Raw genomic sequence first — 57,118 nt, forward strand, 5'->3', positions numbered from 1 at the left:
CCCTGGTGCTGTGCCTGTTCATCCGGGAAACGCCGTTGTCCACCACGTCCCGGGTTAGCGGAGAGGCGGACCGCTAAGCAGCTGCCCTACGGCCGGTAGGTGGCAAGGATGGCGAACCCCACGATGGCGAACCCCAGAACCACTGCCTGATAGAGCAGGGACGGGATGATGAACATGGCTGTGGCGAGCCACCCGTCGCCCCTGACCATTGCCGCAATGAAGCCGATCACCGCAATGCCGACGGCGGCGAGTCCCGGATATGCGAGGAAGCCGAACATCAGGTTCGAAAGCGGAGAAATCAGGAAAAGCGCATACCCCAGAACAACAGCTAGCATGCCGGCAATCCCCAGGCCGCCAATGCGGCGGGAAGTTTGCAGGTGTGCGGGTGCCCGCGGTGTGTTTCGGTCAATAGCCACGCTCCGGCCCCCATCCGATGAAAAGTACCCGGATCAGGGCTTCCTGCCCTGGATCCGGTGTGTCTGGGAACAGTGTGCCCCATATGTGGGCAGGTATTCCTGCAGCGGCGCTTCCGGATACTGCCGGGCGGGGCGGCAGGGCCTCCGCCGCATCCGTCCCTGTGTGGTGTTGTTTGTCCCCGGCTGGTCGTACACTGGTGGCGGAGCTGTTCGAACATATGTTCGAATTAGTTGCCTATTGATAACCAAGGGATAACCAGTGGGAAAGGCGCAGGCGGTGCGCCTGTGTACCGGGGCCGGGAGGAAGCTGAATGGGTGTCTTCAGCGAAGCAATAGAGGTGGTGTGCTCACCCGCGGGGCAACCTCTGAGGCTTACATGGGGAGGCCGCACCTACAAGGTGGGAGCGGACCCGGTGCGCTGGTACGAACGCCGCAACTGGTGGGAAGAGGAAACCCGCGCCGAACGCGGACACGGCGCCGGACTGGTGGATACCGAGATCTGGCGGGTCCAGGCACGCGTCAATGACCGCTCCGACCTGCGCACCCTTGACCTCTCGCATCACGTCCGCAGCGACCGCTGGCGCCTGATCCGCATTCATGACGCACTGAGGGACAGCACCTAATGAAGGACAGTGCCTAAGCGATGAGCTTTATCCACCTGCACGCCGCCACCGCGTTCAGCGCCCACTACGGGGTGTCCTGGCCGGAGGAGATGGCGCAGGCCGCAGCGGCCGACGGCGCCGATGCGCTCGCCTGCACCGACCGGGACGGGCTCTACGGAACGGTCAAGCACCTGCGTGCATGCATGGAAGCGGGCATCGATCCCATTGTGGGCGTGGACCTGGCTGTGCTGGATGACGGGAACGCCGTCACCGGCCGGGTGGTCATTCTCGCCCACGGGCATACCGGGGGAGCGGGTTACCGTGCACTGTGCCGGCTGATCTCCGCTGCACACGCCGCCACCTCCGCCTCACGGGCACGCTCCGGCAAACCGGTAGGCGTCACCATGGAGCAGCTTGCCGGGTATGTCAGCACAGAGGGGGAGGACGAACCGGTCCTGACCGTCCTCGTCGGACCGCAGTCCGACGTCGGCCAGGCCATGCGCAGCCGCAGTTACGCCGTCGCCCGCACCCTGTTCGGCCGCTGGCGCTCGCTGATCCCTGCCCGGGCGCTCGCCGTCGAGGTGGTCACGCATCTGTCCGCACCGGGGGAGAACCTCAGCCTGGCCCACGCAGTACGGATGTTCCGGCTGGCCGATGAGATGCGCGTGCCCGGCATCCTCACCAATGCCGTGCGGTACGTGGATGAGGATGGAGCCGCCACTGCTGACGTGCTCGACGCCGCGCGGTCGCTGACCTCCCTCTCCCGCCTCCCGGACCGGCAGCCCAACGGGCAGGGCTGGCTCAAGGGGACACGGGAGATGACTGCACTGGCCCGCGAGATCAGCTCGGAGGCAGGCTACGGTTCCTCGGGAGCGGCACGGATGCTCACCGACACTGCGGCGCTCGCGGATAGCTGCCGGATGGATCCGGTGGCGGACATGGGCTGGAAGCAGCCCGTGGTCCCCGAAGCCTCGGTGATCGGCATCGAGGCCGAACCCATGATCGAACTGCGCCAGCGCTGCGAGGCGGGGATCAACCGGCGGCTGCGTGCCCGGGACTCCATTGCCGAAGTCGAACTGCGCAACCGGCTCGAACACGAGCTGGGCATCATCGAACGGCTGGGCTTCGCCTCCTACTTCCTCACGGTCGCGGAAGTCTCGGCCATGATCACCGGGATGGGGGTACGCGCCGCGGCCCGGGGGTCGGGCGCATCCTCGCTGGTGAACTACCTGCTGGGCGTCAGCCACGTGAACCCGCTGGACCACGACCTGATCTTTGAACGCTTCCTCTCCCGGGACCGCTCCACGCTGCCGGACATCGACATCGACGTGGAAAGCGCCGAGCGGCACAACGTCTATCACCGCATCTTCGAACGCTTCGGCTCCGAACGGGTCACCCTGATGAGCATGCAGAACGGCTACCGGGCGCGGGGAGCGGTGCGCGACGCCGGCATGGCGCTGGGCATGCCCGAGGAGGAGATCGGCGCTGTGGCTAAACAGCTGTGGCGTTTCTCGGCCCGCAACTTCCGCGAGGCGCTCGCCGAAAAGCCCGAACTGCGGGAATTCTCCGGCCAGGTGGAAAAGAACCAGCAGCTGGACCTGCTGGTGGACCTCACCGAACGCCTGGACCGGCTGCCCCGGCACATTTCCATGCATCCCTGCGGAGTGATCCTGGGGGACACCTCCCTGCTGGACCGCACCCCCGTGCAGCCCAGCGGCCTGGGCCTGCCCATGTCCCAGTTCGACAAGCACGACATGGATCCCATGGGCATGCTCAAACTCGATGTGCTGGGCGTGCGGATGCAGAGCGCCATGGCCTTTGCCGTCCGCGAAGTAGTGCGTGTGCATTCCTCCCGCGAGGAAGTCATCGCCGCCGGCAGGCACCGGGACGGGCCGGAAGCGCCGGACCCGGAGTTTGTCGAAGCGGACGGCCGGATCAACCTGGATGCCGTGCCGTTCGACGACGAACCCACCTACGAACTCATCCGCAGCACGCATACCCTGGGCTGCTTCCAGATCGAATCCCCGGGCCAGCGCGAGCTGGTGGGCAAGATGGCACCGCGGGAGTTCAATGACCTGATCATCGACATTTCCCTGTTCCGGCCGGGCCCGATGAAATCCGATATGGTCCGGCCGTTCCTGGAACACCGGCACGGATTTTCCCCCGAGGTGTACCCGCACGAGGCGCTGCGCCCGGTGCTGGCCGAAACCCACGGCGTCACGGTTTTCCACGAGCAGGTGCTGCGGACGCTGAACGTCTTCACCGGCTGCGGGCTGGCGAAGGCAGACGAACTGCGCCGGCTGCTGGGCAATGAAACCGCCGAGCCCGGGGTGGAGGAATACTTCCGCAGCAAGGCCGCCGCCCGCGGCTACACGCAGGAGACCATCAACAAGGTCTGGGACACGCTCAAGGCCTTCGGCAGCTTCGGCTTCTGCAAGGCCCACGGCGCGGCTTTTGCCGTACCCACCTACCAGTCCGCGTGGCTGAAGGCGCACCACCCGGCAGCCTTCCTCGCCGGGATCTTCGAACATGATCCCGGGATGTATCCCCGCCGGCTGCTCGTGGCCGAGGCGCGGCGGATGGGCATTCCAATCCTGCCCCTGGACATCAACCGCAGCGGCGAAACCTACCGGGTGGAACGGCTCGACGACGGCCAGCTGGGCATCCGGCTGTCCCTGGCCGGGATCTACGGACTGTCCGCCGTCGAGCTAAAGCGCATTGCCGCCGGGCAGCCCTATGACTCACTGGCGGACCTGCGGGCTCGCGCGAAGGTCTCCCGCCCCACCCTGCGCCGGCTGGCCCAGCTCGGTGCCTTCGATTTCCTGAGTAAGCAGACCGGCTCTGAGGCGAGCCGCGCGGACTTGATCTCCTACCTCGACGCCGCACCGGCAAAATCCGCGTCCCGGAAGCACGATCCGATTCCGGGGCAGCTGGCCCTGCCGCTGGGAGATACCGAGCTGACGAACCTGCACCATCACCTGCCGGAACCGGGACTGCGGGAAAAGGTCCGCACCGAACTGGATCTGCTGTCCGTGGACGTCAGTGCACACCTGATGGAAAGCTACGGTCCGCTGCTGCGCGGACTCGGCGTCACACCCGCGGAAGCACTGATGGACCTGCGCAACGGGACCGAGGTGCTGGTCGCCGGGATCCGGGTGGCCACGCAGACGCCTCCCATGCGCGGGGGACGCCGGGTGGTGTTCATCAGCCTCGACGACGGCACCGGGTGCATTGACTGCACGTTCTTCCACGAGGCGCAGGAGAAATCCGGTCCGCTGCTCTTCGGCACCGAACTGCTGCTGGTCCGCGGGCTAACCCGCCGCACCGGCCCGCGGGGCATCAGCCTGCAGGCACTCGAGGCATGGAACCTGGCGGACACGGACTCACTTCCGAAGCCCGGCCGTCAGCGCGGCATGTTGGTGGGGTCCAAGCGCAGCGGATAACATCGGTACGGGCGGGAGTGCGGCCGTGTCCAGGCCGTGCAGCAGACGCCGTACAACGAAATCTAGGAGACAACCGTGTCAGTGCCAGAGAAGTTCACCCTCATCGTCGACGGCGAAGAGACCACGGTGGATACTGGCACCACCGGTGCGCAGCTCTTCTTCGAACGCCGCGACGTCGTCGTGATGCGCGTCCACTCCGTCCTCAAGGACCTGGATACGCCGCTGGAGCAGGGCGACATCGTGGAATCCGTCACCATTGAGTCCGAAGACGGACTGAATGTCCTGCGCCACTCCACCGCCCATGTCATGGCCCAGGCCGTGCAGCAGCTGCGTCCGGATGCCAAGCTGGGCATCGGCCCGTACATCAAGGACGGCTTCTACTTCGACTTCGATGTTGCCGAGCCGTTCACGCCGGAGGACCTGAAGACCCTCGAGAAGATGATGCAGAAGATCATCAACTCGAACCAGAAGTTCGCCCGCCGCGTGGTCAGCGAAGACGAAGCCCGCGAAGCCATGAAGAACGAGCCGTACAAGCTTGAACTGCTGGGCAAGAAGGACGGCGCCGAGGAAGCGGGCGAAGGTGCCAGCATCGAGGTCGGTGCCGGCGAGATCACCATTTACGACAATGTGGACCGCAAGTCCGGCGACGTCGTCTGGTGCGATCTGTGCCGCGGCCCGCACCTGCCCAACACCAAGCTGATCTCCAACGCCTTCGCCCTCACCCGCTCCGCCGCCGCGTACTGGCTGGGCAACCAGAAGAACCAGCAGCTGCAGCGTATCTACGGCACCGCCTGGCCCACCAAGGACGCGCTGAAGGCCTACCAGGAACGCCTGGCCGAGGCCGAGCGCCGCGACCACCGCAAGCTGGGCACCGAACTGGACCTGTTCTCCTTCCCGGACGAGCTGGGTTCGGGCCTGCCGGTGTTCCACCCCAAGGGCGGCATCATCCGCAAGGCCATGGAGGACTACTCCCGCCAGCGCCACACCGAGGCCGGCTACGAGTTCGTCTACACCCCGCACATCACCAAGGGCCACCTGTACGAGGTTTCCGGCCACCTGGACTGGTACCGCGACGGGATGTTCCCTCCCATGCACGTGGACGAAGTCACCGATCCGGAGACCGGCGAGGTCACCAAGCCCGGCCAGGACTACTACCTGAAGCCGATGAACTGCCCCATGCACAACCTGATCTTCCGCTCCCGCGGACGGTCCTACCGTGAGCTTCCGCTGCGGCTGTTCGAATTCGGTTCCGTGTACCGCTACGAGAAGTCCGGCGTGATCCACGGCCTGACGCGCGTGCGGGGCATGACCCAGGACGACGCCCACATCTACTGCACCCGTGAGCAGATGAAGGACGAGCTGACCACCACGCTGAAGTTCGTGCTGGACCTGCTCAAGGACTACGGCCTGGATGACTTCTACCTGGAGCTGTCCACCAAGGACCCGGAGAAGTTCGTCGGGTCCGACGACATCTGGGAGGAAGCCACCCGCACCCTCGCCGAGGTTGCCGAAGCTTCCGGCCTGGACCTGGTCCCGGATCCGGGCGGAGCAGCCTTCTACGGCCCGAAGATCTCCGTCCAGGCCCGCGACGCCATCGGCCGCACCTGGCAGATGTCCACCATCCAGCTGGACTTCAACCTGCCCGAGCGCTTCGAACTCGAGTACCAGGCCGCCGACGGCACCCGCCAGCGCCCGGTCATGATCCACCGCGCCCTGTTCGGGTCCGTGGAACGCTTCATGGCCGTGCTGACCGAGCACTATGCCGGCGCGTTCCCGGCCTGGCTGGCACCGGTTCAGGTAGTCGGCATCCCCGTGGCCGAAGCGTTCAACGACTACATGTTCGACGTCGTCGACAAGCTCAAGGCGCACGGCATCCGCGCCCAGGTGGACACCGGCACCGACCGCTTCCCGAAGAAGATCCGCACCGCGTCCAAAGACAAGATTCCGTTTGTCCTGATCGCCGGCGGTGACGACGCCGAGGCAGGCGCCGTCTCCTTCCGCTTCCGTGACGGCAGCCAGGACAACGGCGTGCCCGTTGAAGAGGCCGTCAAGCGGATTGTTGAAGCCGTCCGTAACCGGGACAAGTAGGGCGGCGGGGACGCTATGGGAGAACAGCCTGACGACGCCGCGGTGACGGACACGTTTGAACTCGCCGGCGTCCCCGACTCGTTCCAGCGGCTCTGGACTCCGCACCGGCTGGCCTACATCAAGGGCGGGCAGAAGCAGGTTTCCTCAAAGGAGACCTGCCCGTTCTGCGCCGCGCCGGAGCGGTCGGACGAGGAATCGCTGATTGTCCACCGCGGCCGGCACGCCTTCGTGATCCTGAACCTCTTCCCGTACAACGCCGGCCACCTGCTGGTCTGCCCGTACCGGCATGTGCCGGACTACACGGACATCGACCCGGAGGAGACCGCGGAAATTGCTGCCCTGACGCAGACCGCCATGCGCGTGCTGCGGAAGGTATCCAGCCCCACCGGTTTCAACCTGGGCATGAACCAGGGCGAAACCGGCGGGGCCGGGATTGCCGCGCACCTGCACCAGCACATCGTGCCGCGGTGGGGCGGTGACGGAAACTTCCTGCCGATCATTGCGCAGACCAAGGCCATCACCCAGACCCTGGGCGAGGTGCGCCGGCAGGTGGCCGAGGCCTGGCCCGAAGAGGGCTCCGGCCCGGACAGTGAGGACTGACGCGTGCTCAACAAATACGCGCGGGGATTCTTTACTGCCGTTTTCAGCCCGCTGGCCGCCTGGCTGCTGCGCCGCGGGGTAACCCCGGACATGGTCACCATTGCCGGCACCCTCGGCGTGATGATCGGCGGACTGGTTTTTTATCCGCTGGGTGAGCTCTTCTGGGGCACCATCTTCATCACCGTCTTCATCTTCTCCGACGTAGTGGACGGAATCATGGCCCGGCAGCAGCAGCGCAAGGGCAGCTGGGGCGGGTTCCTGGATTCCACCCTCGACCGCTTTGCCGACGGCGCCCTGTTTGCCGGCGTCGCCATCTGGTTCTTCACCGGCGGCGGCAACGACGCGATCGGCATCGCGGCCGTCCTCTGCCTGGTGGTGGGAATGCTGGTTTCCTACATCCGCGCCAAGGCCGAGTCGCTGGGCTTCTCCGCCAACGTCGGCATTGCCGAACGTGCCGAGCGGCTGGTCTCCTTGCTGGTGGCCACAGGACTGGTGGGGCTGGGCGTGCCCGAGGTCCTGCTGCTGGTGGTCCTCATCCTGCTGACCCTGGCCAGCTGCGTGACCATCGGCCAGCGGATGTACAGTGTCCGCCGGCAGGCGAAGCTGGGGAATCCGGCAACGTAGAAGGTCAGAAAGAACAGACAGTAAAGGCGGGAACCGGTGATCCGGTTCCCGCCTTTTGCTGTTCTGTGCCTGCCTGCCGGCCTGCCTTGCTGCCTACGCCAGGCCTCGCCGGTCCAGCAGCGGCTGGATCTGCGCGTCGCGTCCGCGGAAGTTCCGGAACGCCTGCAGCGGGTCGATGCTGTTGCCGCGGGAGAGCAGCTCCGTCCGGAAACGGTCGCCGTTCTCCCGGGTCAGGCCGCCGTTTTCCCGGAACCACTCGACCGTGTCGGCGTCGAGCACCTCGCTCCAGATGTAGGCATAGTAGGAGGCTGCGTAGCCGCCGGCAAAGATGTGCTTGAAGTAGCCGGTCCGGTAGCGCGGCGGAACCAGGTCCAGGTCGACGCCGGCCGCCGCCAGGGCAGCGGCCTCGAAGGCTTCCGGATCCTGCACCGTTTCGCCCGGCGGCAGTTCGTGCCAGGCCAGGTCCAGCAGGGCGGCACCGAGGTACTCGGTGGTGGAGAACCCTTCGCCCCAGACGGCCGCCGCGTTGACCTTGTCAATGACGTCCTGCGGCAGCGGCTCCCCGGTGATGTGGTGCTTCGCGAAGTTGCTGACCACCTCCGGCCACAGCATCCACATCTCGTTGACCTGCGACGGGTATTCCACGAAGTCACGCGGTACGGCGGTGCCGGAGAACTGGGGATAGGTGACGTCGGAGAACAGGCCGTGCAGCGCATGGCCGAATTCGTGGAACGCGGTGACGACTTCGCCGAAGCTCAGCAGCGTGGGCTCGCCGGCCGCGGGCCGGGAAATGTTCAGGTTGTTGATGACCACGGGCGGGGCGTCCAGCAGCCGGGACTGGTGGACCAGGGAATTCATCCACGCGCCGCCGTTCTTGGTGTCGCGGGTGTAGTAGTCGCCCAGGAACAGGCCCAGTCCGGTGCCGTCGTCGTCCTTAACCTCCCAGACCCGGACGTCCGGGTGGTAACCCGCCAGATCCGTGCGTTCGGTGAAGGTGAGGCCGTAGAGGCGGTTTGCAGCGTAGAAGACTCCGTCATTCAGCACACGCTCCAGCTCGAAGTACGGGCGCAGGGCGGCGGAGTCAACGTCGAACTTCTCCCGCCGGACCTGCTCCGAGTAGTATGCCCAGTCCCAGGCGGCCAGTTCGTGGCCGTTCCGCCGGGCTGCTTCGCGCAGTTCTTCTGCTTCGGCCTTGGCGTTGCGCACGGCAGCGGGGGCAAGCTTGTCCAGCATCTCGTGGATGGCGTCCAGGGTTGGTGCGGTCTGGTCGTCCGTGGCGTACTCGGCATGGCTGGCAAAACCGAGCAGTGCGGCCTTCTCTGCGCGCAGCGCAGCCAGCTCGGCGGCGATGGCCAGCGTGTTCCGGTCATTGTCCCGGAAGCCGCGCTTTAGGGACGCTTCGTGCAGGCGACGGCGGGTCTCCCGGCGGGTCAGCGACGCCAGGGCCGGCTGCGGGGTGGGCAGGACGAGGGACAGCAGGTATTTGCCGTCGTGTCCGACCTGCTTGGCCGCAGTGGCAGCGGCGGCGACGTCGTCGTCGGACAGGCCGTCGAGTTCGGCCGCGTCGTCGAGCACCAGGGCGGAATCATTGGTGCCCTTCAGCAGGCGCTGGGAAAACTCCGTCCCGAGTTCCGAAAGCCGGGCGTTCAGTTCCCGCATGCGTGCCTGGCCGGCGTCGTCGAGCCGGGCCCCGGCGCGGATGAACCGGCGGCGGTACTCGGACACGAGGCGCGCCTGCTCGTCATCCAGGCCGTCGGTTTCTCCCGCAACCGCCTCCACCCGGTCGAAGAGCTGCCGGTTGAGGTAGACGGCGTCCTCGTGGGCGGCCAGCCGGGGACTGATCTCCTGCTGGATCTGCTGCACGCCGTCGGTGGCGTGGGCGGCGCAGAAGGTGAAGAAGACGACGGCGGTCCGGCCCAGTTCCTGGCCCGAGGACTCCAGTGCTGCAATGGTGTTGCCGAAGTCCGGGGCCTGCGGGTTCGCGGCAACGCGCTCGATCTGCGCGGCGTGCTCACGGATGCCGCTCTCAAAGGCGGGCAGGAAAACGTCTTCGTTGATCTGCTCGAACGGGGGTAGCTGGTACGGCAGGCTACTCGGGTAAAGGAAGGGGTTGTCCATAAAGCCCAAGACTGGCACAGCGGAGCATGCCAATCCAACCTGACACTGCCGTAGGATCGGTCCGATTCCCCGCTGCCCGCAGCCCGCAGGCCTGGGGCGAGATCCGTGGGGGAGTTATGGCGGAGTTCATGAAACGCAACCTCGGCGTTCGCACTGCAGGGGCCGGTCCGGCGCCGGACCGGCTGCCGGGACCCGCGGCGGCGCTGGTGCTGGCCCTGCTGCTCGGCGGCTGCACGGCGGCCGGGGGCAGCGGGGAGGAGGGCGGCGGGGGTGCCGGCGGGGCGTCGTCGTCGGCGTCTTCTGCCGCCGATCCGTCCGCCTCGCCGTCCGTCCCGGCACCGTCCGCGGATCCCGGCAGCCCCGGAAAAGGACCGGAGTGTCCCACGGAGAACTGCTTCTCCCTGATGCTCGCCGGGGACCTCCTGGTCCACCCCCAGCTCTGGGAGCAGGCCGCGGCGGATGCGGCTGCCACCGGGAAGGCTCCGCTGGACTTCGAGCCGCTGCTGGCCGGGCAGCGGACCTACATCTCCGGCGCCGACCTGGCCGTGTGCCACATGGAAACTCCGGTGGCCGAGCCGGACGGTCCCTATGCGGGCTATCCTCTGTTCAACGTGCCTCCGCAGATCCTTACCGCCGCGGCCGCCGTCGGCTATTCCGGTTGCACCACTGCCAGCAACCACACCGTCGACGCCGGCACGGCCGGGCTGAACCGCACGCTCGGGGTGCTGGATTCGCTCGGGCTGGAGCACACCGGGTCATACGCCGCGGAAGCCGGTGCCGGAGCACCCATGCTCCTGTCCGCGCCGGCGGGGGACCTCGCCGTCATCGAGGCGACCTACGGACTGAACGGGCTGGTGGCCGAGTATCCGTGGCAGGTGGACCTGCTCGACGCTCCGGCGATGATCGCGAAGGCGACGGCGGCCCGGGCGGAGGGGGCCGACGTCGTCGTCGCGGCGATCCACGCCGGGGACGAATACGCCTCGGCGCCCAACGCCCAGCAGGTGGAAACCGCCCACGCGCTGGCGGACAGCGGCGAGTTCGACTTTATTTACGGCCACCACACACACTCGGTCCTGCCGATCGAGAACTACAACGGCACCTGGATTGTGTACGGGCTCGGCAATGCCGTGACGGAGCTGTCGCCCTGGTACGACGTCAACAATGAGGGCTTGATTGTCCGGGCGCAGTTCGTGCGCGACGACGCCGGGGAGTGGTCGGTCGGTGACCTTGCCTGGGCGCCGTCGGTGATTGTCCGGGACCCGTACCGGTGGTGTTCCGTTGCCGGGGATCTGCCGCAGGGGGAATGCGCGCCCCCGGCCCAGCGGGAAGCAGTGCGGGCTCGGACTGTTCCGGTGGTCGAGTCTATGGGAGCGGCCGACGCCGGGGCGCACGAGTGGCTGGTGACGCAGGACAGCGGGGGCTAGGCCGGGCCGGCGAGGACGATCCACTCCGGTGAATCCTTCCGCACCGGGCTTCGATCCCAGTTCCCCCAGCACTGATCGACCGTAAGTCCTGCCGCTTGCAGCCCTGCGGTCACCGTGTCCCAGGAGGGGAAACGCAGTGTCTCGGTCGTGGTCCAGGTGCCGGATTCGTTGGTCCAGGTATCGGTGTGCGTGACCAGGTCGCCGTTGCGCCGGACGGTCTGGATGACTGTTCCCCGACTGGTGTGATGTGTGCCCTCCCACCGGCGCCAGACTTCAGCGTCCGGGTTGCGCACTTCAAATGCCAGCCTGCCTCCGGACCTCAGAGCCCGTCCCGCATGGCTGAGGACCTGCCCCCAGGAGGTGTCATCGAGGAAGTACTGTGCAACATGTCCGGTCATCAGAACCAGATCGGCCCAGGCATCCGGCAGGCGTTCCGCGGTTCCTCGAACCCAGGCGACGGCGTCGGCATGCGGTTGGGACGCAGCGAGCGAGAGCATGGTGTCTTCCGGTTCGACACCGATCACTTCATGCCCTTCCCCGGCCAACAGGCTGCAGAGCAGGCCTGTTCCTGATCCGATGTCCGCAACGCGGCGGGCGCCCAGTGCTGCAGCCAGGGACAGGTAGAACGGCAGGTCCTGCCGGGCTTCCGTATCGGCGTCGTAGGCGCCTGCAAGTTCAGGAACGGCGTAGTAGTTCCCGGGCTTTGCAACAGTCATGCGGCTCGTTTCATTCGGGGGTTTTTCATTAGGGGGAGCGGCCTCAGCTTAGGTACGGGCCACGAACGGTAGCACGCGTCCCGGACCTGGAGCCGACGGCGGGGCGGGCGGCGGCGGAGGTGGGCGGCGGAGGCGGGCGGCTGACCTGGGGCGGGCTGACGGCGTGACTCCCAGCCTGCCGCCTACGGCGGATCCAGACCGGCCTCCGGGCCGACGGTTGCACGCCTCCAGCGAGCACCCGGGATCGGCAGGGGACATCAGACCGGATCCTGAGCAACCCTTCAAGTGTTTCCGCAGGTCAGGGTGGGGTAGTCGGGACCATGGGTAGTTTTCCACAAGGATGAAACCTCCTATTGCGGGCTTGGTTTCGGGTCAATAGCATCGAACACATGTTCGAATCAAATCGGGACTATTCCCTACCGGTTGATGGTGCTGGCTGTGGCGACGAACCGTCCTCCTCGCCGGTCACCACGTGGATCGCCGAGCTGTCGTCCGGGCAGGCACTGAAGGATGTTGCCGCCGATACAGATGCGGGTCTGATAAACCGTCTGCGTGTGCTGGAAGAACTCAAGGCCGCTGCTGCAGCAGCCCAGGTTCGCGTCGCAGCCGCCTTCGATGCCTCCGTCCGTGCAAAGGATGTCCGCTCCGGCATTCCCGAGGAGCATCAGGGGAGAGGAGTCGCTGCTCAAATCGCCCTCGCCCGACGCGAATCTCCTGCACGCGGTGGGCGGATTCTTGGATTTTCCAAGGCGCTTGCACATGAAATGCCATGCACACTCCGGGCGCTGTCCGAGGGCAGACTCAACGAATGGCGGGCCACGCTGCTGGTCCGCGAGACTGCATGCCTGTCGGTATCCGACCGGCGCTTGGTGGACCGTGAGGTAGCCGGAGACGTTGCCGGTCTCGAGGGGCTCGGTGATGGGCGTTTGATTGGCCGGATCCGGAAACTGACGTACCGGATCGACCAGGAGGCACTGGTCCGGCGTGCAGCCAAGGCGCAGGTGGACCGTTATGTTTCCTGCCGGCCCGCCCCGGACACTATGACCTATCTGACAGGCCTGTTGCCGGTGGCCCAGGGCGTCGCCGTATTTGCCGCCCTCAGCCGTGAAGCGGATTCCCTCCGGGCACGCGGCGATGAGCGCGGCCGGGGCCAGATCATGGCTGACACGCTGGTCGAAAGAATCACCGGCCTTACCCAAGCTGACCGTGTGCCGCTGGAAGTCCAGCTCGTCATGACCGACCGTACGCTTCTTGCGGGCGCCGAAGAGCCGGCCTACCTCCAGGGATACGGCGTGGTGCCCGCCATGTGGGCACGCGACGCGGTGCGAAAAGCCGGACACGAAGAACGGACGGAACGGACCAGCCGACGTGGAGCACCAGAGGCGCCGGATCTCTGGCTCCGGCGCCTCTATACCGCCCCGACCTCGGGTGAACTCATCGGCATGGACTCGAAGGCGCGGTTTGTCCCCGAAGCGTTGTCGAGGTTCATTTCCACGAGGGACCAAACCTGCCGGACACCGTGGTGCAACGCCCCGATCCGGCACCGCGACCATATCCGACCCCATCGCCTAGGCGGCCGCACCTCCGGCGACAACCTGCAGGGTCTCTGCGAAGCCTGCAACCACGCCAAGGAAGCAGCCGGATGGCGGGCCGAAGGTGTTGATAATCCGGACCGGCACACGGTGCGAATAACCACGCCCACCTGGCACACCTACCAATCCACCGCACCGCCGCTGCCGGGCACCTGATTGCTCGAGTCGCAGGACTAAACGGCGGGTTTGCACAGCGCCGTGCGGCTGGCGGCGTCGCTTCGTAAGGCGACATGCTGAGCCGGGAAAAACTACTGGGACGCCTACCCGGCGGGTGGGGCCCAGCCCGAGCCCGGCATTGATGCTGCCGTGAACGGCGCGCATACTAAAGCAGATGTCGGGCCATTGACCGCTTGAGCCGACCGAATCCTAGGAGTGAGATGTCTGGTGCAACGCTCGCGAAGTCCACAATGAGGTTTGGTACGACGTTCGGGATTGCAGCGGTCGTCCTCCTCGGCCTGGGTTCGTTTATCAACCGGAACTTCGGCGTAGGAGACAGTCTGAGCGGCATGCCGCTTCTCGTGGTCTGGGAAACAGCACCTGCCGCTGTGCTGGTATCGCTGATTTATTTGCTGCTCCTGGTTGCCTCCGTGTTGCTCTCCGCCATACTCATCACGACCTCCCTGGTCATTCGTCACAGCGAAGCAAGCGAACAGTCAATGATGAACAAGGCTGCAGCCTCCGCCGCTCACTGACCGAAACAGCCACTTCTGCCGACAAGCACCATGCCCGCTGAGGAATTACTCAGCGGGACTGCTTCCCGGTGCCGCGGCGATCGCCGAGAGTACTGCGCAGGCCCTGGCTGCCGTTGCGGGCGAGCCGTCGTCGCCGTTCCCGTCACCAGACGTGGACGGTCGAGGCACCAGGTCGGCGTTTCGCTGCGGCAGCAGCGGTGCAGTTCGGCATTCTGGAACACTTTTGGAGAAGGAAGACGGGGGATCATGGATGTTGTCCTGCGAACACCGGGTGTGGACGAGCTCGGTGGGATCTGCAGCGTTTTGGGGAAGTGGCAACACGACAGGGGGCCACTGCATCTACACCCAGGCGATCTGGGCTGGTACTCCCTACGAGGGCCAGCCGCCACAGCCGCTGCGACCCGCGTGTGGTCGCAGGGTGACACGATCCTTGCCATTGCCCTTCTCGACGGCCCCGAGCTGTTGCGGTTCGCCATCGATCCGACGCGGCGCCGAGATGCAAGCCTTGCCCTTCGCATCGTTGATGACGTCAACAACCCGATGGCCGGAATCCTCAGCGCAGGGGCAGCAACTATCGAGGCACGCGGTGCGGTCGCCTTGACCGAGCAGCTGGCGCAGAACGATTGGTCGGCCGACGAACCGTGGACACCGCTCCACCACGATATGGCAGCATCGCCCAAGGCCTCGGTCCTCCGGGTTGAGACCGTGGAACCGGGTCACACCGCTGAGTGGGTGGCTGTTCACTGGTCGGCCTTTCGGGGTACCCCGATACCGGACGAGCGCAGCCAACGCTTCGTGGATGGATGGCGCCTCGCCGCGGAAAGCCCCTTTCTTGACCTCGCGCGCATACTGTCCCTGCGATGCCGTGACGGTCATGTCGTCGCTGCCGCCGCGGTGTGGTCGGCCGGCGAAGGGCGTCCGGGACTCATCGAACCACTGGCAGTGCATCAGGAACACCGTGGCCGCGGATATGGCACAGCCATGACAAATGCGGCAGTGGACGCGCTCCGGCAACTGGGGTCATCGAGCGCCATTGTCTGCGCCGAGACCTCTAACGCGGGAGCAGTCGCCACCTACCTGGCGGCAGGATTCACCGCGCACCCGGAAGTCACCGACTGGCATCGAGGGAGCGCGACGCCCCTGCCCGTTCTGCCCGGCTGCGTATCAGCGCTTCAGAATGAAGACCCCGTCCGGGCCGGTACGAGTGCTTAGTGCACCCGGTTTGGCATAAACGCTCACTGACCAGCCTGAGTCCTTGTCGAAAGCGCCGAGGTGCCAATCCGAGAATCGATTTTTCAACGGTAGCCCTGTGAAACCCGCCGCAGCATCCTGGGCCGTCGGGCCGCCCCTTGCCCCGACGGTGGTACCAACCACAAACAGGCCACCGTCAACCAAGAGCCCACCAACTCTCCTGAAAGCGTCCTGCAAGGCATCGTCGGAAAGGAATGCCGGCACGTTTCCCGACATCAAGATGACCTCGTACTCGCCCGGAAGACCCTCTCCGCGCAAGCGATCATCAGCTAGTTCCTCCACGGCCAGCTGCCGATACCAACCCTTATCGAAGATGTCAGCGGCGACATCCAAAACGGCACGGGTCGGATCGATGCCGTACGCCTGATGCCCACTCCGGCGCAGCGCACTAACCGCCGAGCCGATGCCACACCCGATGTCGAGGATCCGGCTGTTCCGGGGGGCCAGCATGTCGACAAACCGTGCATCGACCTCGAAGTCAATTCCCTTTTCCACTAGCCGGCGCATCTTTTCTGCGTAGGAATCAAGGTCGGCACTTGGGATCATGACGATCAGACTAACCGGCGACGTCGCCCGGCGGCATCCGCTGCGCCGAACGCCCCGGCAGAGCCGAGATCCGCGACGAGGCTCCTCAGTGAGACGCCTGCTCAAGCTTGCGGACGAATGAGGCCGCGCCTTCACCCGAGAAATCCTCCGCATGGACGGGGCGGCCGGAGACGGCCATGAGGAGTGCCAATAAGGTTCCTTCGACTTCCGGACCGGAACCTTGGTGAAACTGTGAATCGGAAGCCTGCAGACGGAATCCAAGCGCGCGTTCTTTACCGCCGCCCATAAAGACGCCGGTTTTGAGTTGATAACTCAGGGCCGCCTCGACCGACCCACTCGGGTAGGAGTGCACGAGCCCCAGGGGACGGCGAATGTCCTCACCATGCACGATGACTTCGACGAGTCGGGTTGCTGGAGCAGCAGGCGGCGTCTTGGTCGTTTCGCGGATGCGGCGGAACTCGGTCAGGGTCGCTTCCGGGGTCGCGGTACGTTCCCTGACGATGCCGCGTTCGTTGTCTTTGTCGAAGTCGAACTTCGCGGCGATCAATCGACGGACAAAGCCGAGGCGAGTCGTCTTCGCGGAATCCACGAGGTGAGCTACGACGTCGTGAATGTCCCAGCCGGGGCAGAGCGAAGGCCGGAACCATTGCTCCGGCGTGAGCGACTCAAGATCCCTGATGAGGGCTTCGCGTTCGTTGTGGACGGCCGGCCACACCGCTGCCGAAGATCGGGAAGGCATGGGGCAATATAACCATGCGATACAACCGGCCCGCCCGCGCCCGACTCCCGGCCGGGGAAAAACCTAGCGCGGCCGCTGCCCGGCGTGCTGGCGTGCCATTTCCGAAAGCTTCGACAGCTCCGCCAGGTCCGCTTCGGAGCGGGGAACGGGGGAGAAGCTGCCGAATTTGCGGATGGCTGCCTTCTCGATCAGGAAGTCGGCAATGGCCGGGTTCTTCGGCAGGAGGGAACCGTGCAGGTAGCTGGCCACCACGTTCTTGTAGCGGGCACCCTCGGTGCTGTCCTTAGTGTTGTTGCCCTCGCCCTTGCGGATCTCCGCCAGCGGCTTCACACCCGGGCCGAGGAACGTCTGGCCGCTGTGGTTCTCATAGCCGTGGATCTCGCCGAACTCTTCACTGACGGAGAGCACGTTGCCGATCAGCCGCACATCACCGCCGTGGGTCTCCATGTCGAGGATGCCGATACCCGGAATGAGCGCACCCTCATGCGTTTTGAAGAACCGTCCGAACAGCTGGTAAAGCCCACAGATAACCAGCATCGGCAGGCCGTCCTCGGCAAGTCCCTGCAGGGTGGGGGCCAGCTGCTGGAGATCCTGCTGGATCACCACCTGCCCGCTGTCCTGCCCGCCGCCGCCGACAATGATGTCGACATCAGTCGGGAACTCGTCTCCGGCGTTGTACTCCTCCACGACGGGCGTGTAGCCGTACCACTTCAGGCGCTGCTTGAGCACCAGCACGTTGCCCCAGTCGCCGTAAATATTCATTTCCCGCGGGTACAGCTGCAGGATCTTAATCGTGCGGTCCTCGGTCATGAGACCACCTCTACCTTCGTGATCTTGGAGAGTTCCCGGCGCACGGCCAGCATGGCCGTGTACGTGCAGAAAATCCGCATGGGAACCCCGGGGGAGTCCTTGATGAAACGCTTCAGTCCGTCCGTGATGTCCGGTTCAATGGTGCGCACGGGCACGTCGTCGTACTTCAGGCGCAGTGCCATATCGTAGGCACGCACGCCGCTGACGACGTCGACGCCGCCTTCGGCCAGGGATTCGAAGTCCACATCCCACAGCCAGGACATGTCCCGGCCGTCGGCGTAATTGTCATTGATGGCGATCATCGTGGAATAGCCGTGGGCGGCAAAGGACTTCAGGCCGAGGCGGAAGCCGCTGGGATTCTTCACCAGCACCAGCTCCAGCGGCTGCCCGTTGACGGTCAGCGACTCGCCGCGGCCGAAGGCCGGCTCCACGTTGGCCAGCGCCTCGAACAGTGCGTCCGAATCCAGGTCCCCGCCCTTGATGGTGCGGGCAAAGGCCAGGGCCGCAGCGGCATTGAAGATGTTGTAGACGCCGCGCAGCTTCAGCCCGGAGGTGCGGATCTGTCCGTCGATGAGGAAGTCCGCCTCGGTCTCGCTGACGCGTTCCAGGACGACGTCGGCTTCCTGGGTGGCGGCGAGGGCTTCGGCGAGGCTGCCGCGCATCTCGTCGTCGTTGGGGAAGGTGCTGCGCAGCGAGGCGTCGAGCCCGAAGTACACGGCACGCTGGCCGGTCAGGGACTCGGCAATGCCCGCGACGCGGGGATCTTCACGGTTCAGGACCACGGTCTCCGTGGTGGCACGGGCAATCTGCTCCAGCAGCCGGGTCGTCTTGTCGATCTCGCCGAACCGGTCCAGCTGGTCGCGGAGGACATTGAGCAGCAGGCTGTAGCGCGGCTGGATCAGCTTCACGAAGTGCACGGCATGGGCCTCGTCCAGTTCCAGGACGGCGATGTCGGCATCCAGGCGTCCGCGCAGGCTGACTTCGCCCAGCAGCGCCGCTGCGACACCGCGGGTGAAGTTGCTGCCGGTCCGGTTCGTGAAAACCTTCAGCCCCTGGCTCTCGAGCAGCTCCACCACCATTTTGGTTGTGGTGGTCTTGCCGTTGGTGCCGGAAACGACGGCGACGCCGAGCGGCAGGTCTGCGAGGGTGCGGCGAATGAAATCGGGATCGATCTTCTCCACCACCAGGCCCGGCAGGGCGGAGCCGCCGCCGCGCAGTTTGGAGGCACTGCGGACCAGTTTTCCGACCAGGATGGAGAAAGAACTCATGGTTACTGAATATAGCGCACCCCCTTGATCCGGCGGCGATTCCCGGGCGTGAGGCTGCACGCATCGGGGCTGGTCAACAGTGCTTTTCCACGTCAGTACCCGGCCCCGCTGCCGGTCCGGGACGCGTTGACCGCCCCGGAAACGGATTCGGTCGCTAGAATTGTGGCAGTGTGTTCGGGACGCTTAGCTGGTCTCCCTGTTCGGCCCGGTTCCCCCGGAGTCCCGACGGGCGGCAAGCAGCCGGACTTTTTTATCGATCAGAGGAGAAGCGTAGAGCATGTCGGGCCACTCTAAATGGGCAACCACCAAGCACAAGAAGGCCGTAATTGATGCCAAGCGTGCCAAGTCCTTCGCCAAGCTGATCAAGAACATTGAAGTTGCAGCACGCGCCGGCGGAGCCGACATGGCAGGCAACCCGGCCCTTGAACTGGCCGTGTCCAAAGCCAAGAAGACGTCGGTGCCGATCGACAACATCAACCGTGCGGTCAAGCGCGGCGCCGGCCTGCTCGGTGAAGCCGTCGATTACCAGACCATCATGTATGAGGGCTACGGACCCCAGGGTTCGGCTCTCCTGATTGAGTGCCTCACGGACAACAAGAACCGTGCCGCCTCCGAGGTCCGCCTCGCGGTCACCCGCAACGGCGGCAACATGGGCGATCCCGGGTCGGTGGCGTACATGTTCACCCGCAAGGGCGTAGTGAACCTGCCGAAGAACGGCCTCACCGAAGACGACCTGCTGATGGCCGTCCTCGATGCCGGTGCGGACGAGGTGAAGGAATCCGGAGAGAACTTCGAGATCATCTCCGAGCCGCAGGACCTGCGTGCCGTCGTCGGCGCCCTGGAAGAAGCCAGCATCGAGTACGAGACCGACGAGGCCGAATTCGTTCCGTCCATGCACGTGGAACTGGATGCGGACGCAGCCCGCAAGTTCCTCAAGCTCGTGGACGCGCTCGAAGACCTCGACGACGTGCAGAACGTCTACTCCAACGCTGATATCCCGGCCGCCGTTATGGCCGAGCTTGAAGAAGACGACTAAGACGTACCTGTGTCTCTACGCGTCCTGGGGGTGGACCCCGGCCTGACCCGCTGCGGCCTTGGAGTAGTTGAGGTCGAGGGAAACCGCCGGGCCACCCTTGTGGCCGTCGGAGTTGTCGGCACGGTGGCCGGAACCGCGCTTGATGCGCGGCTGCTGGTCATTTCCGAAGCCATCGACCTGTGGCTGGACACGCACCGGCCGGATGTCCTGGCCGTGGAGCGGGTGTTCAGCCAGCTCAATGTCAGCACGGTGATGGGCACCGCCCAGGCCTCCGGCGTCGTCATTGCCGCTGCCGCCCGGCGCGGTATCCCGGTCGCCCTGCACACGCCCACCGAGGTCAAGGCGGCGGTGACGGGCTCCGGTTCGGCGAACAAGGATGCCGTGGGCAAGATGGTGACCAAGATCCTGCGGCTGGATGAAATGCCCAAACCTGCCGACGCTGCCGACGCGCTGGCCCTGGCGATCACCCACGCCTGGCGCCGCGGCGTCGCAGGTCCCGGACCCACCGCCGGCTCCGCCTCGCGGGGCACGGCGCCGGCTTCCGGACTGACTCCGGCCCAGCGGCTGTGGGCCGAAGCGGAAGCGCGGGCAAAACGCGGAAGCTACTGAACAGCAGGGGAATGCGGGCGCCAGCAAGTAGGGTATTCGTAGATATGTTCTATACAGCCTCTGGAGTTCCTTCATGATCAGTTCCCTCCGCGGGGTCGTTTCGCACGTGGGCCTTTCCTCCGCCGTCATCGATGTCCACGGACTCGGGATGCTCGTCCAGGCCACTCCCCAGACACTGGCAACGCTCCGCACGGGAAGTGAAGCGTTCGTCCACACCGCGATGATCGTCCGTGAGGACTCCATGACCCTGTACGGGTTCAGTGATGCAGATCAGCGGGAAGTCTTCGAAATCCTGCTCGGGGTCAGCGGCGTTGGTCCGCGGATCGCCCTCGCCGTCCTGGCCGTCCACACTCCTGAAGCCATCCGCGTGGCTGCATCCACCGGCGATGACAAGGCCTTCAGCAAGGTCTCCGGCATCGGGCCCAAGGGCGCCCGCCGCATTGTCCTCGAACTGGCGGACAAGCTCGTGCCGCACGGCACCGCGGAAAACAGTCCGGTCTCCCCGCGCTGGCAGGAACAGGTGCTGGCTGCCATGACCGGTCTCGGCTGGTCGGAAAAGGACGCTACCGCTGCGATTGACGACACCGCTGCCGAGCATCCCGACGTCGCTGCCGCCGGCAATGTCGGGGAAATCCTGAAACTGACGCTGCGCCGGCTCGGGAACGACGGCGCCCGGGCGGCCTCACGCCGAAAGGCCGGCTAAGGTGTCCGCCGCCGACTCCATCGTCGCCCCCGGCCCCGATCCGGACGACAAAGCCATCGAGGCCGCCCTGCGCCCCAAGAACCTGGACGACTTCGTGGGGCAGAAGCGTGTCCGCGAACAGCTGTCGCTGGTGCTCGAAGCGTCCCGGCTGCGCGGCCGCAGCGCGGACCACGTGCTGCTGTCCGGCCCTCCCGGCCTGGGCAAGACCACCCTGTCCATGATCATTGCCGCGGAAATGAATGCGCCGCTGCGGATCAGCTCCGGGCCCGCCATCCAGCACGCCGGCGACCTCGCAGCCATCCTGTCCTCCCTTACCGAGGGCGAAGTGCTGTTCCTGGACGAAATCCACCGCATGTCCCGTCCGGCCGAGGAAATGCTCTACATGGCCATGGAGGATTTCCGGGTCGACATCATCGTCGGCAAGGGCGCCGGTGCCACCGCCATCCCGCTGGACCTGCCGCCGTTCACCCTGGTGGGTGCCACCACCCGCGCCGGGCTGCTGCCCGGGCCGCTGCGGGACCGTTTCGGCTTCACCGGCCATCTGGAGTTCTACTCCACGCAGGAACTGGAACTGGTGCTGCGCCGCTCGGCCATGCTGATGGATATGAAGGTCAACTCCGCGGGCTTCGCCGAGGTGGCCGGGCGCTCCCGCGGCACGCCGCGAATCGCCAACCGGCTGCTGCGCCGCGTCCGCGACTGGGCCCTGGTGCACGGAATCGAGCAGATCGACGCCCGCTCGGCAGGTGCGGCCCTGGACATGTATGAAGTGGACGTGCTCGGTCTGGACCGGCTGGACCGCGCCGTGCTCACCGCACTGATCACCAAGTTCAACGGGGGACCGGTGGGCCTGTCCACGCTGGCGATCGCCGTCGGCGAGGAGCCGGAGACCGTGGAGACGGTGGCCGAACCGTACCTCGTCCGCGAAGGCCTGCTCGGCAGGACGCCGAGGGGCCGCATTGCGACCCGGGCCGCCTGGGAGCATCTGGGCCTGCAGATGCCCGAGAACGTGGCGGCCGCGATGCCGCAGAACATGTTCTCCGGGCCCGGTACCAACACCTCGTCCGCGGCAGCGGACGAGAGCCTGCGGGAAACTTAACAGTCCGCTTCCACGTTTTCCGTTTAGACTTGCCCTTGGGCATGGTCCCGGCAGCATGCCGGGACGCCCGGCACTTCCTCAACAGAAACGGAATTCTCCACGTGAATATCGCTGATCTCTTTCTCCCTCTGCTGCTGGCGGTCTTCGTCATCATGATGTTCCGCAAGCAGAAGAAGTCGCAGCAGACGGTTGTTCAGCAGCGGGCGCAGATGCTTCCGGGTACCGAGGTCATGACCCAGTTCGGGCTTTTCGGCCGGATCGTTTCCGTGGACCAGGACGAAAACAAGGCCGTGCTGGAGCTTTCCCCCGGCAACACCGCCACGGTGCACCTCCAGGCTCTGACCAAGGTCGTCACCATTCCCGCTGAAGAAACACCGGCCGATGACGCCGCCGCGGTCCCCGATGATGCCTCTTCCCTCACGCTCGGCAAGGACACCTCCGAGCGCCGGGATGCCGTGCAGGACGAGACGCCGGAAGAAACACTCAAGCGCCTGAACCGCGACGACAAAAAAGAGAACTAGACTCTCCACGAGCCAAGCGGGGCATCGGTGCCCCGCTTGCCGCCCGGAGACCATGACGGTCCCGGTGATCTTCGCCCTTAAGGAAAATTCCCTATGCCCCGTACCGGCCCCGGCTCGGCCGCGAAAAAGACGCTCCTTTGGCTGGGCGTCATTCTTGCTGCCCTGGCCCTTCTGCTTGGCGGTGGTTCCATGTGGAGCAACGCCAGCTGGACCCCGAAACTTGCCCTCGACCTCGAGGGCGGCACCCAGATGATCCTGGCTCCCGAAGTGCAGGGAGGTGGCTCTGACATCACCACCGAACAGCTGGACCAGGCAGTGGAGATCATCCGCCAGCGCGTGGACGGCAGCGGTGTCTCCGAAGCGGAGATCAGCACCCAGTCCAACCGGAACGTCGTGGTGTCACTGCCCGGCGTTCCCGATGCCGAGACACGCGAACTGATCCAGGCTTCAGCCAACATGGAGTTCCGTCCGGTCCTGAGCGGCGGCGGGGGACAGGGTGCAGCAGTCACGGACCCGACTCCGGCAGAACAGCTGCCCACCCCGTCGGCCGAGCCCACGGATGCTTCAGACACCAACTGGATTTCACCCGAGCTGCAGACACAGTTCGAAACCACCGACTGCCTGAACCCGGACACCATTGCCAACGCGGAGCAGGCTCCGGCGGACCAGCCCATGGTTGCCTGCGAACCGGGCACTGCGGGTAAGTACATCCTCGGCCCGGTGGAAGTTCCCGGCGTGGACATCTCCACGGCCAGCTTCGGCATGGCCCAGGGCAACAACGGCGTCTCCACCAACCAGTGGGCCGTGAACATTGAGTTCAACGGCGAAGGCACGGACAAGTTCCGCTCCGTCACCGACCGTCTGTTCGCCTTCCCGGAGGGGGACCCCCGGAACCAGTTCGCCATTGTCCTGGACGGCCAGATCATTTCGGCGCCGACTGTCAACGCGGTCATCACCGACGGCAAGCCCCAGATCACGGGCAACTTCACCCAGGAGAGCGCCGAGGCGCTGTCCGAGCAGCTCAAGTACGGCGCCCTGCCGATCAGCTTCGAAATCCAGAGCGAACAGCAGGTCTCGGCAACGCTCGGCGCGGACCAGCTTCGGATGGGCATCATCGCCGGCCTGATCGGCCTTGCGCTGGTGGCCGTGTACTCGCTGTTCCAGTACCGGGCGCTGGGCTTTGTCACCATCGCCTCGCTGGTCGTCGCCGGTCTCCTGTCCTACCTGGCCATCGCCATCCTGGGCTGGAGCCACAACTACCGCCTCTCGCTGGCGGGCGTGGCGGGCCTGATCGTCGCCATCGGCCAGACCGCCGACTCGTTCATCGTCTACTTCGAACGCATCCGTGACGAGCTCCGCGACGGCCGCGGCCTGGTGTCCGCCGTGGACAACGGCTGGAAACGAGCCAAGCGCACCGTCCTGGCCTCCAAGGCCGTGAACATCCTCGCCGCCGTCGTCCTGTACTTCGTGGCGGTCGGCAACGTGCGCGGCTTCGCGTTCACCCTGGGCCTCACCGCCATTGCCGACCTCATTGTGGTCTTTATGTTCACGCACCCGACCATGGTGCTGCTGGCCCGCACCAGGTTCTTCGGCGACGGCCACCGCTTCTCCGGCCTCGACCCGAGCCGCCTCGGCGCGGTACCGCTGTACCGCGGCGCCGGCCGGGTACGCACCCCCGCAGACGCTTCGGCGGCCCGCGGCAAGAACAAGGCTGCGGCTAAGGAAGCCGAACGACGGATGACCATCGCCGAACGGCGGCTTGCCGAAAAGCAGGATTCAATGGCCGGATCCGGCCGCAGCTCCGAAAAGGACGGCGAGTAATGAGTAAGCTTCCCAGTTTCGCCGCATTCGGCAATGACCTGTACACCGGAAAGCGGTCCTACAACTTCGTCGGCAAGGCTCGGCTCTGGTTCTTCATCGCAGCAGCCGCGGTGGTGCTGTCGATCCTCATCCCGGTGGCCAAGGGCGGCTTCAACCTTGGTATCGAGTTCCGCGGCGGTTCCGAGTTCACCGTCTCCAACGTCAGCAACACCGACGTCAGCCGAGGCGAGGAGGCAGTCGCCGAGGTTGCGGGCACTGCCGACCCCAAGGTCACCAACATTGCTCCGGGCACCATGCGGATCCAGACGGAGAAGCTGAGCGATGACCAGACCATTGAGGTCAAGGAGTCCCTGGCGGACACCTACGGCGTCAGCCAGGAGGAAGTCACCTCCACGTTCATCGGCCCCACCTGGGGCAGCGACGTCAGCCGGCAGGCGCTGGTGGGACTCGTCGTCTTCGTGGCCCTTGCCGCGGTACTGATGGCCCTGTACTTCCGCACCTGGAAGATGTCGGTGGCCGCCGTCGTCGGGCTGCTGGTGGTTATGGTGGTCACCGCAGGCGTCTACGCCCTGAGCGGTTTCGAAGTGACGCCGTCCGCCATCATCGGATTCCTCACCGTGCTCAGCTACTCGCTCTACGACACGGTGGTGGTCTTCGACAAGGTCCGGGAAAACACGAAGGACCTGGACAAGCGGACGAAGCGGACCTTTGCGGAAGAGGTCAACCTCGCCGTGAACCAGACCCTGGTCCGGTCCATCAACACGTCCGTGGTTGCCGTCCTCCCGGTGGCCTCCATCCTGTTCATCGGTGCGCTGCTGCTGGGCGCCGGTACCCTGAAGGATCTGTCGCTGGCCCTGTTCGTGGGCATCATCCTGGGCACGGTGGCAACCATTTACATCGCGGCGCCGCTGTACGCGGTGCTGCGCCGGAACGAACCGGACATCCGCAGGCAGGCCAAGCGTGTGGCGGAGCGCCGCGCAGCCGAGGCAAAGACCCCGGCGGCTGTTCACGCCTAGAGCCAAACCCAGGTCTGCCTCTCTCCGGTTCCGTCCTCCTTCCTTCAAGGAGTACGGAACCGGCGGTTTAAGTGCAGAGCGGGCAGGCTTAGACTGGTTGACAGGAGCCGCGCTGCAGCGGACGCCAAGGAAGCGTTTTGAACACCTGCTTGAAGAAGCACGGAAGAAAGGTCGTCAGTGGCCAACAGCGCAACGCCTGCCGATGAGGCAGGAAACAGCGGTACCACGGGGATTGACCCGGGCAGTGAGAGCACCGCAGCGAGTGAAGCTGCGGCGCTGGATGCTGCCGGCAACCGCAGCGCCGACGCCCTGCTCCCGGTACCCGGCCAGGCCAGGACCCCTGCAGGGGCGAAGGTCGGCAGCGGATCAGGGCGGGCCCCGTCGACCGGGCGCCGCACCTCCACGCGCGCCCGGCTCGCCCGGCTGGCCGGCCGCGGCAATCCCGGCTACTCGCCCATGCTGGAACCGCTGCTGCGCACCGTGCGGGTGAACAACCCCAAGGAAGACCTGGACCTGATCCAGCGCGCCTACGTGGTGGCCGAGCGCAGCCACGAGGGCCAGAAGCGCAAGAGCGGGGACCCGTACATCACCCACCCGGTGGCTGTGGCGACCATCCTGGCGGAACTCGGCATGTCCGGCACCACCCTGGCGGCGGCCCTGCTGCATGACACCGTGGAGGACACCAGCTACACCCTGGACGAGCTGCGCTCCGATTTCGGTCCCGAAGTGGCGATGCTCGTGGACGGCGTCACCAAGCTGGACAAGGTCACCTTCGGCGACGCCGCGCAGTCCGAAACCGTGCGCAAAATGGTTGTTGCCATGGCCAAGGACATCCGCGTCCTGGTCATCAAACTTGCGGACCGGCTGCACAACGCCCGCACCTGGCGGTTCGTATCACCGGAATCGTCCGCCAAGAAGGCGCGCGAAACCCTGGAAATCTTCGCCCCGCTGGCCCACCGGCTGGGCATGAACACCATCAAGTGGGAGCTGGAGGACCTGTCCTTCGCCGCACTGCATCCCAAGGTCTATGACGAGATTGTCCGGATGGTCGGCGACCGGACGCCGGAACGGGAAAAGTACCTGGGCACGGTGCGGTCCCAGATCGCCGATGACCTGCACGCGGTCAAGATCAAGGCCACCATCACCGGCCGGCCCAAGCACTATTACTCGATCTACCAGAAGATGATCGTGCGGGGCAAAGACTTCGACGACATCCATGACCTGATGGGCGTACGCGTCCTGGTGGACTCCGTCCGCGACTGCTACGCCACCCTCGGTGCCCTGCATTCGCGCTGGAACCCCCTTCCCGGGCGGTTCAAGGACTACATCGCGATGCCGAAGTTCAACATGTACCAGTCACTGCACACCACGGTGATCGGTCCCGGCGGCAAGCCGGTGGAGATCCAGATCCGCACCCATGACATGCACCGCCGGGCCGAATACGGCGTGGCGGCGCACTGGAAGTACAAGGACGGAAACAAGGGCCCCGAAGCCCCCGATGACATGGGCTGGCTGCGGAGCCTGGTGGACTGGCAGCAGGAAACCTCGGATCCGGACGAATTCCTGGACTCCCTGCGGTTCGAAATCAACGCCCGCGAGGTCTTCGTCTTCACCCCCAAGGGCGAAGTGATGGCCCTTCCGGCCGGTTCGACGCCGGTGGACTTCGCGTACGCGGTCCACACCGAGGTGGGCCACCGGACCATCGGTGCACGCGTCAACGGGAAACTGGTGCCGCTCAACAGCGAGCTCCAGCACGGCGACTGGGTGGAGATCTTCACCTCCAAGGCCGAAGGCGCCGGCCCCAGCCAGGACTGGCAGGGCTTCGTCAAGAGCCCGCGTGCCCGGAACAAGATCCGGCAGTGGTTCACCAAGGAACGCCGCGAAGAGGCCATCGAAAAGGGCAAGGACCTGCTGACCCGGGGGATGCGCAAGCAGAACCTGCCGCTGCAGCGCCTGATGACCCACGATGCGCTGGTCGCGGTGGCCGAGGAACTGCACCACCAGGACATTTCGGGGCTCTACGCCGCCGTCGGTGACGGCCATACCTCGGCCCAGAACGTCATTGAGCACCTGGTCAACCTGATGGGCGGCCATCAGGGCGCCGAAGAGGACCTGGCGGAAGCACCGGTCTCCACGGCCGCCCGCCGCCCCAAGTTCACGGATTCGGGCGTTACCGTGCGCGGTACGGGAGACGTGTGGGTCAAGCTGGCCCGCTGCTGCACGCCGGTCCCGCCGGACCCCATCATCGGGTTCGTCACGCGCGGCTCAGGCGTTTCGGTCCACCGCAGCGACTGCCGCAACGTGCAGGAACTGCGGGCCACACCGGACCGCATTGTCCCGGTGGAGTGGGCACCGACCCAGTCCAGCGTGTTCCTGGTCGAAATCCAGGTGGAGGCACTGGACCGCAAGAGCCTGCTCTCGGACGTGACCCGGGTGCTCTCGGAGAACCACGTGAACATCCTCTCCGCCAGCGTCAACACCTCCAGTGACCGCGTGGCCATGTCGAAGTTCGTCTTCGAAATGGGGGATCCGAAGTACCTGAGCCACATCCTCAGCGCAGTGCGCAAGATCGACGGCGTGTTCGATGTCTACCGGACCACCGGGTCGCAGCGGCGGGTCTAACCGGCCAGGGTCGGCTAGTCGGCTAGTCAGCAGGGTCGGCGGCGGCCGCGACGCGTTCCAGCGCCGCCGCCTTGCCGGGCACCCGGCTGCCGGCCTCCAGTGCACGCCGCACGAGGTCCAGCCGGCAGCCCAGCACCGGATGCGCCGCGAGCCGACGCAGGGCGGCAACGGCGTCCGCAGTGCCCGCATAGAGGGCGACGTCGACGGCGGTCCGCAGCGGCGAGGTGACGGACACTGTGCCTACGTCCACGCGGTCCGCAGGGCCCAGCAGGACCTCATGGAGGACCGCGGTGCTGAAGGGCTGCATGGCACCGGTGCGGCTGCGCCGGTCCGCCAGGACATCGAGCCTGGGCGGCCGCGGAGCGCAGCCGTAAATCCAGGCGGCGGTCAGCCGTCCCATGGTGAGGCGCCGGCGCAGCGGCGGCGGCAGTTCCGCGGACGCCGCAAGGGCACGGACCACCGGATCCGGCCGGACATCCCAGCGCACAAAGGTCCCGGCATACACATGGCGCAGCAGCCCGTCCATCGCCATGGCCTGGAGTTCCTCGTGGCGGAAGACCTCCCCGGCAGTGAACAGCGCTCCGCCCGTGGAAGTGACCTGGGGAAGGGCCCCGGGGTAGGGAAAAAGTTGAGCGGGCATACAGATCAGCTTGTGCACTCTGCGGCCAAAACGAAAGCCCCGGCCCGCCGCTGTGGATAACGGGGACCGGGGCTTTCGCCGTGCGGAAGAGGGTAAAGCCTAGGCGAAGTCCTGCGCGGACTTCTGCAGCATGGCCAGCCACTGCTGGCGGGCTTCAAGGGCTTCGCGCGCATCCGCGATCTTCTTCGCGTTGCCGGCCTTCTCGGCGTCGGCCAGATCCTGCTCGAGGGACGCGATGGTCGCCTCCAGCTGGGACAGCGCCGAGTTGGTGCGCGCCTTGGTTTCCGGGTTGCTCCGCTGCCAGTGCTCGTCTTCGGCGGCCTTGACGGCTTCCTCGACCTTGCGGATGCCGGCTTCCATGCGGCCCATGTCCGCCCGCGGCACCTTGCCGGCGTCTTCCCAGCGTTCGCGGATGGACTGCAGGGCCTTGCGGGCTGCGGTCAGGTCACGCACCGGCAGCAGCGCCTGGGCTTCCTTCAGCAGCTCTTCCTTGACTACGAGGTTGGCGGCGAATTCCTCGTCGATAACCTCGTTCGCGGCCTGCCGGGCTGCGAAGAACTGATCCTGCGCTGCACGGAAACGCGCCCACAGGGCGTCGTCGTCCTTGCGGCTGGCGCGCTTGGACGCCTTCCACTCGTCCATGAGCTGCCGGTATTCGGCGGCGGTGTTGCCCCAGTCCGTGGACGTGGCCAGTTCCTCGGCGCGGGCGATGAGCGCCTCCTTCGCCGCCTTGGCGGACGAGTTTTCGCTGTCCAGCTGGGAGAAGTAGGCGCGGCGGTGGCGGTCGAAGACCGTGCGGGCGGAACGGAACCGCTTCCACAGGGAGTCTTCGGTGCTGCGGCCCAGGCGCGGGCCGTTCTTCTGCGCGGTCTTCCACGCATCGAACAGCTCATTCATCCGGTTGCTGCTGGTCTTCCACTGGATGGTGGCAGGGTCCTTGGCGGCGATTTCCTCCGCCTCGGCCACGATGGCCTCGCGGGCAGCGAGTTCGCGGGCCTTCACTGCTTCAGCTTCGGCGCGCTCGGCGGCCTCGGCTTCCTGCAGCGAGGCTTCGAGGGACGCAATGCGGGCGTCGAGAGCCTTGATGTCGCCCACCATCTTGCGCTCGGCCACCTGCTGGGCCAGGTGCTTCAGCGTCTTGTGGATGTCTGCGGCCGGGGCCTTGACCTGCACCCGCTGCTCGAGGAGCAGGAGCTGGCTGGCGACGTCGTCGTACTTGCGTACGAAGTAGGCCAGCGCTTCCTCCTTGGAGGCATCGGGGAACTGCCCGACGGCGGTTTCCTCGCCGTCCACGATCAGGAAGACGTGGCCGTCCTCCTCGACGCGTGCGAAGCGGGCTGCTTCCTCCAGCGGGGTGGAGTGGGCGGCCGGGGCAGCCACCACCGGCTGGGCTGCCGCGCCGGGCCGGGCGCCTACGGCTGCGGGGGAGGGCCGCCGCGCCGCGAGTGCTGCCGGGCTCGGAGTGGCAGGCCGGGACGTCTCCGTAGTGGAAGGGCCTGCTGTTTCGTCGGATTTCTGACTGTCTGTCACCGCTAAAAGTCTTTCACTCGATGGATGGCAGTTTGCGAAGCCCGCGCCGCCGTTTACTTCAGGGTGAACGAGTTAATCGTCACCGGGTCTTTCGGACGGCCATCGGTTCCCCCGGAGTCAGTCCCCGAGGATGCAATGGCCTCAACTACGTCAAGACCTGACGTTACCTTACCCATTATCGTGTAGCCGCCGGATTCCTGCGCCAACGTCGAATCCTTGTAAACGATGAAGAACTGTGTGCCGTTGCTCATCACGTCGTCACCGCGGGCGACGGCGATGGTCCCGGCCGGGTAAATGCCGTCGGCAGGGGAGTTTTCCACGGGCCCCCACAGGAAATCCTGGTCGGCCTTTCCGTCACCGTTCGGTGATCCGCACTGCAGCACGGACGTGGATTCGGCGGCGGTCAGACGGTGGCAGTCCTTGCCGCTGAAATACCCCTCATCCGCAAGCGTCTTGAACACGGCGGCGGCCTGCGGTGCCGCGTTGCCGTCCAGCTCCACCCCGACCTCGCCCTGGCCAAGGGACAGGGAACCCGTGAAGGTCTTCCCCTCGGCAACGGACGGATCCGGAACGGCGGGCAAATCGGCGGCGGCGGACTCTTCCCGCAGCTGTGCCAGTTCGTCCGCGGTGGGGTCTGTACTGAACCAGCTCACCTGCAGGGCCACGGCCAGCGCGAGGATCACGACGGCGGCCGCTGCCGCGAAGAGGTTGTCCCGCTTCCGGCGTTTGGCACGGGCAGCGGCGAAGGCCCTGCGCGCTTCCATCCTCGCCACGCGGCGCCTGTCTTCACGGCTGGTGCGGTTCGCTGCCACCGTTACCTCCTGTACTGGATCTGCTGATCCCGGGCCGGAGCGGGAACGGACAGGAGTCCGCCCCCGCGCGTCCGGGACAAGGGCTGGCGCCCGAGTTCGCTAAAATGAGTGCCGCACATAGTTTATGCACGCTTTGAAGCGTGCACTTTGGCCGGGCGGAGTGCTGCCTGCGCCGTTTCGCCCACCTAAGGAGTTTGCCGCCATGGCACGCAAGGCCTCACTGTCCGGTTTCCCCGAATGGCTACCGCAGGAGCGCCTGGTTGAACTCCATGTCCTGGACGTACTGCGCCGAACCTTCGAACTGCACGGCTTTTCCAACATTGAAACCCGTGCCGTGGAAACGGTGGGCCAGCTGTTGCGCAAGGGCGAGATTGACAAGGAAGTCTATGCACTGAGCCGCCTGCAGGCCGAGGAGGGTGAGGCCTCCGGCAAGGAGGATCCCAACCAGCTAGCCCTGCACTTCGACCTGACCGTGCCGTTTGCCCGCTACGTGGTGGAGAACGCCGGCCACCTCTCCTTCCCGTTCCGCCGCTACCAGATCCAGAAGGTCTGGCGCGGTGAACGGCCGCAGGAGGGACGCGCCCGGGAGTTCACGCAGGCCGATATTGACGTGGTGGGCGACGGCGACCTGCCGTTCCGGTACGACGTCGAGCTGGCGCTGGTGATCGCCGAAGCCCTCGGCGCGCTGCCCATCCCCGAGTTTAAGATCCGGGTCAACAACCGCAAGCTGGCCGAAGGCTTCTACCGCGGCATCGGCCTGGAAGACACGGCCGGGGTGCTGCGCAGCATCGACAAACTGGAGAAGATCGGTGCGCAGCGTGTGGCCGAACTCCTGCAGGAAGAACTCGGCGCCACTGCCGAGCAGGCCGAGGCGGCCCTGAAGCTGGCCTCCATCCACACGGAAGACACCTCCTTCGTTGAGCAGGTCCGCGCCCTGGGCGTGTCCAACGAACTGCTCGAGGAAGGCCTGGACGAACTGTTCCAGGTCATCAGTGAAGCTTCCCGCCGTGCTCCGGGCCGCGTCCTGGCAGACCTGAGCATTGCCCGCGGCCTGGACTACTACACCGGCACCGTCTACGAAACGGTCCTCGTTGGCCACGAAGCGCTCGGCTCGATCTGCTCCGGCGGACGCTACGACTCCCTGGCGAGCAAGGGCAGCCGCACCTTCCCCGGCGTCGGACTCTCCATCGGCGTCACCCGGCTGGTGATGCGCATCCTCAGCCAGGACTTCGCCCAGGCCTCGCGCAGCGTGCCCACCACCGTGCTGCTGACCCTGGCCACCGATGAGTCCTGGTCCGAGGCCCAGGACATTGCCGCCCAGCTCCGCAGCCGGGGGATCTCCGTGGAGGTGGCACCGAAGGCAGAGAAGTTCGGCAAGCAGATCAAGTTCGCCGACCGCCGGGGCATCCCGTTTGTCTGGTTCACCCGCGAAGACGGCAGCCACGAGGTCAAGGACATCCGCTCCGGTGACCAGGTGCCCGCGGATCCGGCGCTCTGGACGCCGCCCGCGGAGGACCTCACCGTGCAGGTGACCCCGGCTTCGGTTCCCACCGCCTAGCGGAGCGGGCCGGGTAGCTGTTGCGGGCGGAGGCGTCCTAGGCTTGGTTCCATGGTTGCCGAACTGCTTTCCACCCCGCCCTGTGCCGAAATCCACCTGCACATAGAAGGGACGCTGGAACCCGAGCTGATCTTCGAACTGGCTGCGCGCAACGGCATTGACCTGCCCTACGCCGATCTCGAGGACCTCCGCGCCCGTTACCGCTTCACGGACCTGCAGTCCTTCCTGGACCTGTACTACTCCAACATGGACGTCCTGCGCACGGAGGCGGACTTCGCCGACATGACCCGCGCCTATCTGCGGCGGGCAGCCACCGCCGGGGTGCGGCATGTGGAGATGATGATGGACCCGCAGGCGCACCTCATCCGCGGGATTCCGCTCGAGACCTCCGTCCGCGGTGTGTGCGCGGTGCTGGAGCGCAGCGAGGAGGAATTCGGCATCTCCACCGGGCTGATCGCCGCGTTCCTGCGTGACCGCCCTGCGACGGAAGCCCTGGGGGTCCTGGACGAGCTGCTGGCCATGGGTGCGCCGATCATTGCGATCGGCCTGGATTCGGCGGAAGTGGGGAATCCGCCGTCGTGGTTCGTCGAGCTGTACCGGAGGGCGCGGGAGGCCGGACTGAGGACCGTTGCCCATGCCGGCGAGGAGGGGCCGCCCACCTACATCGTGGAGGCCCTGGACCTGCTCCTCGTCGACCGGATCGACCACGGCATCACCTGCCTGGATGACCCGGCGCTGGTCGAGCGGCTGGTCCGCGAGAGAATTCCGCTGACCATCTGCCCGCTTTCCAACGTGCGCCTGCAGGCCGTGGAGAGCCTGGCGCAGCATCCGCTGCCGCAGATGCTCGATCACGGGCTGAACATTTCAGTGAACTCCGACGATCCGGCGTATTTCGGCGGCTACGTGGATGACAACTTCCGGACCGTGCAGGAAGTCTTCGGCCTGAGCCGGGCGCAGCTCGCCCGGCTCGCGGAGGATTCCATCGAAGCTTCGTTTGCGTCCGCGGGACGCCGCGCCGAACTGCTGGACGAAGTCCGTGCGTGGGCGGCGGCCGGACCCGAAGCGGCCTAAAGCGCCGGCGGCGTCTTGGCGGAACGCGGGCGGCGGAAGCTCAGACGGACTACCAGTCCGGCCACCAGGATGATCAGGGCCAGGCTGATGGACAGCGGCGGCAGAGCGAGGGCCAGCAGCAGGGCACCGGCCGCGCCGGCAAGGTTCAGGATGCGCGGCGCGTAGCGGGTGCGGTCCTTCAGTGAGAACGCGCACACGGTGGTGATGGCCGCGTAGAACAGCAGCGTGAAGGACGCCATGCCCAGCAGTCCGTCAATATCGCCGGACAGCACCAGCAGCAGGACGACGACGGCGGCCGCGGCGTGGGCGGCCCAGGGGACGGAACCGGTCCGGGTGTTCCGAGTAGCGCTGAAGACTGACGGCAGGTCCCGGTCGGAGGCCATGGCGGACGCGGTCCGGCTTGCCGATTCCAGCAGCGACCACAGTCCGCCCAGCGCAGCGGCAGTAACCGCAATGACAACGGCACCCGTACCCACCCCGGCGCCCACGCTTTGCATCGGGTCCAGCAGCGGAGCGGTTTCCGCGGACAGCGCCGCCGCCCCGTAGTAGGCCAGCATGGAGGAGCCCATGAACCAATAAAGCACGAAGGCCACGGCCAGGGCCGCAGGGATGGCGATGGGGAGGTTGCGGGAGGGATTGCGCACACCGGAGCCCATGGTGGCCAGCCGCGTGTACCCGGAGAAGAGGAAGAACAGCAGTCCGGCCGCCTGCAGCACCCCGGACGTGGATGCCTCGATCTCCGCGCCCACGCGCACCGGCTGGTTGGGTGCCTCGTTGAAGAGCACCACCACGGTGAAGGCCAGGACGCTGAAAACGAAGGCAACAATGAAGCGGGTCACCCAGGAGCTCCGGCTGAATCCCAGCAGATTCACTGTGGCCATCACAACGACGGCGCCCGCGGCACCGACCCTGGGGTGTTCTGGGACGGCGTAGGCGCCGAACGCGAGGGCCAGCACGGCGGAGGACAGCAGCAGTCCCCACACCAGGGTCCAGCCGGAAAGGAACCCGCTGTACGGTCCCAGCAGGATCCGCGCGGCGGTCCGCGCCGTGGCATCCCCGCCCTGGTCGTCGGGGAGGCGCCGCGAGACGGCCCTGCTGAGCTGGAAGGTGGAGAGCCCGCAGAGGAAGGCCACAAATGCGGCTAGTCCCAGCGCGGCGCCCAGTGCAGGACCTGCGGCGGCGGCAGCCGGCGAGAAGGCAACAAACGCACCCGCGCCGACAATGGAGCCTAGGCCGGCAGTGGTGGCGTCAAAGCCGCCCAGGGGAACTCGCGGCTGGGTAGTGCCGGACAACAGGGGTGTCCAATCGGTAGGTGCTTGGCGGGGTGGGGGTCCGTTCACCGGTAAACTCTCAAGAAGACCGTGTATTTACAATGGGCGGAAACAGTGGTTTCCGCAAGTTTCTCGAAAGGACAGCTGTGCTGCGCACTCATGCCCTTGGTTCCCTGAGGGCCGAGCATATTGGACAGACCGTTACTCTCGCAGGCTGGGTCGCCCGACGGCGCGACCACGGCGGCGTTGCCTTCCTCGACCTCCGCGACGCTTCGGGCGTGGCGCAGGTGGTGGTGCGTGAAGAGGATGTCTTCCACGGCCTGCGCAACGAGTACGTCCTGCAGATCACCGGCACCGTGCAGAAGCGGCCCGAGGGCAACGAAAACCCGGCCCTCGCCACTGGCGAAGTCGAGGTGATCGCTGACGACGTCGTGATCCTGAACACCTCCGATCCGCTGCCGTTCCAGATTGACGAGCACGTGGAGGTCGGCGAGGAAGCCCGCCTGCGCCACCGCTACCTGGACCTGCGCCGCCCGGCACCGGCAGCAGCCATGCGCCTGCGGTCCGAAGCCAACCGTGTGGCCCGCGAGCTGCTGCACGGCGAAGGTTTCGTGGAAATTGAAACCCCCACGCTGACGCGCTCCACTCCCGAGGGTGCCCGCGACTTCGTGGTTCCCGCACGCCTGGCACCGGGTTCCTGGTACGCGCTGCCGCAGTCCCCGCAGCTGTTCAAGCAGCTGCTGCAGGTGGGCGGCTTCGAGAAGTACTACCAGATTGCCCGCTGCTACCGCGACGAGGACTTCCGCGCGGACCGCCAGCCGGAGTTCACGCAGCTGGACATCGAGGCCAGCTTCGTCGAGGAAGACGACATCATCGCCCTGGGCGAGCAGATCGTGAAGTCGCTGTGGAAGCTCATCGGCGTCGAGATCACCACCCCCATTCCGCGCATGACCTACGCGGATGCCATGGCCCGCTACGGTTCCGACAAGCCGGACCTGCGTTTCGGCCTGGAACTGACCGAGCTCACCGAGTTCTTCAAGGACACCACCTTCCGCGTTTTCCAGGCCCCGTACGTGGGTGCCGTGGTGATGCCCGGCGGCGCCTCCCAGGCACGCCGGACCCTGGATGCCTGGCAGGAATGGGCCAAGCAGCGAGGCGCAAAGGGCCTGGCCTACGTGCTCATCCAGGAGGACGGAACGCTGACCGGCCCGGTCGCCAAGAACCTGACGGACTTCGAGCGGGAGAACCTCGCCGAAAAGGTCGGCGCCAAGCCCGGCGACTGCATCTTCTTCGGAGCCGGTGAAAAGAGCGAGGCACGAGCCCTGCTCGGTGCCGCCCGCGTGGAGATCGGCCACCGCACCGGCCTGATCGATCCCAAGGACTGGGCCTTCGTCTGGGTTGTCGACGCCCCCATGTTCGAGCCGGCCTCCGCTGCCGTTGCAGCCGGTGACGTAGCAGTGGGCGGCGGCGCCTGGACCGCCGTGCACCACGCGTTCACTTCGCCCAAGCCCGAATTCATGGATACCTTCGACACGGATCCCGAGTCGGCCGTGGCCTACGCCTACGACATTGTCTGCAACGGCAATGAAATCGGCGGCGGCTCCATCCGTATCCACCAGCGCGACGTGCAGGAACGGGTCTTCAAGGTCATGGGCCTTTCACAGGAAGACGCCCAGGAGAAGTTCGGGTTCCTGCTCGAAGGCTTCAAGTACGGTGCACCGCCCCACGGCGGCATCGCCTTCGGCTGGGACCGCGTGGTGGCCCTGCTGGCCGGCACCGATTCCATCCGCGACGTCATCGCCTTCCCGAAGTCCGGCGGCGGCTTCGACCCGCTGACGCAGGCTCCGGCGCCGATCACGCCGCAGCAGCGCAAGGAAGCCGGCGTGGACTTCAAGTCGGAGGCCAAGAAGGACAAGGAAGCACCCGCGAAGGAAGCGTAACTTCCCGGCGCAGACGGTACCCGGTCGCAGCACGCGGCCGGGTACCGTGCTTTAACCCCTGCCCGGACATGCCCGCTTCCGCTGGACAGTCCGGCACCGGCACCCGATAGTGTTTGGGCATGAGAGATCGCTGGTTCAAGCAGGTGGACGTCTTCGGCACCAAACCCTATCTGGGCAACCCCGTGGCGGTGGTGCTCGACGCGGACGGCGTGTCCGACGCCGCCATGGCCTCCTTTGCCCGGTGGACCAACCTGTCGGAGACCACCTTCGTCCTGCCTCCGACGCAGGACGGCGCCGACTACAAGGTCCGGATTTTCACGCCCGGGGGAGAGATCCCCTTCGCCGGGCACCCCACGCTGGGCACCTGCCACGCCTGGCTGGAGGCCGGCAACATTCCGCACTATCCCGGCGTCGTCATTCAGGAATGCGGAGTGGGGCTGGTGACCCTGCACGCCTCGGCCGGTATGGCCGCGTTCGGCGCCCCGCCGCTGATCCGCTCGGGCGAGCTGGAGGAAGCCGTATTGAAACAGGCACTGGACGCCCTGGGCATCACCCGGGACCAGGTCTCCGCCTCAAACTGGATCGACAACGGCCCCGGCTGGCTCGGCCTGCTCCTGAAGGATGCCGAAACCGTCCTGTCCCTGACCCCGGATCCGGCCGCCATGGGATCCCTGGCTGTCGGAGTCATCGGACCGAAGGACGACGGCGAGGAAACGGACTTCGAAGTCCGCGCCTTCGCGCCCGGCCACGGTGTGCCGGAGGATCCGGTTACCGGCAGCCTCAACGCCGGGCTGGCGCAGTGGCTGATCGGAGCCGGGCTGGCACCGGAACGCTACACCGTCACCCAGGGCACCGTGCTGGAACGGTCCGGACTGGTGCGGATCTTTACCCGCGACCGCAGAATCTGGGTCGGCGGGGAAACCACCACCTGCATTGACGGCACCGTAAAGCTCTAACCGCCCGCCGTGTTCACGCTGAAATCCCTGCCGCACACCGTCGTCGGTGCCCCGATGGCCGGCGGGCCGTCCACTCCGTCGCTGGCCGCGGCGGTCAGTAACGCCGGCGGGCTGGGTTTCCTGGCCGCCGGCTACAAAAGCGCCGGGGCGGTGGCCGCCGAAATTGCGCGGACCAGCGAGCTGACCGGCAAGCCGTTCGGCATCAACCTCTTTGTGCCGGACGCCGCGAATACCGGCGGTTCCGGTACGTCCCGCCGGGTCGCTGCCGCCCTGGCCTACCGTGAGCAGCTGGCTCGGGACTATCCGCCGGAGCTGCTGCCGCTGCCGGACCCGGCGGACGACGACGACTGGGACGCGAAGCTCGAGCTGGTCCGCCGCCTGCAGGTGCCGGTGGTGTCCTTTACCTTCGGCCTGCCCGGCAAAGACGTCATCGATGCGCTCCGGGATGCGGGCACCGCCGTCGCTGTAACCGTGACCACCGCAGAAGAAGCCGCCCTGGCCGCAGCGGCGGGTGCCGGGATCCTGTGTCTGCAGGGTCCGGACGCAGGCGGCCACCGCTCAACCTTCGACGCCGCGGCGGAACCGCCCGCGCAGCCGCTGGAGGACTTGGTACGCGCCGTCCGGGGCGTCGGCAGCGGTGGTGGAACCGGCGTCGAACTCATTGTTGCCGGAGGGATCTGCACCTCCGCCGAGGCGCGGGCCCTCCTCGAGGCAGGGGCCGATGCCGTGCAGATCGGCACCGCGCTGCTGCTGAGCCCGGAAGCCGGAACCAGCGGCGTGCACCGGGCGGCCCTGCAGGACCCGCAGTTTACGCAGACGGCACTGACCCGTGCCTTCTCCGGCCGCACAGCCCGGGGACTCGCCAACCGGTTTATGGCAGAACACTCTGACGCGCCTGCCGCGTATCCGCTGGTCAACCAGATCACGAAAGCGCTCCGGGCGCAGGCCGCGGCCGCCGGGGATCCGCACGGCACCAGTCTCTGGGCGGGGACCGGTTACCGTGCGGCAGTGCCGGAGCCCGCCGCCGCTGTGGTCGGGCGCATCGCGGGCACGCCGCCGGCCTGAATCCCGGAGCTAGGGCAGCGTAATCCGGATGACCACGGACGCCGCGTCCCGGGCCGCCTGCTCCAGCACCGCGGCTTTGGGATCGGGAACGTCCAGCGGACGCAGCCGGGGGAGTCCTGCCCAGCGCGCAAATTCCCGCCGGCCGGCCACCTGCTCGGCCAGCATCCGGTCGCCGCCGAAGACCAGGTACTCCGGAGCGGCGCTGCCGAAGACGGCCGCTGCCTGTTCCGCGACGGTGCCCGCCAGGGCTTCGGCTGCGTTGGCCCGGCGGCTGTTGGACGAACCGGTTTTCGAGGCCAGCAGCTTCCCTTCCCGGGCCACCCCTACGGCATATCCGCCGCGGCGCACCAGCACCAGCCCCAGGGTCCGGGCCTGCCCGGCCAGCGAAGCGAGGCGTTCGACGTCGTTGGTTCCCCGTCCAGGCCGCCCGTCGGCAGGCCAAGGGCCGAGTAGCCGGGCCTCGGCGCCGGAGGCTGCACGGACCCGGATCCCGTCGTTTTCGGGCAGGAACTCCAGGGGACCCTGACTTGCCTCGAACCGTTCCAGCCACCCGACCAGCCGCTCTGCAGGAACATAGGTGGTGCGGGAGCCGGGCACGGTGAGGCCTGCTTTCAACGAAAGTGGGATGGACCAGCTCAGGTTACGGCACGAGTAGCCTTGAAGCGTGAATGGTTTGCCGGGGAATGATTTGTTCAGCGTTGACGGAGACGACGACGCAGAGTTCGACGACGCCGGGGCGGCCCAGGGCACGCGGATACGGCCGCGCAGCCCGCTGGCTGTCCGGATGCGCCCGCGCACGGTGGACGAGGTGGTGGGCCAGCAGCACCTGCTCGGCCCGGGTTCGCCGCTGCGCACGCTGGCTTCCTCCGCCGATGAACGCAACCCCGCCGGTCCCTCCTCGGTCATGCTGTGGGGACCGCCGGGCACCGGCAAGACCACGCTCGCGCACGTTGTCGCCCGCGGCGCAGGACGAAAGTTCGTGGAGCTCTCCGCCATCACGGCCGGCGTCAAGGATGTCCGCCGGGTCATGGAACAGGCACTGACGGACCGGGACCTGCACGGCGTCACCACCATCCTCTTCCTGGACGAGATCCACCGCTTCAACAAGGCCCAGCAGGACGCCCTGCTGCCCGGCGTGGAAAACCGGTGGGTGGTCCTGATGGCCGCCACCACGGAAAACCCGTCCTTCTCCGTGGTTTCCCCGCTGCTGTCCCGGTCGCTGCTGCTCACCCTGAAGCCGCTGACCGAGGAGGATATTGCCGCCCTGCTCCAGCGCGCGGTCGAGGATGAACGGGGACTCGCCGGGCGGGTCACGCTTAGCGCCGAGGCGCTGGAACACCTGGTCCGGCTGGCGGCAGGCGACGCCCGCCGCGGCCTGACCGCACTCGAGGCTGCCGCCGGCGTCGCCTACTCCGAGAAAGCCGACGGCGACGACATCCCGGAAGTCACCCTGAAGCACGCCGAAGAGGCCCTGGACGTCGCGGCGCTGCGCTACGACCGCGCCGGTGACCAGCACTATGACATCACCAGCGCGTTCATCAAGTCCCTCCGTGGATCCGACGTCGACGCCGCACTGCACTACCTGGCCCGCATGCTGGAATCGGGGGAGGACCCCCGGTTTATTTCCCGGCGGCTGATCATCTCGGCGTCGGAGGATGTGGGCATGGCGGATCCGACGGCGCTGCAGACCGCCGTCGCGGCGGCCCAGGCCGTGCAGCTGATCGGCATGCCGGAAGGGCGGATCATCCTCGCGGAGGCGGTGGTGCATATTGCCACGGCCCCGAAGTCCAACGCTGCCTACAACGGCATCAACGCGGCCATCGCCGATGTCCGGGCCGGGCGCGGACAGGGCGTTCCCTCCCATCTGCGTGATGCCCACTACCCGGGTGCGAAGCAGCTGGGGCACGGCAAGGGATACGTCTATTCGCATGATTCGCCGCACGGGGTTGCGCGCCAGCAGTACGCCCCGGATGACCTGGTCGGAAAGAACTACTACGAACCCACCGGCAACGGAGTGGAACGCGACATCACCGCGCGGCTGGAGCGGCTGCGGGGGATCATCCGCGGGGAGAAGTCCTGACCTGCCGGCCCCGCATCCCGTGTTAGCATTGATGGTTGACTGGCAAGCCGGGTGTCGATTTCGACACCCACGGCTGTAGCAGACGGCAGCGGTTGGCCGGAGCTCTCCCTCATGGAGGCCAGCATATTTCGCAGCAGTCACGGCACGCTTCACCGCCGTGGCCAAACCGCCAAACAGTGAAAGGTGAACGTGGCTAACAACACACGTGCACGCCGGCAGGCACGCGCATCGCGCGCCCTCGGCATTGCTTTGACCCCCAAGGCAGCAAAGTACTTCGAGCGTCGGCCTTACCCCCCGGGTGAGCACGGCCGCGCCCGTCGCAAGCAGGACAGCGACTACGCCGTACGTCTGCGCGAAAAGCAGCGTCTGCGCGCCCAGTACGGCATCCGCGAAGCACAGATGACCCGTGTCTTCGAAGAAGCCCGCCGTACCGCCGGTCTGACCGGTGAAAACCTGATCGAACTGCTCGAAATGCGTCTCGACGCCCTCGTGCTGCGTGCCGGCTTCGCCCGCACGATCGCCCAGGCCCGCCAGCTGGTTGTGCACCGCCACATCCTGGTTGACGGCGCCCGCGTGGACCGCCCGTCCTTCCGCGTTTCCGAAGGCCAGCTCATCCACGTGCACCAGCGCAGCGAGACCATGACGCCGTTCCAGGTTGCCGCAGCCGGCGCCCACCGCGACGTCCTGCCCGCCGTTCCGGGTTACCTCGATGTTTCCCTGGACAAGCTGCAGGCACGCCTCGTGCGTCGCCCGAAGCGCTCGGAAGTTCCCGTGACCTGCGAAGAGCAGCTCGTCGTGGAATACTACGCACGCTAATAACGGAGAAAATTTTCCGTTTACTGAACAGCCCGCGGCCTTGTGCCGCGGGCTGTTCCGTTGTCCGGGGTAGATGCCGCCCCAAGTGGCGCACGCGGCAAAAGTAAGTGCCGCGGGGCTGCAGTAGGTAAGGTACATACCGGGGTCTTTCGCCGTATCCAGGCAGGGACTCCAGGGCAGAGCCGGTCACGGTGCTGCGAACCACAAATTTTGCGTAAAAGGAGTCCCATGTCGGGTGGAGATATAGCCGGTCTGATCGCGGCCGGTGTGTTTGCCGTGTTGGTCGCATTGCTGGCCGTTCCCGTCTGGAAACTGGGGAAGGTCTTTGACGAGATGCGCTCCGCCATCCGGACCCTCAGCGAGGAAACCACACCGCTGATCGACGAGGTCACCACCACGGTGTCCACCACCAACCAGCAGCTGCAGAAGGTGGACGGCATCTCCTCGAACGTCTCGGACGCGACGGCGAACCTGTCCGCTCTGTCTTCCCTGGTGGCCGCCACCGTGGGTTCCCCGCTGATCAAGGTCTCGGCGTTCAGCTACGGCGTCCGCTCGGCCCTTGCTTCCCGCAGGACGGCCGGCCACGGCCGGCGCAGCCGCTAAGTACGCCAGCACACTTAACCAACTACAGGAGCCAGCCATGATCAAGCGCGTATTTTGGATGTCCATCGGCGTCGCCATCGGCGTCATTGCCGTCCGCAGGGTTTCCGAAGCCAAGGCCAGCCTGAGCCAGGCTGGAATCAACCGTGCGGTGGATTCCGCCGCGGGCGTGGTGCAGGGCTTTGCCGAAGCCCTGCGCGAAGGCATGGGCCAGCGCGAGGGCGAGCTGCGCGCCGCACTTGGACTGGACACTCCCGAGAACGTCACTGAGACACTGAGGTCCATGCGCCGCTGAGCGCCGGTACTTCTTCATCACTGGCAGCACAGCACAACGCACGCAGTTCCACCTGCATGCTGAACCATCATTACCGGAAGGGTAGAGAAGCACCATGAAGTCCCACGAGATTGCACGCCGCTGGCTGGACTACTTCAGCGAGAAGGGGCATACGGTGGTGCCCTCGGCGTCGCTCGTCTCCAACGATCCCTCGCTGCTGTTCACCGTGGCCGGCATGGTGCCGTTCATCCCCTACCTCACCGCCCGGGAAAAGGCCCCGTACAGCCGGGCAACCAGCGTGCAGAAGTGCATCCGCACCGCGGACATCGAAGAAGTGGGCAAGACCGCACGCCACGGCACCTTCTTCCAGATGGCCGGTAACTTCTCCTTCGGTGACTACTTCAAGGAAGAAGCGATCACCTATGCCTGGGACCTGCTGACCTCCGACGTGGAGAAGGGCGGCTACGGGCTGGACCCGCAGCGGCTCTGGGTCACCGTCTACGAAGACGGCGACGAGCGCGACGACGAAGCCCGTGCCATTTGGCGGGACAAGATCGGCATCCCGAACGAACGCATTGTGGGAACCGGCAAGGCGGACAACTACTGGAACACCGGACAGGCCGGCCCCGGCGGTCCCTGCTCCGAGATCTACTACGACCGCGGCGCGGCCTACGGCCAGGAAGGCGGCCCGGCCGTCGACGAGACGCGTTACATCGAAATCTGGAACCTGGTCTTTATGCAGTACCAGCTCTCCGCCGTCCGCTCCAAGACGGACTTCGACGTTGCCGGCGAACTGCCGCAGAAGAACATCGACACCGGCCTCGGCCTGGAACGCCTCGCCATGATCCTGCAGGGCGTGGAGAACATGTACGAGACGGACCAGGTCCGTCCCGTGCTGGACAAGGCCGCCGAGCTTTCCGGCAAGACCTACACCAGCGCCGAGGACCCCTCCGATCCGCACCACACCGATGACGTCCGGATGCGCGTGGTGGGCGACCACATCCGCTCCGCGCTGATGCTGATTTCCGACGGCGTGAGCCCCTCCAACGAAGGCCGCGGCTACGTGCTGCGCCGCCTGATCCGCCGTGCCGTCCGCGCCATGCGCCTGCTCGGCGTGGAAACGGCCGTGCTGCCCGAACTGCTGCCGGTTTCCCGGGACGCCATGAAGGGCACCTACCCTGAGGTCGAGGCCGACTTCGCCCGGATCAGCCGGATTGCCTACGCCGAGGAAAAAGCGTTCCTGCGGACCATCGCCTCCGGCACCGAGCGCCTGGAAGAAGCCGTCAAGGTCTCCAAGGCCGCCGGCTCCCCGCTGAGCGGCGAAGAAGCCTTCGCCCTGCATGACACCTACGGGTTCCCCATCGACCTCACGCTGGAAATGGCCGAGGAAGCGGGCCTGAAGGTGGACGAGGCCGGCTTCCGGTCCCTCATGTCCGAGCAGCGCAAGCGCGCCCAGGCAGATGCCCGCGGGAAGAAGCACGGACACGCCGACATGTCCGTCTTCAACGAACTGCTGGCCGCAGGGCAGACGGTGTTCACCGGCTACGACGAGCTGAAGTCCGAATCCAAGGTCCGCGGCATCATTTCCGGAGATTCCCGGGTGGAATACGCCGGACAGGGCTCGGAGATTTCCCTGGTCCTAGACTCCACGCCGTTCTACGCCGAAGCCGGCGGCCAGGCCGCCGACACCGGCCTCATCACCGGTGACGGCTTTGTCCTCGAGGTGCAGGACGTCCAGCGCCCGGTCAAGGGGCTGAGCGTGCACAAGGCCATTGTCCGCGAAGGCGAGATCGCTGCCGGCGCCAATGTGCTGGCCGCCGTCGACGCCCAGCGCCGCCACGAAGCCGAGCAGGCGCACTCCGGCACGCACATTGTGCACGCCGCCCTGCACCAGATCCTCGGCCCGGAAGCCCTCCAGCGCGGTTCCTTCAACAAGGCCGGCTACCTCCGCTTCGACTTCTCCTGGGGTGAAGGCCTGTCCGACGCCGCCAAGTCGGAAATCGAAGAGGTCTCCAATCTGGCAATCCGCAGCAACTACCAGGTCGAAACCAAGATCATGTCCCTGTCCGAGGCGAAGGCCCTGGGCGCCACCGCACTGTTCGGCGAAGCCTACGGCGACACCGTGCGCGTGGTGGAAATGAACGGCGACTGGTCCCGTGAACTCTGCGGCGGAACGCACGTGGCCTCAACCTCCCGCATCGGCAGCCTGACGCTGTTGGGCGAGCAGTCCGTAGGGTCCGGCAACCGCCGAGTCGAAGCCTTCGTGGGCATGGATGCCTTCCGCCACCTCGCTGCCGAACGGGCACTGGTGAACGAACTCTCCGAGATGCTCAAGGTCCCGTCGGCGCAGCTGCCGGACCGCCTTGCCGCCACGCTGGCAAAGCTGAAGTCCACCGAGAAGGAACTGGACCGGCTGCGCCGCGAGCAGCTGGCGGCCTCGGCTGCCGCCCTCGTGGGCACCGCAGTGGACGTCGACGGCGTGCGGCTGCTCGCCCACAACGCCGGCGAGGTCGGGGGAGCGGACGATCTGCGTACCCTGGCACTCGACCTGCGCTCCCGCTTGGGCAGCGACGCCGCAGCTGTGGCCGTGGCCGGTGTCTCCAACAACCGTCCGGTAGTGATTGTTGCCACCAATGAAGGCGCCCGCAGTGCAGGCGTCAAGGCCGGGGCACTGGTCAAGGTTGCCGCCGGTGTGCTCGGCGGCGGCGGAGGCGGCAAGGACGACGTTGCCCAGGGCGGCGGCTCGGACGCCGGCAAGATTGCGGATGCGCTCACGGCCATCCGCCAAGCCGTGGCCGGACGGGCCTAACTTGGCAACTCTCCGCGGGGTAAAGCTGGGTGTCGACGTCGGCCTCGTAAGGGTCGGCCTCGCAGCCAGCGACCCCGACGGCGTCCTGGCCATGCCGGTGAAGACGCTGAAGCGGGACGCTAAGAAAAACAGCGACATCCGCGTGGTGGTCCGCGAAGCTGCAGAGCGGGAGGCCGTTGAGGTGTTCGTCGGCCTCCCGCGGAGCCTGAGCGGCGGTGAAACCGCGTCCACCCGGATGGCGCGCGAGTACGCGCAGACGCTGGCCCGGGCCCTGGCCGATGCCGGGCAGGACCAGCAGGTGCGGCTCGTGGACGAGCGGCTGACTACTGTGTCCGCGCACCGATCGCTGCATGAAGCTGGAATGAACAGCCGGAATCACCGTACAGTAGTGGATCAAGCGGCCGCTGTGGCCATTTTGCAGCAGTCTATTGACACACAGCGGTCCCTGAACCGGGACGTAGGGGAGCTGGTTACACCTAGCCGGCCGCGCCGCCCAGGCGGCGGAGTGCCGGCCCCGACCGAGGAGTTCGACATTTCGCAGGACATCGAGCGCGAAGGCGGTATCACGCCGTGAGCCACAGATATCCCGAGTACCCCCCGATGGCGGAGCCGGAGCGCCAGCCCGGGCAGTCCGGCGGGGACCTGCCCGTGGGCCAGTTCTTTGAGGAGTCCTTGGAGCTGCCCAGCCGCAGGAGCCAGCGGCCGAGCCATGAAAAGCAGCGCCGCCGCCGGCGCCGCACCATCGTGATGATCACTGTGCTGGCCGTGTTTGCCGGGGTTGTTTTCGGCCTCATCATGTTCCTGCGGGACCTTTTGGGCATGAACGAGATCCAGGACTACGACGGCGCCGGCAACGGTACCGTGGCCTTTACCGTCGCAGAGGGTGACGGTCCGCTGCTGATCGGCGGCAAGCTCGAGTCCGAAGACATCGTGGCCTCCTCTAAGAAGTTCATCGACACCTTCTCCGCGCAGTCCGACGGCCGGGAGATCCAGCCGGGCACGTATGAAATGAAGTATCGGATGTCCTCTTCGGCAGCCGTGGACGCCCTGCTGGGAGACGGGGGCAGCCAGGTGCATTACGCCGCCGTGGCCCGTGACCTGCGCCAGAACGAGGTCTTTGAAGTCCTCAACACCTCCACTCGGATTCCGCTCTCGGAGTTCCAGGCCCTGGCCGCCGATCCGCAGCAGTTCGGTCTGCCCGAGGAAGCAGTGAGTCTCGAGGGCTACCTGCACCCGGGCGAATACCGGTTCGACGTGGAGAAGACCGCCACCGAGATCATCACCGAGATGGTGGAGAACACCTTCGCCGAGCTCGAAGCGGCCGGCATTACCGACCCCGCCGAGCAGTACCGGGTCCTGACCAAGGCCAGCATCATCCAGGCCGAAGCCGGGGAAGCCGACTACGGTTCGGTTGCCGGTTCCATTGAGAACCGCCTGGGTCCGGACAACAAGGAAACCAGCGGGCTGATCCAGTCCGATGCTACGGTCACCTACGGTCTGGGACGCAAGAGCTACGAACTCACCCAAGAGGAAAAGGACGACAAGTCCAACCCGTACAACACGTACGCCAACCCCGGCCTGCCCGTCGGTCCGATCGGCTCCCCGAGCCGTGAGGCCATTGACGCGGCAGCCAATCCGGACGACGTCCCGTACTTCTACTGGGTCACCGTCAACCTGGACACCGGCGAAACCAAGTTCTCCACCACGTACGCGGAGCACCTCAAATATGTGGAGGAATACCAGAACTGGTGCGGCACTCAAAAAGAAGGACGGTGCCAGTAGGTGGATCCACGGCGGGCAGCCGTCCTGGGACACCCGATCGGCCATTCCAAGTCACCCCTTCTGCACCGGGCGGCCTACGCCCATCTGGGGTTCGAGTGCAGCTATGAGGCCATCGATGTCCGCGAAGCGGAAGCCGCAGAGTTTGTGGCCTCCCTTCGCGGGCAGGCGGGTTGGACCGGCCTGTCCGTGACCATGCCGCTGAAGGCCGTGATGGTGACGCAGGTGGACGAGGTCCGGCCGCTGGTACAGGCACTCGGAGTGCTGAACACCGTGAGCTTCGCCCGCACGGACTCCGGCCCGCGGCTGATCGGGCACAACACCGATGTGGCCGGCATAGTCGGAGCCCTGCGGCACGCCGGAACCGGGCGCCGGCCGCGCGCCGTCGTGCTCGGTGCCGGTGGAACCGCGTGTGCAGCCGTTGCCGCCCTGGCACAGCTGGACGCGGCCGGCGTCGACGTCTGCGCACGGCGCTTCCCGGAAGCGGCAGCCGGCAGGGCAGGAGTCCGCGAAGCCGGCCTGGCAACCGGGGTCACGGTGCGCCCGCGCCCCTGGGAGGAGGCAGCAGCGGCCTGCTCGGCAGCCGACGTCGTGATCTGCACGCTGCCCCCGCACGGCGCCGACGGCCTGGCGGAGGAAATCGCCGCGGTACGCCCGGGCGCCGTCCTCCTGGACGCGGCCTATGACCCCTGGCCGAGCCGCCTTGCCTCGGCCTGGTCCGGACTCGGCGGAACAGTGGCCCCGGGCATCGAGATGCTGCTGTACCAGGCCGTAGAACAGGTCAAGCTGTTCACTGCGGATGCCTTCACCGATGAACCCGGCGTCATAAACGCCATGTGTGACGCGGTGGGAATCCCCCGGCGCTGAACGCCCCCGCCGGGCATGGCAGTATTGAAAGCATGTTGCGTTGGTTGACCGCCGGTGAGTCCCACGGCCCTGCCCTTGTCGGAATTATTGAAGGCGTCCCTGCCGGAGTGGAAGTGGACAGCACCGCCGTCTCCGCAGCCCTGGCCCGCCGGCGGCTCGGCTACGGCCGCGGCGCACGGATGAAGTTCGAGCAGGATGCGGTGCGCATCCTCGGCGGTGTCCGCCACGGCCTCACCCAGGGCGGCCCCGTCGCCATTGAAATCGGCAACACCGAGTGGCCCAAATGGGAACAGGTCATGGCTGCCGATCCCGTGGACCCGGCAGTCCTGGCAGATTCCGCCCGCAACGCCCCGCTCACCCGTCCCCGTCCGGGGCACGCCGACTTCACCGGCATGCAGAAATACGGCTTTGACGAGGCCCGGCCCGTCCTCGAACGCGCCAGCGCCCGCGAGACAGCCACCCGCGTGGCCCTCGGTGCGGTGGCTTCGGCCTTCCTTCGCCAGCTCGGCATTGAACTGGTCAGCCACACGGTGGGGATCGCCGGAGTCATGGCACCCGAGGGGTCCGCACTGCCGCTGCCCGCCGACGTCGACGCCCTCGACGCCGATCCGATGCGCTGCTTCGACGCCGGCGTGTCGGCGGCCATGGTGGCCGAAGTCGATGCCGCCCACAAGGAGGGCGAGACGCTCGGGGGAGTGGTGGAGGTGCTGGCCTACGGCCTGCCGCCCGGACTGGGCAGCTACGTGCACTGGGACCGCCGGCTGGACGCCCGGATTGCCGGTGCCCTGATGGGCATCCAGGCCATCAAGGGCGTGGAGGTGGGTGACGGGTTCCTCACAGCCACCCGCCGCGGTTCCGCCGCGCATGACGAAATCCTGCAGGACGCCGACGGCCGGGTGGTCCGCTCCGGCAACCGCGCCGGAGGGATCGAAGGCGGCATGAGCATCGGCGAACTGCTGCGGGTGCGGGCCGCCATGAAACCCATTGCCACCGTGCCGCGGGCGCTGCGCACCGTGGACGTGAGTACGTCCGAGCCGGCGCGTGCCCACCACCAGCGGTCGGATGTCTGCGCGGTCCCCGCTGCAGGAGTGGTGGCTGAAGCCATGGTGGCGCTGGTCCTGGCCGAAGCCGTGATTGAGAAGTTCGGCGGTGACTCCGTGCGCGAGACGGCACGCAACCTGCACGCCTACCTGGCCGCCATCCCGCAGCCGCTGGAATCCGCCGGTACCGATGTCCTCTAGGAGAGGCCTGCCCCGGAGCCGCTCGTGGAGCTCTGACCGGCACCTGGTCCTGATGGGCTTCATGGCGGCGGGGAAGTCCGTCGTTGGACGCGGGTTCGCTGCCCGCCAGGGGATGCCCTTCCTGGACACGGACGAGGCCGTCGTCTCCCGGTACGGGCCCATTGCCGGCATTTTCAGCGCCTACGGCGAGCACTATTTCCGGGAAGTCGAAGCACGGACCGTTGCCGCGGCGCTTGAGGCCCGCGTGCCCACCGTGATTTCACTGGGCGGGGGAGCGGTACTGGACTCGGGGACCCAGCAGCTGCTCGGCCGCGCCACGGTAGTGTTTCTGGATACGGACCTTGCCACCGTGCTTCCCCGCATCACCCGTGCAGGCCACCGCCCGCTGCTGGCACCGGACCCGGTCCGGCGCTGGCAGGAGCTGGCGGACATCCGCCGCCCCATATACGAATCCCTGGCCGACATCACCATAGACACCAGGGGACTTACCGTTCCGGCCATCATTGACCGGCTGACTTCCGTCCTCACTAAAGGAGAAGACTAGATGCCCTCCGAACCAACGATCATCCCGGTGACCGGCGCCAACCCCGCAGACAATTACGACGTCGTTGTGGGTCACGGCCTGCTCGGCCGGCTGCCGGACATGCTCGGTGAGCGCGTGCGCCGTGTCCTGGTCATCCATCCCCGCGCCCTGCGCACCACCGGCGACACCGTGCGCGATGAACTCGCCGCGACCGGTTTGACGGCCGTAACCGCCGAAATTCCGGATGCCGAAGAGGGCAAGCACATCCAGGTGGCGTCCTTCTGCTGGCAGGTGCTCGGCCAGAACGACTTCACCCGGTCCGATGCCATTGTGGCCGTGGGCGGCGGCGCCGTCACCGACGTGGCCGGCTTCGTTGCCGCCACCTGGCTGCGCGGCATCAAGGTGGTGCACATTCCGACCTCCCTGCTGGGTATGGTGGACGCCGCCGTGGGCGGCAAGACCGGCATCAACACCGCCGAGGGCAAGAACCTGGTGGGCGCCTTCCACCCGCCGGCCGGAGTCCTGGCGGACCTGGACGCGCTGGCCACCCTGCCGAAGAACGAACTGCTCAGCGGCATGGCCGAGGTCATCAAATGCGGTTTCATTGCCGACCCCGCCATCCTGGACCTGGTCGAAGCGAACCGTGAGGCAGTCGCCGACGGCGGGTCCGCCGTCGTCCGCGAACTGGTGGAACGTTCCATCCGGGTCAAAGCCGACATTGTCTCCTCCGACCTGCGGGAGTCCGGCCGCCGCGAATTCCTGAACTACGGGCACACGCTGGGCCATTCCATCGAGCTGGCGGAACGGTACCAGTGGCGCCACGGTGCCGCCGTGTCCGTGGGACTGGTCTTTGCCGCGGAGCTGGGCCGGACCGTCGGCCGCCTGGATGACGCCACGGCTGACCGGCACAAGGAGATCCTGTCCTCGCTGGGACTGCCGGTGACGTACCGGAAGGACCGCTGGTCCGCACTGCTGGACGGCATGCGGCGGGACAAGAAGTCCCGCGGCGACCTGCTGCGCTTCGTGGTGCTGGACGGGCTGGCGAAACCGTCCATGCTCGAGGTGCCGGACACCTCGCTGCTGTTCGCTGCCTACCAGGAGATCGCCTCCGAGCCGCAGGGCGGAATCCGCCTCAGCCTGTAGGTTGTGCGCGAGCGGGTAGAATAGTCGACGGACTTGAATAAAACGTACTTTCACGAACAACGGAAGAGAAACTGTGGCGACGACCAACGACATCAAGAACGGCACCGTGCTGAAGCTTGAAGGCAACCTCTGGAGCATCATCGAGTTCCAGCACGTGAAGCCGGGCAAGGGTGGTGCGTTCGTCCGTACCAAGATGCGCAACGTGACTTCGGGCAAGGTAGTGGACAAGACGTTCAACGCCGGCATCAAGGTCGAGACCGCCACCGTGGACCGCCGCGACTACCAGTACCTGTACCAGGACGGCGAAGACTACGTCTTCATGGACACCTCCGACTTCGACCAGCTCACGGTCCCCGGCAAGATTGTCGGTGACAACGCGAACTTCATGATGGAGTCCATGATGGTCACCATCGCCATCCACGAAGGCTCGCCGCTCTACATCGAGCTGCCGCCGTCGGTCACCATGGAAATCACCTACACGGAGCCGGGGCTGCAGGGCGACCGCTCCACCGGCGGCACCAAGCCGGCCACCATCGAGACCGGCTACGAGATCCAGGTGCCCCTGTTCCTGGAACAGGGCACCAAGGTCAAGGTTGACACCCGCACCGGCGACTACCTGGGACGCGTTAACGAGTGAGCGCACGCAGTAAAGCACGGACCCGGGCACTGGAGGTCCTTTTCGAAGCCGAACAGCGTTCGGTTTCGGCCTTCGATGCCATCCGGGCCCGCCGCGAAAAGACCGACCAGACCATCAACCCCTACACCATGGACCTGGTGGAAGGCGTGGTTGCGATGCAGGAGCAGATTGACGAGTTCCTGAGCACGTATTCGCAGGGCTGGACGCTTGATCGCATGCCTTCGGTGGACCGCATCATCCTCCGCCTGGGCACGTGGGAACTCCTCTACAACGACGACGTTCCCGACAAGGTGGCCATCAGCGAAGCCGTGGAATTGGCAAAAGCGTTCTCCACGGACGAATCCCCGGCCTTCATCAACGGCCTGCTGGGCCGGCTCCAGGAACTGAAGCCGTCCCTCCTGGCGTAGGCAGAACCCGCATTAACGAAAAGACCGGCCCCTTGGGGCCGGTCTTTTCTGCGTTGCGGCTGTTGCGGCCGGCTCAGCCCGGCCGCACGTTTACCGCTGTCCCGCCAGCATGGCGGACCGGATCCCGGTGACCTCGCCCAGCAGGGTCCGCTCGTACTCCTGGTTGGCAGGGACGTCCCGGCCGGCGGCTATCTGCTGCCGGGTCAGCGCCAGGCGGGTGGCACGCCGGATGAACTCCTTCATGGCCGGTGCCGTTCCGGTGGCCCGCGCCCAGACCATTGCCTGGCGGCGGCCGGCCCCGGTGGCCAGCATGCCCACTTCGGCAGGGGTGAACCAGCCTGCCGCGGCATATTCCGACAGCCGGCGCAGGGTCAGGCGCTGCTCCGCACGGCGCAGCAGCCACACCCCGGTGACCGCTGCGGCGAAGAACGGAACCTGGAGCAGGAAGTAGAAGAGGAAGAAGTCTCCGAACAGGAACGCGGGGCCGCCGTTCCAGAGCATGTGTCCGAGGATGGCGGGAATCAGGCCGAGCACGAAGGCCGGCAGGATCCACGCATTGCCGGCGCGCCGCGCCGCCAGGCCGAGCGCGATTCCGGTGCAGGCGGTGAACAGCACATGGGCGAAGGGGGAGAGCAGTCCGCGGAGGATGAAGGTAAAACCGAGTTGATAGATGGTGTCGTTCCCGGCGGCCAGCAGGGCGGAGCCGAAATAGAGGATGTTCTCCGTGAAGGCGAACCCCGCAGCCACGGCAGCAGCGAAGACTATGCCGTCCACCGGACCGTCAAAGATCCGCCGCCGGACCACCAGCAGCAGGAGGATGCCCAGCCCCTTGGCGACTTCCTCCACCACGGGAGCCTGGACCACGGCGCCGAGCGCGTCCGCGGAGCCGTACGGAACCAGCTCCAGCAAGGCAAACGTGAAGTACGGGCCCACCAGCAGGGCGATCGCCACCGAGACGCCGGCACCCCAGAGGAAGGAAAACACCAGGCTGCTGCGCGGTTCGGGCTCCCACCTGTCCACCCACCAGATCCCCAGCACGCAGATGCCCAGGGGCACCAGGGCGAGGAGCCCGCAGACAATGAAGGCCGGCGGGCCAAGGCTGTCCAGCAGGAACATTCCCACCCACGCAAGCGCCACGGCGGAGAGCACAATCAGCACTACGGTCGCCGCCAGTCCCTTGTCGCGGCGTACCGCCGGAGGGGACCAGAAGGTCTGGACGGGCGCGGAACCGTAGCCCGGAGGGGCGGGATGCTGCTGGTCGGGGAAGCTGCCGGGTGCGCTCATGCGCTGGGCCTGATCATAGGAGACAGGATAGTTCCACCGCAGACTGTTCCCGGTCACGGAGCGGGCAGCGGCGTGCCCTGTGATAGCTTGGTGCCGCATTCAACCTTTAAATTCCGTCCTGTGAGGCGGGGAAGGAGGAAGCGAATATGACGGCCGATGCCATTTCCAGCCGTACTGTTTTGTCTTCAGCTGACATTGACCGCGCCCTGACGCGGATTGCCTATGAGATCCTCGAGGCGAACAAGGGCCCCGAAGACCTGGTCCTGATGGGGATTCCCCGCCGCGGCTATCCCTTGGCCCGGCGCCTGGCCGCCAAGATTGCAGCCGCAGCCCCCGGCGTCGATCCGGCGGCCATCACCGGCCAGCTCGACGTCACCATGTTCCGCGACGATCTCGCCCGCAGGCCCACCCGGCCGCCTTATGCCACCCGCGTCCCGGTGACCGGCATCGATGACAAGGTCGTGGTGCTGGTGGACGACGTCCTGTATTCCGGCCGGACCATCCGCTCGGCACTGGACGCCCTCGTCGACCTCGGCCGTCCCCGCATTGTCCGGCTGGCGGTGCTGGTGGACCGCGGCCACCGCGAGCTGCCCATCAGGGCGGACCACGTGGGCAAGAACCTGCCCACCTCGTCCCTGGAACAGGTCCGGGTCCGGCTGGCGGAAACCGACAGCGCGGCTCCAGATGAAGCGGCCACAGACGAGGTAGTCATCGAGGGCACTGCATGAGGCACCTGCTGTCCACCATGGACCTCGGCCGGGACGACGCCCTGGCCATCCTGGACACTGCCGAACAAATGGCGGCGGTGGGGGAGCGGGAAGTAAAGAAGCTCCCGGCCCTGCGCGGACGCACCGTGGTGAACCTCTTCTTCGAGGACTCCACCCGCACGCGCATCTCCTTCGAGGCCGCCGCGAAACGGCTGTCCGCCGACGTCATCAATTTCTCCGCCAAGGGCTCCTCGGTCTCCAAGGGGGAATCGCTGAAGGACACCGCACAGACCCTGGCCGCCATGGGCGCCGACGCCGTGGTGATCCGGCACGGCTCCTCCGGAGCGCCGGCACGGCTGGCGTCCTCCGGCTGGATCGATGCCGCCGTACTCAACGCCGGGGACGGCACGCACGAACACCCCACCCAGGCGCTGCTGGACGCCTTCACCATGCGCCGGCACTGGGCCCGGCTGCACGGCACCGAGTCCGCCGGCACCGACCTGGCCGGCATGAAAGTGGTGATTGCCGGGGATGTGCTGCACTCCCGGGTGGCCCGCTCGGACCTGTGGCTGCTTCGGACACTGGGCGCGGAAGTCACCCTGGTGGCCCCGCCGACGCTGCTGCCGTTCGGCGTCGAGTCCTGGCCCTGCACCGTCACGTACGACCTTGACGAGGCGCTGGACGCCCGTCCGGATGCGGTGATGATGCTGCGGGTGCAGGGCGAACGGATGCACTCGGCCTTCTTCCCGTCCGTCCGCGAGTATTCCCGCCGTTGGGGCCTGGACGATGTCCGCCTGGACCGGCTGGACGCCCTGGGCCTGACGGACACCATCATCATGCATCCCGGGCCGATGAACCGCGGGCTGGAAATCTCCGCCCGGGCAGCGGATTCGCCCCGCTCCACCGTCCTGGACCAGGTCCGCAACGGAGTCTCCGTGCGCATGGCCGCCCTTTACCTGCTGCTCTCCGGAGAGAACAGCACCGACCGCACACCGCAGGAGCAGCCACGATGAGCACCACCGGTACCTATCTGATCCGCGGGGCCTCCGTGCTCGGCGCGGAGCACGCGGACATCCGCATCGAGAACGGCATCATTGCCGCCGTCGCCCCCGGGCTGCCGGTGCCCGACGGCGCCTCCGTGATCGAGGCGGAAGGCCTGATTGCCCTGCCCGGCATGGTGGACCTGCACACGCACCTGCGCGAACCCGGCCGCGAGGATGCCGAAACCGTCGAAACCGGCACCCGGGCGGCGGCGCTGGGCGGCTTCACCGCCGTCCACGCCATGGCCAACAGCATGCCCGTGGCTGACACGGCCGGCGTGGTGGAACAGGTCCTTCACCTGGGGGAGCGGGCCGGCTGGGTGGACGTGCGTCCCGTAGGAGCGGTCACCGTGGGCCTGGCAGGCGAACAACTGGCCGAGCTCGGGGCAATGGCCGATTCCCGGGCACGGGTGCGCGTGTTTTCCGACGACGGCAAATGCGTTTCGGATCCGGTGCTGATGCGCCGCGCCCTGGAATACGTGAAGGCGTTCGACGGCGTCATCGCCCAGCACGCGCAGGAACCCCGCCTGACCGAGGATGCGCAGATGAACGAAGGCGAGGTCAGTGCCGTCCTCGGACTGGCCGGCTGGCCCGCCGTTGCCGAAGAATCCATCATTGCCCGTGACGTCCTGCTGGCCCGGCACACCGGATCCCGGCTGCACGTCTGCCATGTCTCGACCGCCGGCTCCGTGGAGATCCTCCGCTGGGCGAAGGAGCGCGGCATCCGGGTCACCGCCGAGGTCACCCCGCACCACCTGCTGCTGACCGATGAACTGGTACGGACCTACGATCCGGTCTACAAGGTGAACCCGCCCCTGCGTACCGAAGCAGATGTGCAGGCCGTCCGCCGCGGCCTTGCCGACGGCACCATCGACATTGTCGGCACCGACCATGCCCCGCACCCGAGCGAACATAAGGAAGGCGAGTGGGCCCATGCGGCGATGGGCATGACCGGCCTGGAAACCGCCCTTTCCGTGGTGCAGCACGCCATGATCGACACCGGGCTGATGGACTGGGCCGGCTTTGCGCGCGTAACTTCCGCAACGCCGGCCCTGATCGGACGGGTGCCGGAGCAGGGCAGGCCGGTCGCAGCCGGTGAACCGGCCAACGTCATATTGGTGAACCCGTCTGCGCGCAGGCGGGTCGACCCCAATAAGATGGCAACCAAGGGACGCAACAGTCCGTTTGCCGGACTGGAACTGCCCGGTGGGGTCGAAGCGGTGTTCTACGCCGGCCACCCCACCGTCCTGAACGGCAGACTGAACACGCCCCACCCCGCTGCCGCAAAGGAATCCTGATGGAACTGGTCTTATTCTTCCTGGGCCTGGCCGCCCTTATCGTTGTGGTGCTGGGCCTGTTTGCCCTCGGCTGGCGCGGCAGGCGACGCCGCCAGCAGGACACGCCCCGCCCGCTGCCCCTGCCGGACGAACTGTCCGATCCCGGCTTCCAGGCGCTCGGCCAATATGTCGCCACCACCACCGCCGGTGACTGGCTGGACCGTGTGGCACTCTACGGCCTGGGCGTAAAGTCCAACGCCACCGCCGCGGTTTTCCCCGAAGGCGTGCTCTTTGCCCGCTCGGGCGCCGATGACCTCTGGATCCCGCGCCGGGACCTGCACGACGTCCGCCTCGAGCGGGGCATGGCCGGAAAGTTCGTCGAAAAAGACGGACTGGTCATTGTGACCTGGCAGCTGGGCCCCAAGCGCGTGGACACCG

53 protein-coding genes (2 of these 53 cut by a window edge) are annotated in these 57,118 nt (G+C 66.6%); 40 read left to right on the forward strand and 13 right to left on the reverse strand.

Annotated elements, in window-relative coordinates; genetic code table 11:
* Positions 1–77: the final stretch of an MDR family MFS transporter gene (locus tag NNX37_RS07945; RefSeq protein ID WP_255791840.1), read on the forward strand. Its footprint begins 1,528 nt before the window's first position; 77 of the gene's 1,605 nt are visible here — the last part of the coding sequence; its start codon lies beyond the left edge, outside the window; the stop codon is at positions 75–77.
* 9 nt (positions 78–86) lie between these two features.
* On the opposite strand, the gene NNX37_RS07950 is transcribed toward NNX37_RS07945, so the two are convergent.
* A complete protein-coding gene (locus NNX37_RS07950; RefSeq protein ID WP_255791842.1) occupies positions 87–335 on the reverse strand; it encodes a hypothetical protein in 249 nt (82 codons plus the stop codon).
* Between the two features lie 392 nt (positions 336–727).
* Between NNX37_RS07950 and NNX37_RS07955 the strand changes: the two genes are divergently transcribed.
* From NNX37_RS07955 to pgsA, 5 genes are all read left to right on the forward strand, one after another.
* Positions 728–1,039: a DUF6504 family protein gene (locus NNX37_RS07955; protein ID WP_255791844.1), complete on the forward strand. Its 312-nt coding sequence runs from the start codon at positions 728–730 to the stop codon at positions 1,037–1,039.
* Between the two features lie 20 nt (positions 1,040–1,059).
* Positions 1,060–4,461 (forward strand): DNA polymerase III subunit alpha, encoded by a 3,402-nt coding sequence (locus tag NNX37_RS07960; RefSeq protein WP_255791846.1) that lies wholly within the window; start codon positions 1,060–1,062, stop codon positions 4,459–4,461.
* Positions 4,462–4,536: 75 nt separating this feature from the next.
* Complete coding sequence (gene thrS, locus NNX37_RS07965) at positions 4,537–6,549, forward strand: threonine--tRNA ligase (RefSeq protein ID WP_255791847.1); 2,013 nt, start codon at positions 4,537–4,539, stop codon at positions 6,547–6,549.
* Positions 6,550–6,564: 15 nt separating this feature from the next.
* Positions 6,565–7,149 (forward strand): HIT family protein, encoded by a 585-nt coding sequence (locus tag NNX37_RS07970; RefSeq protein ID WP_255791848.1) that lies wholly within the window; start codon positions 6,565–6,567, stop codon positions 7,147–7,149.
* Positions 7,150–7,152: 3 nt separating this feature from the next.
* Positions 7,153–7,773 carry a phosphatidylinositol phosphate synthase gene (gene pgsA / locus NNX37_RS07975; RefSeq protein ID WP_255791850.1) on the forward strand — a complete coding sequence of 207 codons (621 nt, stop codon included), beginning with the start codon at positions 7,153–7,155 and terminating at the stop codon, positions 7,771–7,773.
* 93 nt (positions 7,774–7,866) lie between these two features.
* Here the strand turns inward: pgsA and NNX37_RS07980 are convergent, their stop codons facing one another.
* Positions 7,867–9,891, reverse strand: coding sequence for a M3 family metallopeptidase (locus NNX37_RS07980; RefSeq protein ID WP_255791851.1), 2,025 nt, complete (start codon positions 9,889–9,891; stop codon positions 7,867–7,869).
* A 26-nt stretch (positions 9,892–9,917) separates the two neighbouring features.
* On the opposite strand from NNX37_RS07980, the gene NNX37_RS07985 reads away from it, so the two are divergent.
* On the forward strand, positions 9,918–11,315 hold the full coding sequence (locus NNX37_RS07985) for a CapA family protein (RefSeq protein WP_308206308.1): 1,398 nt from the start codon (positions 9,918–9,920) through the stop codon (positions 11,313–11,315).
* Here NNX37_RS07985 and NNX37_RS07990 read toward each other — a convergent pair.
* A complete protein-coding gene (locus tag NNX37_RS07990) occupies positions 11,312–12,031 on the reverse strand; it encodes a class I SAM-dependent methyltransferase (protein WP_255791853.1) in 720 nt (239 codons plus the stop codon). The genes NNX37_RS07985 and NNX37_RS07990 overlap by 4 nt on opposite strands.
* Before the next feature lie 389 nt (positions 12,032–12,420).
* Between NNX37_RS07990 and NNX37_RS07995 the strand changes: the two genes are divergently transcribed.
* The 3 genes from NNX37_RS07995 (at position 12,421) to NNX37_RS08005 (ending at position 15,527) form a co-directional block, all read left to right on the forward strand.
* Entirely contained in the window at positions 12,421–13,779 is a 1,359-nt protein-coding gene (locus NNX37_RS07995) for an HNH endonuclease (protein ID WP_255791854.1), read from the forward strand.
* A gap of 221 nt (positions 13,780–14,000) precedes the next feature.
* Entirely contained in the window at positions 14,001–14,315 is a 315-nt protein-coding gene (locus NNX37_RS08000; RefSeq protein ID WP_255791855.1) for a hypothetical protein, read from the forward strand.
* Positions 14,316–14,561: 246 nt separating this feature from the next.
* Complete coding sequence (locus tag NNX37_RS08005; RefSeq protein WP_255791857.1) at positions 14,562–15,527, forward strand: GNAT family N-acetyltransferase; 966 nt, start codon at positions 14,562–14,564, stop codon at positions 15,525–15,527.
* On the opposite strand, the gene NNX37_RS08010 is transcribed toward NNX37_RS08005, so the two are convergent.
* The 4 genes from NNX37_RS08010 to NNX37_RS08025 form a co-directional block, all read right to left on the reverse strand.
* On the reverse strand, positions 15,480–16,112 hold the full coding sequence (locus NNX37_RS08010) for a class I SAM-dependent methyltransferase (protein ID WP_255791859.1): 633 nt from the start codon (positions 16,110–16,112) through the stop codon (positions 15,480–15,482). The genes NNX37_RS08005 and NNX37_RS08010 overlap by 48 nt on opposite strands.
* A gap of 85 nt (positions 16,113–16,197) precedes the next feature.
* Positions 16,198–16,851 carry a maleylpyruvate isomerase family mycothiol-dependent enzyme gene (locus NNX37_RS08015; RefSeq protein ID WP_255791860.1) on the reverse strand — a complete coding sequence of 218 codons (654 nt, stop codon included), beginning with the start codon at positions 16,849–16,851 and terminating at the stop codon, positions 16,198–16,200.
* 63 nt (positions 16,852–16,914) lie between these two features.
* Positions 16,915–17,661 carry a type 1 glutamine amidotransferase gene (locus NNX37_RS08020; protein WP_255791862.1) on the reverse strand — a complete coding sequence of 249 codons (747 nt, stop codon included), beginning with the start codon at positions 17,659–17,661 and terminating at the stop codon, positions 16,915–16,917.
* The gene (locus NNX37_RS08025) at positions 17,658–18,929 is read right to left on the reverse strand and encodes a Mur ligase family protein (protein WP_255791864.1); all 1,272 of its coding nucleotides are present in this window, start codon (positions 18,927–18,929) and stop codon (positions 17,658–17,660) included. The genes NNX37_RS08020 and NNX37_RS08025 overlap by 4 nt, the downstream gene beginning before the upstream one ends.
* A gap of 277 nt (positions 18,930–19,206) precedes the next feature.
* Between NNX37_RS08025 and NNX37_RS08030 the strand changes: the two genes are divergently transcribed.
* From NNX37_RS08030 to NNX37_RS08065, 8 genes are all read left to right on the forward strand, one after another.
* Complete coding sequence (locus tag NNX37_RS08030) at positions 19,207–19,965, forward strand: YebC/PmpR family DNA-binding transcriptional regulator (protein ID WP_227921280.1); 759 nt, start codon at positions 19,207–19,209, stop codon at positions 19,963–19,965.
* 9 nt (positions 19,966–19,974) lie between these two features.
* The gene (ruvC, locus tag NNX37_RS08035; RefSeq protein WP_255791865.1) at positions 19,975–20,574 is read left to right on the forward strand and encodes a crossover junction endodeoxyribonuclease RuvC; all 600 of its coding nucleotides are present in this window, start codon (positions 19,975–19,977) and stop codon (positions 20,572–20,574) included.
* A gap of 73 nt (positions 20,575–20,647) precedes the next feature.
* Entirely contained in the window at positions 20,648–21,277 is a 630-nt protein-coding gene (gene ruvA, locus NNX37_RS08040; protein WP_255791866.1) for a Holliday junction branch migration protein RuvA, read from the forward strand.
* 1 nt (position 21,278) lies between these two features.
* Entirely contained in the window at positions 21,279–22,373 is a 1,095-nt protein-coding gene (gene ruvB / locus NNX37_RS08045; RefSeq protein ID WP_255791867.1) for a Holliday junction branch migration DNA helicase RuvB, read from the forward strand.
* A 101-nt stretch (positions 22,374–22,474) separates the two neighbouring features.
* Positions 22,475–22,894 carry a preprotein translocase subunit YajC gene (locus NNX37_RS08050; protein ID WP_255791869.1) on the forward strand — a complete coding sequence of 140 codons (420 nt, stop codon included), beginning with the start codon at positions 22,475–22,477 and terminating at the stop codon, positions 22,892–22,894.
* Positions 22,895–22,987: 93 nt separating this feature from the next.
* Positions 22,988–24,715 carry a protein translocase subunit SecD gene (gene secD / locus NNX37_RS08055; RefSeq protein WP_255791870.1) on the forward strand — a complete coding sequence of 576 codons (1,728 nt, stop codon included), beginning with the start codon at positions 22,988–22,990 and terminating at the stop codon, positions 24,713–24,715.
* On the forward strand, positions 24,715–25,731 hold the full coding sequence (gene secF, locus NNX37_RS08060; RefSeq protein ID WP_255791872.1) for a protein translocase subunit SecF: 1,017 nt from the start codon (positions 24,715–24,717) through the stop codon (positions 25,729–25,731). Before secD ends, secF begins: the two co-directional genes overlap by 1 nt.
* 177 nt (positions 25,732–25,908) lie before the next feature.
* A complete protein-coding gene (locus NNX37_RS08065; protein WP_308206309.1) occupies positions 25,909–28,353 on the forward strand; it encodes a RelA/SpoT family protein in 2,445 nt (814 codons plus the stop codon).
* 22 nt (positions 28,354–28,375) lie between these two features.
* Here NNX37_RS08065 and NNX37_RS08070 read toward each other — a convergent pair whose 3' ends face one another.
* The 3 genes from NNX37_RS08070 to NNX37_RS08080 all read right to left on the reverse strand — a co-directional run bounded on the left by NNX37_RS08070 (position 28,376) and on the right by NNX37_RS08080 (position 31,335).
* Positions 28,376–28,993 carry a type IV toxin-antitoxin system AbiEi family antitoxin gene (locus NNX37_RS08070; protein ID WP_255791873.1) on the reverse strand — a complete coding sequence of 206 codons (618 nt, stop codon included), beginning with the start codon at positions 28,991–28,993 and terminating at the stop codon, positions 28,376–28,378.
* A gap of 99 nt (positions 28,994–29,092) precedes the next feature.
* A complete protein-coding gene (locus tag NNX37_RS08075) occupies positions 29,093–30,523 on the reverse strand; it encodes a DUF349 domain-containing protein (RefSeq protein ID WP_255791875.1) in 1,431 nt (476 codons plus the stop codon).
* A 53-nt stretch (positions 30,524–30,576) separates the two neighbouring features.
* A complete protein-coding gene (locus NNX37_RS08080) occupies positions 30,577–31,335 on the reverse strand; it encodes a peptidylprolyl isomerase (RefSeq protein WP_255791876.1) in 759 nt (252 codons plus the stop codon).
* Positions 31,336–31,537: 202 nt separating this feature from the next.
* On the opposite strand from NNX37_RS08080, the gene hisS reads away from it, so the two are divergent.
* Both hisS and NNX37_RS08090 read left to right on the forward strand, forming a co-directional pair.
* Positions 31,538–32,893 (forward strand): histidine--tRNA ligase, encoded by a 1,356-nt coding sequence (hisS, locus tag NNX37_RS08085; RefSeq protein ID WP_255791878.1) that lies wholly within the window; start codon positions 31,538–31,540, stop codon positions 32,891–32,893.
* Between the two features lie 51 nt (positions 32,894–32,944).
* Positions 32,945–33,964, forward strand: a complete 1,020-nt coding sequence (locus NNX37_RS08090; RefSeq protein WP_255791880.1) for an adenosine deaminase — start codon at positions 32,945–32,947, stop codon at positions 33,962–33,964.
* On the opposite strand, the gene NNX37_RS08095 is transcribed toward NNX37_RS08090, so the two are convergent.
* Positions 33,961–35,256 (reverse strand): APC family permease, encoded by a 1,296-nt coding sequence (locus NNX37_RS08095; RefSeq protein WP_255791882.1) that lies wholly within the window; start codon positions 35,254–35,256, stop codon positions 33,961–33,963. The two genes, NNX37_RS08090 and NNX37_RS08095, sit on opposite strands and share 4 nt — an antisense overlap.
* A 125-nt stretch (positions 35,257–35,381) precedes the next feature.
* On the opposite strand from NNX37_RS08095, the gene aspS reads away from it, so the two are divergent.
* From aspS to NNX37_RS08110, 3 genes are all read left to right on the forward strand, one after another.
* The gene (gene aspS / locus NNX37_RS08100; RefSeq protein ID WP_255791883.1) at positions 35,382–37,175 is read left to right on the forward strand and encodes an aspartate--tRNA ligase; all 1,794 of its coding nucleotides are present in this window, start codon (positions 35,382–35,384) and stop codon (positions 37,173–37,175) included.
* Positions 37,176–37,294: 119 nt separating this feature from the next.
* Entirely contained in the window at positions 37,295–38,131 is an 837-nt protein-coding gene (locus NNX37_RS08105; RefSeq protein ID WP_255791884.1) for a PhzF family phenazine biosynthesis protein, read from the forward strand.
* Positions 38,132–38,140: 9 nt separating this feature from the next.
* Complete coding sequence (locus NNX37_RS08110; protein ID WP_255791885.1) at positions 38,141–39,196, forward strand: nitronate monooxygenase; 1,056 nt, start codon at positions 38,141–38,143, stop codon at positions 39,194–39,196.
* Positions 39,197–39,205: 9 nt separating this feature from the next.
* Here the strand turns inward: NNX37_RS08110 and NNX37_RS08115 are convergent, their stop codons facing one another.
* Positions 39,206–39,793, reverse strand: coding sequence for an acVLRF1 family peptidyl-tRNA hydrolase (locus tag NNX37_RS08115; protein ID WP_255791886.1), 588 nt, complete (start codon positions 39,791–39,793; stop codon positions 39,206–39,208).
* A 187-nt stretch (positions 39,794–39,980) separates the two neighbouring features.
* Between NNX37_RS08115 and NNX37_RS08120 the strand changes: the two genes are divergently transcribed.
* The 13 genes from NNX37_RS08120 to nusB all read left to right on the forward strand — a co-directional run bounded on the left by NNX37_RS08120 (position 39,981) and on the right by nusB (position 52,372).
* Complete coding sequence (locus NNX37_RS08120) at positions 39,981–41,276, forward strand: replication-associated recombination protein A (protein ID WP_407079947.1); 1,296 nt, start codon at positions 39,981–39,983, stop codon at positions 41,274–41,276.
* Between the two features lie 189 nt (positions 41,277–41,465).
* On the forward strand, positions 41,466–42,092 hold the full coding sequence (rpsD, locus tag NNX37_RS08125) for a 30S ribosomal protein S4 (protein ID WP_146361840.1): 627 nt from the start codon (positions 41,466–41,468) through the stop codon (positions 42,090–42,092).
* 228 nt (positions 42,093–42,320) lie between these two features.
* Positions 42,321–42,695, forward strand: coding sequence for a DUF948 domain-containing protein (locus NNX37_RS08130; RefSeq protein WP_255791888.1), 375 nt, complete (start codon positions 42,321–42,323; stop codon positions 42,693–42,695).
* Between the two features lie 37 nt (positions 42,696–42,732).
* Positions 42,733–42,987 (forward strand): hypothetical protein, encoded by a 255-nt coding sequence (locus NNX37_RS08135; RefSeq protein ID WP_255791889.1) that lies wholly within the window; start codon positions 42,733–42,735, stop codon positions 42,985–42,987.
* 94 nt (positions 42,988–43,081) lie between these two features.
* Positions 43,082–45,775, forward strand: a complete 2,694-nt coding sequence (gene alaS, locus NNX37_RS08140; protein WP_255791890.1) for an alanine--tRNA ligase — start codon at positions 43,082–43,084, stop codon at positions 45,773–45,775.
* Positions 45,732–46,349 (forward strand): Holliday junction resolvase RuvX, encoded by a 618-nt coding sequence (gene ruvX, locus NNX37_RS08145; protein ID WP_407079936.1) that lies wholly within the window; start codon positions 45,732–45,734, stop codon positions 46,347–46,349. Before alaS ends, ruvX begins: the two co-directional genes overlap by 44 nt.
* The gene (gene mltG, locus NNX37_RS08150; protein WP_255791892.1) at positions 46,346–47,557 is read left to right on the forward strand and encodes an endolytic transglycosylase MltG; all 1,212 of its coding nucleotides are present in this window, start codon (positions 46,346–46,348) and stop codon (positions 47,555–47,557) included. The genes ruvX and mltG overlap by 4 nt, the downstream gene beginning before the upstream one ends.
* A complete protein-coding gene (locus NNX37_RS08155) occupies positions 47,558–48,421 on the forward strand; it encodes a shikimate dehydrogenase family protein (RefSeq protein ID WP_255791893.1) in 864 nt (287 codons plus the stop codon).
* A gap of 32 nt (positions 48,422–48,453) precedes the next feature.
* Positions 48,454–49,662, forward strand: a complete 1,209-nt coding sequence (aroC, locus tag NNX37_RS08160) for a chorismate synthase (protein ID WP_255791895.1) — start codon at positions 48,454–48,456, stop codon at positions 49,660–49,662.
* Entirely contained in the window at positions 49,652–50,206 is a 555-nt protein-coding gene (locus tag NNX37_RS08165) for a shikimate kinase (protein ID WP_255791896.1), read from the forward strand. The genes aroC and NNX37_RS08165 overlap by 11 nt, the downstream gene beginning before the upstream one ends.
* The gene (gene aroB / locus NNX37_RS08170) at positions 50,207–51,328 is read left to right on the forward strand and encodes a 3-dehydroquinate synthase (RefSeq protein ID WP_255791898.1); all 1,122 of its coding nucleotides are present in this window, start codon (positions 50,207–50,209) and stop codon (positions 51,326–51,328) included.
* Positions 51,329–51,401: 73 nt separating this feature from the next.
* Positions 51,402–51,965, forward strand: a complete 564-nt coding sequence (efp, locus tag NNX37_RS08175; protein ID WP_227911484.1) for an elongation factor P — start codon at positions 51,402–51,404, stop codon at positions 51,963–51,965.
* Positions 51,962–52,372 carry a transcription antitermination factor NusB gene (nusB, locus tag NNX37_RS08180; RefSeq protein ID WP_230023569.1) on the forward strand — a complete coding sequence of 137 codons (411 nt, stop codon included), beginning with the start codon at positions 51,962–51,964 and terminating at the stop codon, positions 52,370–52,372. The genes efp and nusB overlap by 4 nt, the downstream gene beginning before the upstream one ends.
* Positions 52,373–52,462: 90 nt before the next feature.
* On the opposite strand, the gene NNX37_RS08185 is transcribed toward nusB, so the two are convergent.
* Positions 52,463–53,656: a PrsW family intramembrane metalloprotease gene (locus NNX37_RS08185; protein ID WP_255791901.1), complete on the reverse strand. Its 1,194-nt coding sequence runs from the start codon at positions 53,654–53,656 to the stop codon at positions 52,463–52,465.
* A gap of 146 nt (positions 53,657–53,802) precedes the next feature.
* Between NNX37_RS08185 and pyrR the strand changes: the two genes are divergently transcribed.
* The 4 genes in view from pyrR to NNX37_RS08205 are tightly spaced (each overlapping or abutting the next) and all read left to right on the forward strand, a layout consistent with a single transcriptional unit that may run on beyond the window.
* A complete protein-coding gene (gene pyrR, locus NNX37_RS08190) occupies positions 53,803–54,384 on the forward strand; it encodes a bifunctional pyr operon transcriptional regulator/uracil phosphoribosyltransferase PyrR (protein ID WP_255791903.1) in 582 nt (193 codons plus the stop codon).
* Complete coding sequence (locus NNX37_RS08195; protein ID WP_255791904.1) at positions 54,381–55,376, forward strand: aspartate carbamoyltransferase catalytic subunit; 996 nt, start codon at positions 54,381–54,383, stop codon at positions 55,374–55,376. The genes pyrR and NNX37_RS08195 overlap by 4 nt, the downstream gene beginning before the upstream one ends.
* A complete protein-coding gene (locus NNX37_RS08200) occupies positions 55,373–56,701 on the forward strand; it encodes a dihydroorotase (protein WP_255791906.1) in 1,329 nt (442 codons plus the stop codon). The genes NNX37_RS08195 and NNX37_RS08200 overlap by 4 nt, the downstream gene beginning before the upstream one ends.
* Positions 56,701–57,118 carry the 5' portion of a PH-like domain-containing protein gene (locus NNX37_RS08205; RefSeq protein WP_255791907.1) on the forward strand. Its footprint extends 98 nt past the window's final position, so the window shows 418 of its 516 coding nt (coding positions 1–418); the start codon lies at positions 56,701–56,703; its stop codon lies off the right edge, out of view. Before NNX37_RS08200 ends, NNX37_RS08205 begins: the two co-directional genes overlap by 1 nt.

Origin of the sequence: Arthrobacter zhaoxinii (assembly GCF_024385505.1) — a bacterium.
GTDB lineage: Bacteria > Actinomycetota > Actinomycetes > Actinomycetales > Micrococcaceae > Arthrobacter_B > Arthrobacter_B zhaoxinii.

What these genes read in the sequence shown, in the direction of transcription:
- NNX37_RS07950 (WP_255791842.1), bottom strand. Translation starts at nt 335, where the DNA reads ATGCTAGCTGTTGTTCTGGGGTATGCGCTTTTCCTGATTTCTCCGCTT.
- NNX37_RS07955 (WP_255791844.1), top strand. Translation starts at nt 728, where the DNA reads ATGGGTGTCTTCAGCGAAGCAATAGAGGTGGTGTGCTCACCCGCGGGG.
- NNX37_RS07960 (WP_255791846.1), top strand. Translation starts at nt 1,060, where the DNA reads ATGAGCTTTATCCACCTGCACGCCGCCACCGCGTTCAGCGCCCACTAC.
- NNX37_RS07970 (WP_255791848.1), top strand. Translation starts at nt 6,565, where the DNA reads ATGGGAGAACAGCCTGACGACGCCGCGGTGACGGACACGTTTGAACTC.
- NNX37_RS07980 (WP_255791851.1), bottom strand. Translation starts at nt 9,891, where the DNA reads ATGGACAACCCCTTCCTTTACCCGAGTAGCCTGCCGTACCAGCTACCC.
- NNX37_RS07985 (WP_308206308.1), top strand. Translation starts at nt 9,918, where the DNA reads ATGCCAATCCAACCTGACACTGCCGTAGGATCGGTCCGATTCCCCGCT.
- NNX37_RS07990 (WP_255791853.1), bottom strand. Translation starts at nt 12,031, where the DNA reads ATGACTGTTGCAAAGCCCGGGAACTACTACGCCGTTCCTGAACTTGCA.
- NNX37_RS07995 (WP_255791854.1), top strand. Translation starts at nt 12,421, where the DNA reads ATGTTCGAATCAAATCGGGACTATTCCCTACCGGTTGATGGTGCTGGC.
- NNX37_RS08000 (WP_255791855.1), top strand. Translation starts at nt 14,001, where the DNA reads ATGTCTGGTGCAACGCTCGCGAAGTCCACAATGAGGTTTGGTACGACG.
- NNX37_RS08005 (WP_255791857.1), top strand. Translation starts at nt 14,562, where the DNA reads ATGGATGTTGTCCTGCGAACACCGGGTGTGGACGAGCTCGGTGGGATC.
- NNX37_RS08010 (WP_255791859.1), bottom strand. Translation starts at nt 16,112, where the DNA reads ATGATCCCAAGTGCCGACCTTGATTCCTACGCAGAAAAGATGCGCCGG.
- NNX37_RS08015 (WP_255791860.1), bottom strand. Translation starts at nt 16,851, where the DNA reads ATGCCTTCCCGATCTTCGGCAGCGGTGTGGCCGGCCGTCCACAACGAA.
- NNX37_RS08020 (WP_255791862.1), bottom strand. Translation starts at nt 17,661, where the DNA reads ATGACCGAGGACCGCACGATTAAGATCCTGCAGCTGTACCCGCGGGAA.
- NNX37_RS08025 (WP_255791864.1), bottom strand. Translation starts at nt 18,929, where the DNA reads ATGAGTTCTTTCTCCATCCTGGTCGGAAAACTGGTCCGCAGTGCCTCC.
- NNX37_RS08030 (WP_227921280.1), top strand. Translation starts at nt 19,207, where the DNA reads ATGTCGGGCCACTCTAAATGGGCAACCACCAAGCACAAGAAGGCCGTA.
- ruvA (WP_255791866.1), top strand. Translation starts at nt 20,648, where the DNA reads ATGATCAGTTCCCTCCGCGGGGTCGTTTCGCACGTGGGCCTTTCCTCC.
- secD (WP_255791870.1), top strand. Translation starts at nt 22,988, where the DNA reads ATGCCCCGTACCGGCCCCGGCTCGGCCGCGAAAAAGACGCTCCTTTGG.
- secF (WP_255791872.1), top strand. Translation starts at nt 24,715, where the DNA reads ATGAGTAAGCTTCCCAGTTTCGCCGCATTCGGCAATGACCTGTACACC.
- NNX37_RS08070 (WP_255791873.1), bottom strand. Translation starts at nt 28,993, where the DNA reads ATGCCCGCTCAACTTTTTCCCTACCCCGGGGCCCTTCCCCAGGTCACT.
- hisS (WP_255791878.1), top strand. Translation starts at nt 31,538, where the DNA reads ATGGCACGCAAGGCCTCACTGTCCGGTTTCCCCGAATGGCTACCGCAG.
- NNX37_RS08090 (WP_255791880.1), top strand. Translation starts at nt 32,945, where the DNA reads ATGGTTGCCGAACTGCTTTCCACCCCGCCCTGTGCCGAAATCCACCTG.
- NNX37_RS08105 (WP_255791884.1), top strand. Translation starts at nt 37,295, where the DNA reads ATGAGAGATCGCTGGTTCAAGCAGGTGGACGTCTTCGGCACCAAACCC.
- NNX37_RS08120 (WP_407079947.1), top strand. Translation starts at nt 39,981, where the DNA reads ATGCGCCCGCGCACGGTGGACGAGGTGGTGGGCCAGCAGCACCTGCTC.
- NNX37_RS08130 (WP_255791888.1), top strand. Translation starts at nt 42,321, where the DNA reads ATGTCGGGTGGAGATATAGCCGGTCTGATCGCGGCCGGTGTGTTTGCC.
- NNX37_RS08135 (WP_255791889.1), top strand. Translation starts at nt 42,733, where the DNA reads ATGATCAAGCGCGTATTTTGGATGTCCATCGGCGTCGCCATCGGCGTC.
- alaS (WP_255791890.1), top strand. Translation starts at nt 43,082, where the DNA reads ATGAAGTCCCACGAGATTGCACGCCGCTGGCTGGACTACTTCAGCGAG.
- ruvX (WP_407079936.1), top strand. Translation starts at nt 45,732, where the DNA reads ATGCGCTCACGGCCATCCGCCAAGCCGTGGCCGGACGGGCCTAACTTG.
- aroC (WP_255791895.1), top strand. Translation starts at nt 48,454, where the DNA reads ATGTTGCGTTGGTTGACCGCCGGTGAGTCCCACGGCCCTGCCCTTGTC.
- NNX37_RS08165 (WP_255791896.1), top strand. Translation starts at nt 49,652, where the DNA reads ATGTCCTCTAGGAGAGGCCTGCCCCGGAGCCGCTCGTGGAGCTCTGAC.
- aroB (WP_255791898.1), top strand. Translation starts at nt 50,207, where the DNA reads ATGCCCTCCGAACCAACGATCATCCCGGTGACCGGCGCCAACCCCGCA.
- NNX37_RS08185 (WP_255791901.1), bottom strand. Translation starts at nt 53,656, where the DNA reads ATGAGCGCACCCGGCAGCTTCCCCGACCAGCAGCATCCCGCCCCTCCG.
- pyrR (WP_255791903.1), top strand. Translation starts at nt 53,803, where the DNA reads ATGACGGCCGATGCCATTTCCAGCCGTACTGTTTTGTCTTCAGCTGAC.
- NNX37_RS08195 (WP_255791904.1), top strand. Translation starts at nt 54,381, where the DNA reads ATGAGGCACCTGCTGTCCACCATGGACCTCGGCCGGGACGACGCCCTG.
- NNX37_RS08200 (WP_255791906.1), top strand. Translation starts at nt 55,373, where the DNA reads ATGAGCACCACCGGTACCTATCTGATCCGCGGGGCCTCCGTGCTCGGC.